At 72.2% G+C, this 43,487-nt stretch carries 40 protein-coding genes and 1 pseudogene; 12 read left to right on the top strand and 29 right to left on the bottom strand.

The window, feature by feature from the left end; translation table 11 throughout:
• Positions 1-125: 125 nt before the first annotated feature.
• From E1182_RS07560 to E1182_RS07480, 17 genes and pseudogenes are all read right to left on the bottom strand, one after another.
• Positions 126-1,010: a DUF5926 family protein gene (locus E1182_RS07560; protein ID WP_132262376.1), complete on the bottom strand. Its 885-nt coding sequence runs from the start codon at positions 1,008-1,010 to the stop codon at positions 126-128.
• A 62-nt stretch (positions 1,011-1,072) separates the two neighbouring features.
• Complete coding sequence (locus E1182_RS07555) at positions 1,073-1,489, bottom strand: ATP-binding protein (RefSeq protein WP_207914210.1); 417 nt, start codon at positions 1,487-1,489, stop codon at positions 1,073-1,075.
• A 68-nt stretch (positions 1,490-1,557) separates the two neighbouring features.
• Positions 1,558-3,015: a PAS domain-containing sensor histidine kinase gene (locus E1182_RS07550; protein ID WP_132262371.1), complete on the bottom strand. Its 1,458-nt coding sequence runs from the start codon at positions 3,013-3,015 to the stop codon at positions 1,558-1,560.
• A gap of 50 nt (positions 3,016-3,065) precedes the next feature.
• Positions 3,066-3,857 carry a glycerophosphodiester phosphodiesterase family protein gene (locus E1182_RS07545; protein ID WP_132262369.1) on the bottom strand — a complete coding sequence of 264 codons (792 nt, stop codon included), beginning with the start codon at positions 3,855-3,857 and terminating at the stop codon, positions 3,066-3,068.
• Positions 3,858-3,867: 10 nt separating this feature from the next.
• Positions 3,868-4,203, bottom strand: a complete 336-nt coding sequence (locus E1182_RS07540; protein ID WP_132262367.1) for a rhodanese-like domain-containing protein — start codon at positions 4,201-4,203, stop codon at positions 3,868-3,870.
• A gap of 64 nt (positions 4,204-4,267) precedes the next feature.
• A complete protein-coding gene (locus tag E1182_RS07535) occupies positions 4,268-5,206 on the bottom strand; it encodes an LCP family protein (protein WP_207921306.1) in 939 nt (312 codons plus the stop codon).
• A 197-nt stretch (positions 5,207-5,403) separates the two neighbouring features.
• Entirely contained in the window at positions 5,404-6,615 is a 1,212-nt protein-coding gene (locus tag E1182_RS07530; RefSeq protein ID WP_132262363.1) for an LCP family protein, read from the bottom strand.
• A 276-nt stretch (positions 6,616-6,891) separates the two neighbouring features.
• Positions 6,892-8,127, bottom strand: coding sequence for an LCP family protein (locus E1182_RS07525; protein ID WP_132262361.1), 1,236 nt, complete (start codon positions 8,125-8,127; stop codon positions 6,892-6,894).
• Positions 8,128-8,204: 77 nt separating this feature from the next.
• Positions 8,205-9,179, bottom strand: a complete 975-nt coding sequence (locus E1182_RS07520; protein WP_132262359.1) for an NAD-dependent epimerase/dehydratase family protein — start codon at positions 9,177-9,179, stop codon at positions 8,205-8,207.
• Positions 9,180-9,270: 91 nt separating this feature from the next.
• Positions 9,271-10,944: a cation acetate symporter gene (locus E1182_RS07515; RefSeq protein ID WP_132262357.1), complete on the bottom strand. Its 1,674-nt coding sequence runs from the start codon at positions 10,942-10,944 to the stop codon at positions 9,271-9,273.
• A complete protein-coding gene (locus E1182_RS07510) occupies positions 10,922-11,293 on the bottom strand; it encodes a DUF485 domain-containing protein (RefSeq protein WP_132262355.1) in 372 nt (123 codons plus the stop codon). The genes E1182_RS07515 and E1182_RS07510 overlap by 23 nt, the downstream gene beginning before the upstream one ends.
• A gap of 219 nt (positions 11,294-11,512) precedes the next feature.
• Positions 11,513-12,055 (bottom strand): annotated as a pseudogene (locus tag E1182_RS07505) (flavin reductase family protein); the annotation flags it as partial.
• 205 nt (positions 12,056-12,260) lie between these two features.
• Positions 12,261-13,295, bottom strand: coding sequence for a hypothetical protein (locus tag E1182_RS07500; RefSeq protein WP_132262350.1), 1,035 nt, complete (start codon positions 13,293-13,295; stop codon positions 12,261-12,263).
• A 99-nt stretch (positions 13,296-13,394) separates the two neighbouring features.
• Positions 13,395-15,086 (bottom strand): ABC transporter permease, encoded by a 1,692-nt coding sequence (locus E1182_RS07495; RefSeq protein WP_132262348.1) that lies wholly within the window; start codon positions 15,084-15,086, stop codon positions 13,395-13,397.
• The gene (locus E1182_RS07490) at positions 15,071-15,835 is read right to left on the bottom strand and encodes an ABC transporter ATP-binding protein (RefSeq protein WP_132262346.1); all 765 of its coding nucleotides are present in this window, start codon (positions 15,833-15,835) and stop codon (positions 15,071-15,073) included. Before E1182_RS07490 ends, E1182_RS07495 begins: the two co-directional genes overlap by 16 nt.
• A 46-nt stretch (positions 15,836-15,881) precedes the next feature.
• Entirely contained in the window at positions 15,882-17,519 is a 1,638-nt protein-coding gene (locus E1182_RS07485) for a cation acetate symporter (RefSeq protein WP_132262344.1), read from the bottom strand.
• 1 nt (position 17,520) lies between these two features.
• Entirely contained in the window at positions 17,521-17,931 is a 411-nt protein-coding gene (locus tag E1182_RS07480; protein WP_132262342.1) for a hypothetical protein, read from the bottom strand.
• A 224-nt stretch (positions 17,932-18,155) separates the two neighbouring features.
• Here E1182_RS07480 and E1182_RS07475 point away from each other — a divergent pair, with 224 nt between their 5' ends.
• On the top strand, positions 18,156-19,532 hold the full coding sequence (locus tag E1182_RS07475) for a hypothetical protein (RefSeq protein WP_132262340.1): 1,377 nt from the start codon (positions 18,156-18,158) through the stop codon (positions 19,530-19,532).
• A gap of 90 nt (positions 19,533-19,622) precedes the next feature.
• On the opposite strand, the gene E1182_RS07470 is transcribed toward E1182_RS07475, so the two are convergent.
• The 4 genes from E1182_RS07470 to E1182_RS07455 form a co-directional block, all read right to left on the bottom strand.
• Positions 19,623-20,393 carry a LytTR family DNA-binding domain-containing protein gene (locus E1182_RS07470; RefSeq protein WP_132262338.1) on the bottom strand — a complete coding sequence of 257 codons (771 nt, stop codon included), beginning with the start codon at positions 20,391-20,393 and terminating at the stop codon, positions 19,623-19,625.
• Positions 20,390-21,613, bottom strand: coding sequence for a sensor histidine kinase (locus tag E1182_RS07465; protein ID WP_132262335.1), 1,224 nt, complete (start codon positions 21,611-21,613; stop codon positions 20,390-20,392). The genes E1182_RS07470 and E1182_RS07465 overlap by 4 nt, the downstream gene beginning before the upstream one ends.
• A gap of 47 nt (positions 21,614-21,660) precedes the next feature.
• Positions 21,661-23,172 carry a sugar transferase gene (locus tag E1182_RS07460; protein WP_132262390.1) on the bottom strand — a complete coding sequence of 504 codons (1,512 nt, stop codon included), beginning with the start codon at positions 23,170-23,172 and terminating at the stop codon, positions 21,661-21,663.
• A 329-nt stretch (positions 23,173-23,501) separates the two neighbouring features.
• On the bottom strand, positions 23,502-24,362 hold the full coding sequence (locus tag E1182_RS07455; protein ID WP_132262333.1) for an Fpg/Nei family DNA glycosylase: 861 nt from the start codon (positions 24,360-24,362) through the stop codon (positions 23,502-23,504).
• Positions 24,363-24,490: 128 nt separating this feature from the next.
• Here E1182_RS07455 and E1182_RS07450 point away from each other — a divergent pair, with 128 nt between their 5' ends.
• Positions 24,491-25,792, top strand: coding sequence for a glycosyltransferase family 4 protein (locus E1182_RS07450; protein WP_132262331.1), 1,302 nt, complete (start codon positions 24,491-24,493; stop codon positions 25,790-25,792).
• A 137-nt stretch (positions 25,793-25,929) separates the two neighbouring features.
• Here the strand turns inward: E1182_RS07450 and E1182_RS07445 are convergent, their stop codons facing one another.
• From E1182_RS07445 to E1182_RS07435, 3 genes are read right to left on the bottom strand one after another with little or no spacing between them, the layout of a single operon-like run.
• The gene (locus E1182_RS07445; RefSeq protein WP_132262328.1) at positions 25,930-26,652 is read right to left on the bottom strand and encodes a CDP-alcohol phosphatidyltransferase family protein; all 723 of its coding nucleotides are present in this window, start codon (positions 26,650-26,652) and stop codon (positions 25,930-25,932) included.
• The gene (locus E1182_RS07440; protein ID WP_132262325.1) at positions 26,627-27,694 is read right to left on the bottom strand and encodes an iron-containing alcohol dehydrogenase family protein; all 1,068 of its coding nucleotides are present in this window, start codon (positions 27,692-27,694) and stop codon (positions 26,627-26,629) included. Before E1182_RS07440 ends, E1182_RS07445 begins: the two co-directional genes overlap by 26 nt.
• On the bottom strand, positions 27,682-28,413 hold the full coding sequence (locus E1182_RS07435) for a sugar phosphate nucleotidyltransferase (protein WP_132262323.1): 732 nt from the start codon (positions 28,411-28,413) through the stop codon (positions 27,682-27,684). The genes E1182_RS07440 and E1182_RS07435 overlap by 13 nt, the downstream gene beginning before the upstream one ends.
• 255 nt (positions 28,414-28,668) lie before the next feature.
• Here E1182_RS07435 and E1182_RS07430 point away from each other — a divergent pair, with 255 nt between their 5' ends.
• The 3 genes from E1182_RS07430 (at position 28,669) to corA (ending at position 31,835) form a co-directional block, all read left to right on the top strand.
• On the top strand, positions 28,669-29,058 hold the full coding sequence (locus E1182_RS07430; RefSeq protein WP_132262321.1) for a cyclic nucleotide-binding/CBS domain-containing protein: 390 nt from the start codon (positions 28,669-28,671) through the stop codon (positions 29,056-29,058).
• A gap of 140 nt (positions 29,059-29,198) precedes the next feature.
• Positions 29,199-30,293 (top strand): PLP-dependent aminotransferase family protein, encoded by a 1,095-nt coding sequence (locus tag E1182_RS07425; protein ID WP_132262319.1) that lies wholly within the window; start codon positions 29,199-29,201, stop codon positions 30,291-30,293.
• 396 nt (positions 30,294-30,689) lie between these two features.
• Entirely contained in the window at positions 30,690-31,835 is a 1,146-nt protein-coding gene (corA, locus tag E1182_RS07420) for a magnesium/cobalt transporter CorA (protein WP_132262317.1), read from the top strand.
• 74 nt (positions 31,836-31,909) lie between these two features.
• On the opposite strand, the gene E1182_RS07415 is transcribed toward corA, so the two are convergent.
• Positions 31,910-32,734 (bottom strand): hypothetical protein, encoded by an 825-nt coding sequence (locus E1182_RS07415; RefSeq protein ID WP_132262315.1) that lies wholly within the window; start codon positions 32,732-32,734, stop codon positions 31,910-31,912.
• An 84-nt stretch (positions 32,735-32,818) separates the two neighbouring features.
• Between E1182_RS07415 and E1182_RS07410 the strand changes: the two genes are divergently transcribed.
• Together E1182_RS07410 and E1182_RS07405 are read left to right on the top strand one after the other, a co-directional pair.
• Positions 32,819-33,346, top strand: coding sequence for a peptidylprolyl isomerase (locus tag E1182_RS07410; protein WP_132262313.1), 528 nt, complete (start codon positions 32,819-32,821; stop codon positions 33,344-33,346).
• A gap of 27 nt (positions 33,347-33,373) precedes the next feature.
• Positions 33,374-34,321: a rhomboid family intramembrane serine protease gene (locus tag E1182_RS07405; RefSeq protein WP_371687522.1), complete on the top strand. Its 948-nt coding sequence runs from the start codon at positions 33,374-33,376 to the stop codon at positions 34,319-34,321.
• 44 nt (positions 34,322-34,365) lie between these two features.
• Here E1182_RS07405 and E1182_RS07400 read toward each other — a convergent pair whose 3' ends face one another.
• Positions 34,366-34,794 carry a PH domain-containing protein gene (locus E1182_RS07400; protein WP_243706081.1) on the bottom strand — a complete coding sequence of 143 codons (429 nt, stop codon included), beginning with the start codon at positions 34,792-34,794 and terminating at the stop codon, positions 34,366-34,368.
• An 86-nt stretch (positions 34,795-34,880) separates the two neighbouring features.
• Between E1182_RS07400 and E1182_RS07395 the strand changes: the two genes are divergently transcribed.
• The 4 genes from E1182_RS07395 (at position 34,881) to E1182_RS07380 (ending at position 38,801) form a co-directional block, all read left to right on the top strand.
• Entirely contained in the window at positions 34,881-36,053 is a 1,173-nt protein-coding gene (locus E1182_RS07395; protein ID WP_132262311.1) for an acetyl-CoA C-acyltransferase, read from the top strand.
• Between the two features lie 42 nt (positions 36,054-36,095).
• The gene (locus E1182_RS07390) at positions 36,096-37,088 is read left to right on the top strand and encodes a phosphotransferase (RefSeq protein WP_132262308.1); all 993 of its coding nucleotides are present in this window, start codon (positions 36,096-36,098) and stop codon (positions 37,086-37,088) included.
• 180 nt (positions 37,089-37,268) lie between these two features.
• On the top strand, positions 37,269-38,192 hold the full coding sequence (locus E1182_RS07385; RefSeq protein ID WP_132262306.1) for a DUF1906 domain-containing protein: 924 nt from the start codon (positions 37,269-37,271) through the stop codon (positions 38,190-38,192).
• Positions 38,193-38,294: 102 nt separating this feature from the next.
• Positions 38,295-38,801 (top strand): hypothetical protein, encoded by a 507-nt coding sequence (locus E1182_RS07380; RefSeq protein ID WP_132262383.1) that lies wholly within the window; start codon positions 38,295-38,297, stop codon positions 38,799-38,801.
• 104 nt (positions 38,802-38,905) lie between these two features.
• Here the strand turns inward: E1182_RS07380 and E1182_RS07375 are convergent, their stop codons facing one another.
• Positions 38,906-41,101, bottom strand: coding sequence for a DUF2142 domain-containing protein (locus E1182_RS07375; protein ID WP_132262304.1), 2,196 nt, complete (start codon positions 41,099-41,101; stop codon positions 38,906-38,908).
• 128 nt (positions 41,102-41,229) lie between these two features.
• On the opposite strand from E1182_RS07375, the gene E1182_RS07370 reads away from it, so the two are divergent.
• Complete coding sequence (locus tag E1182_RS07370; RefSeq protein ID WP_132262381.1) at positions 41,230-41,934, top strand: glycosyltransferase family 2 protein; 705 nt, start codon at positions 41,230-41,232, stop codon at positions 41,932-41,934.
• Here E1182_RS07370 and E1182_RS07365 read toward each other — a convergent pair.
• Positions 41,923-42,807 (bottom strand): transketolase family protein, encoded by an 885-nt coding sequence (locus E1182_RS07365; protein WP_132262302.1) that lies wholly within the window; start codon positions 42,805-42,807, stop codon positions 41,923-41,925. The two genes, E1182_RS07370 and E1182_RS07365, sit on opposite strands and share 12 nt — an antisense overlap.
• Positions 42,807-43,484: a transketolase gene (locus tag E1182_RS07360; protein ID WP_132262378.1), complete on the bottom strand. Its 678-nt coding sequence runs from the start codon at positions 43,482-43,484 to the stop codon at positions 42,807-42,809. The genes E1182_RS07365 and E1182_RS07360 overlap by 1 nt, the downstream gene beginning before the upstream one ends.
• Positions 43,485-43,487: the final 3 nt, after the last annotated feature.

Raw genomic sequence — 43,487 nt, 5'->3', positions numbered from 1 at the left:
CGCTGACCCCGGCCACGCCCCTGTCCCCGAGCCGCCGCCCGCCGCCCGTCCCCGGGCCGGGGCGGTGTCGACGGTCAGGGCGGGCCTCTTCAGACCCGTGCCCGTACCTGTAGTGGGCGGGGAGGTCAGCGCAAGGTGAGCTGGCGGCCGAGGAGACCCTGGCGGGCCCGGCGTCCGGCGGCGTCCAGCGCCCCCTGATCCGCCAATGCCTCGGCGTACCGCTTGGCGAACTCGGCGACCGGCGCCTCCCAGTCGGCGGCCGGGGCATTCTCCGGTAGATCCCAGACCGGCACCAGCCGGCCGTGTGCCCGGAACATGCCGGCGAACCTCGTGCCCTCGCCGAGCGTCAGCGTGCCGGCGGCGGAGAGCCGGGACAGCGCGTCCAGCGCGGTGTCCTCGTCCTCCGGCAGCACCCAGCGCACGTGCGCCTTCTCCGGCACCTGGCACCAGTAGGCGGCGCGGGCGGCGATGAGCTTCACCGTCGGGTAGACGGCGGCGTTCGCCCGCTCCAGGGACGCCTGGACGGTCGGGTCGTCGGACGCCCCCGGATCGAGCCAGAACTCGAAACCGTCATGCATGGTGATGTCGAGCGGGCCGTCCACCAGGATGTCCTGCAGGCGTGGGCCGGGGGCGGGCAGCGGCGGCACGGACACCTGGCCGCCCGGCTCGGTACGCAGCGCGCAGAGCAGGGCGTCGGCCAGGTCCCGGGAGACGTCACCGGACTGCTGGTGCCGCTGGAGCCCGATGAAGATTCGTCCGTCCGGCTTCGTCATCACCGGTGCGGCCATCGGCAGCACGGTGGCCAGGATGACCGGGCGGTCACCGTACTCCTCGACCAGCTCCGGAGTGAGCCGCAGCGGCGCCGAGGCGGCCGGCACGAGCTCGCGCAGGGCGATCCACTCCGGTTCGTCCACCAGCCCCTCGAACGGACGGGGCACGAAGATGTCGCGGACCTTCTCCCGGCGGGGAGCGGCCTCGCCGGCGCGCTGGTTCTTTCGACGCTTGCTCACGGCGACACAGCCTAGAGGCCGCCACCGGACGGTGTGGGCAGGACCCGCCCCCGCGGTCGGGGTCAGCTGGCGGCGGCCAGGGCGGCCGGTGCCACGGTGACCGGGTCGAACTCCGCCCAGACACTCTGCCCCAGACCGTCCCGGTGGACCCCCCAGCGGCTCGACAGACCGGAGACGATGTGCAGGCCGCGACCGTCGATCGCGTCCGGGTCGGCCATCCGGACCAGCGGCCGGGCTGCCGCGCCGCCGTCGGTCACCCGGATCGACACGCTCGGCCCCGCCGGCGTCGGGCGCACCCGCCAGGCCACCCGGACCACCCCGCCGGGCAGCGGATCGGCGTGCCGGACCGCGTTGCCCACCAGTTCGGCCAGGACCACCACGAGATCGGCCAACAGGGACCTGGGCACCGCCCCGGCCAGCTCGTCGGCGAGTCGGCGCCGGGCCACCCGCGCGCCGGTGGCGTGGTGCGGCACGACCACACACCATGAACGTTCGACCGCCTGCGTCGACACCCTGGCTTCCTCTCACCCCCGGCCGGACCGGTGGGTCATCCCCGTGGCAACCGCACCTCTGCGACCGTACCGCCACCGCTTCTCGGTCGAAGGGATACCCATCCATTCTGCTGTTCAACGATCCGGCGGACGAGATAGAGGCCGAGCCCGGCACCCGGGTAGCCACGGCGGTCCCCGGATTCGCCCTGCCAGAACCGGTCGAACGCACGCTCCACGTGCTCCGGGCGGATGCCGACGCCCCGGTCGCTGACCCGGAACGAGACGGTCTGTCCGTTCGTGTCCGCGGTGACCTCGATCAAGGAACCCGGTGGCGAGTACTTCCCCGCGTTGGTGGCCAACTCGGTCAGCACCGTGGCGATGCTGCGCCGGTCGCCGAGGGCCCTGGGCAGATCGGCGGGAACGTCGAGGACCAGCCGGTGGCGCAGGTCGGCCGGAAGGTCCGGCACGGTGGCCCGCAGCGCCGTGCCGAGGTCGAACGGGACTGCCGCATCGCCACCGGCGCACACGTCGGTGGCGGAGGTGAGCAGCCGGTCGACCAGCCGGGCCAGCTCGTTGGCGCGCTGGCCGATCACCCGGGCCGCCGCCCGCCGGTCGGCCTCGGTCAGCGACTCCCAGTGATCGGTCAGGGTGTCCGCGTACCCCTTGATCACGGTGACCGGCGTCCGCAACTCGTGGCTGGTCACCGCGACGAAGAGATCGTGGTCGGAGGTCCGGCGCTGCTGGTCGGTGATGTCGCGGAAGGTGACCACCCGCAGCGCACCCGGACCGGCCAACTCCCCGGAGGTGACCCGCAACCAGCGACCGTCCGGCATCCGATGGTCGAGCACCTGGCCGGACGGGGGCAGTGGAAAGGGCAGCGGCCGGTTCAGCGCCTCCCGGGGAGAGCAGCCGGTCACCTGCGCCGCCGCCGGATTCCAGAGCCGGACGTGGCCGTCCCGGTCGACCACGGCAAGCCCGTCGGCGAGGGCCGCCACCACCGGCCCGTCACCGTGCACCGGCAGCCCGCTCTGGTCGCCGTACATGTGGGCGACGCAGGCGGCCAGGTAGCCGACCACCGCCTGCCCGCTGCGGTCCTCGGCCTCCTCGGCGTCGGTGTAGAGCGCGTGCAGGCTGCCGACGGTGAGCCCGCCGATCTCGGATCGGGCCACCACCATCCGGCGCAACCCGCGCGCGGCCAGCTCACCGGCGAGCGGCCCGGGCAGGTGGTCGACCTGTACCTGCCGCACCCGGGGCCCGGTGAGCAGACAGACGGTGGCCGGGTCGGTGGCGGGCAACGGTCGCCCGACCGCCCACTCGGCGTTGCCGCTGGCCGCGATGACCCGGCCGCCGCTCGGGGCGAACTCGACGAAGGCCAGGCTGTCCGCACCGAGGGCCGGCCGGGCCACCTCGAGTAGTCGGGTGAGGACGGGCAGCCCCGCGTCACCGGAATTGATCATGTCGATCACCGTGCTGTGGCCGGCGATCAGGGCGGCGAAATCGGTGCGCTCCGGCATGTCCCGAGTGTGCCCCCTCGAACGGAGCGCGGGCACCCCTGCCGGCGGCCTCACCGGCCCAGTCGGGCCAGCGTCCGGGCCGGCCGATCGGTGATCACCCCGTCCACCCCGGCGTCGAGGACCAGTTCCAGGTCCGCCGGCTCGTTCACCGTCCAGACGTACACCTGGTTGCCGGCCGCGCGCAGCGCCGGCACCAGCTGGGGGCGGGCCCGGACCAGCCCGATGCCGGGGCCGGCGATCCGGGCGCCGAAGGGCAGCCGACCGAGCCGCAGCCAGCGCGGCAGTATCTCCAGCAGGAGCACCGTGGGCAGCGCCGGCGCGAGTTCCCGGATCCGGCGGACGGCCAGCGGTGAGAACGACATGACGGTGACCTGCACCGGGTCGTCCGGGCCGGGCTCGGCGAGGCCGAATCGGCGCAGCAGCGCGACCAGTCGGCGTTCCACGTCCCCCCGGTAACGGGAGGGGTGTTTCGTCTCCACCAGCAGCCGGACCGGTCGCCCGGCGGCCAGCACCGCCTCCAGCAACCGTTCCAGGGTGAGCAGGCGGGTGTGTGTCTCGTCCAGCACCTCGTCACCGTCGGCCGGAACGCACCCTGGATGCCAGGACCCGAAGTCCAGCGTCTCCAGCTCGGCGAGGGTACGCGCACTGACCAGACCGTGACCGTTGCTGGTGCGGTTCAGCCGGCGGTCGTGCACACAGACCAGGTGCCCGTCCCGGGTCAGCCGGACGTCGCACTCCAGGCCGTCGGCGCCCTCGTCGAGGGCGCGCAGGTACGCCGCCAGGGTGTGTTCCGGAAGGTCGGCCGACGCGCCGCGGTGCGCGAAGACCAGCGGATCGCCCATCTGTCGGCGCTCAGACGACCTGGCCGGGCTGCCCGTCCGGGCCGACCACCGGCCGGCCGGCGGCGGCCCACTGCCGCATCCCACCGTCGGCGTTGCGCACCTGCTCCCATCCCTGGTGCAGCAGGTAGCCGACGACCTGCGCGGAGCGCCCGCCGGAGCGACAGATGACCGCGACCTCCCGGTCGGTGGGCACCTCGGCGAGCCGGGCCGGCAGTTGCATCATCGGCAGGTGGTGGGCGCCGGGAGCATGTCCCGCCGCCCACTCGTCGTCCTCGCGGACGTCGAGCAGGTAGGTCTCGTCGTTGATCTCGGTCACGGGCACGCTGGGAACCTGGGGTCCGAACACGGGTACCAAGCCTAGATCCTCGCTCGGTCGGTCGGCATCGGCCGGGCTGGTGCGCCGGCACCGGTCAGAGCCGGGTGACCCAGCGTGGGTGCGCGGTCGCCCAGTCGGGCACCCGATCTGCCCGGACCGCGCCGAACAGCCCACGGCCGGCGTCGTCGAGCACCACGTACGAGACCGCGCCGATGGTCTGCGGGTACGACGGCAGCTGCACCCCGCGCATCGCGTCCGCCGGCAGTGACCGCAGGGCGACGACCAGCTCCTGAAGGGGTACGCCGTTGGTGTCGACGGTCAGCGAGCCGCCCACCGCCCGGAGTACCCGGTCGAGCTTGACCGGGTCGCCGCGCAGGTCGGTCTGCCCGGCCTTGTCGAGCAACGCCCGGAGCAGTTGCTGCTGGTGCCGCTGCCGGTCGTAGTCGCCGCCGGGCAGGTCGTAGCGCTGGCGGACGTAGTCCAGGGCCTGTGCGCCGTTCATCTGTTGGCATCCGGGTTGGAAGACGGTCCCGGTGTGGATCGAGCTGACCTGGGTGTCCACGCACATCCGGATGCCACCGAGCAGGTCGATGACCTGTTTGAAACCGGTGAAGTCGACCAGGGCTGCGCCGTCGAACCGGATCCCGGTGAGCCGGGTCAGGGTGGTGGAGAGCAGCCGGGTTCCGCCGCGACCGCCGCCGCCGTGTTCGTACGCCGCGTTGATCTTGTCCTGGCCGCCCGGGTACCCGTTGCCGGACGGGATGGTCACGAGCAGGTCCCGGGGGACGGAGATCAGGTACGCCTGCCGCATGCCCGGCGGCAGGTGCACGATCAGGATGGTGTCGGAGCGCTGGTCCGGGTGCGACGAGTCGGTCCGCCGGTCCGTGCCGACGAGTAGGTAGTTGAGTCCCTCGTCGAGGTCGGTACGGGGTTGCCGGGCGTCCGGTGCGAGCAGTTCCTCCCGGCTGACGGTGCGCTCGTACCGGTTGCTGAGCGTTCGCATGCCCACCACCGCCAGCGTGGCCAGCAGCACCAGGGCGAGCCCGACGCCGAGCAGGATTCGCGGCCAGCGGGCGGCCCGGCGGCCGGGCGGCGGTGCGTTCCGCCCCCGGTTGGCCCGCGTTGACCTGGACGTGACGCCCTCCCCGTGGCCGTGACGTGAGGCATTCTCAGATCACGGTACGGGTCGGTCGGGATCGGTCAGGCGCGTTTGCGCGGATCCGGTACGGATCAGCGCCGGGTGGAGAGGACGTTTGGGTTGGCGTACACGAACTCGGCCAACCTGTCCTCCTTGATCGCCTTGAACATCTCCAGCGTCTGCTCGCTGAGCGCCTCGCGGTTGTTGGCGTTGCCGTGGAAGGTGCCGCCGTTGGTGCGCAGCATGGTCAGCTCGTTCGCGCTGATACCGCGCAGGGCGAAGATCAGGTCGGCGACCGGTACGTTGCCGGTGTCCAGGACGAACGCCTTGCCGGCCGCCCGGATCAGCTGGTTCACCTTGATCGGGTTGGTCAGCATGCCCTTGTCGGTGGCCTTCTTCGCCATCGCCTTGATCAGTTGCTGCTGGTTCTGCTGCCGGTCGTAGTCGCTGTTGGGCAGGCCGTAGCGCTGGCGGGAGTAGTCGAGCGCCTCCAGGCCGGTCATCTGCCGGCAGCCCTTCTTGTAGACCACCGGGGTCATCGGCCGGCCGGTCTTCTTGGCGTCCGCCTTCCACATCTGCTTGCCGTCGACCATCACGGTGTGGATTGACTTGACCTCGTGACTGACGCAGATCCGGACGCTGCCGAGGGTGTCGATGACGTTCTTGAAGCCGCCGAAGTTGATGATCGCGGCGCCGTCGAAGCTGACCCCGGTCATGTTCTTGATGGTCTGCGCCATCAACTGGGCACCGCCCTCCCAGCCGCCACCGTTGCGCGCGCCGGCCTGGAAGGCAGCATTGATCTTGTCGGTGCCGCCCGGGTAGCCACTCTTCTTGAACGCCGGGATCTGCGCCTCGGTGTCCCGGGGAATCGAGATCATGTACGCCTGGTCGTGACTGGCCGGGATGTGCAGCACGATGATGCTGTCGGCGCGGACGTCGTCCGCGGCCCACCGCTCGCGGGCGTCCACGCCCAGCAGCAGCATGTCGATCGGGCCCTTCAGGTCGGCCCCGCCCTCGGCGTCGGTCTTGCCCGCCCCGCCGAGCAGGTTCTTCTGGGCGATGTTGCCGGTGGCCTGGCTGATCAGCGCCTTGCTGCCGACGATCGCGACGCCGCTGGTCATCATCAGCACCGCCCCGGCCACCACGGTGAGCCGGGCCCAGAGCGGATCCTTGCGCTTGGTGCGCTTCTTCGCGCCGCCGGTGCGCTGCCCGCCCCGACCGCCCTGCTTCGGGATGGTCGCCGACGGCCGTGCGTAGGGATCGGATTCCAGCGATGTGGGGCGGGGGCTGGTCTGAACCGGCATGCGTGCTCCAGCTCGCGTGGTCGGGGGGCGGGACCACTTTACGTACCGCTTCCCGTCAAGGCGAGATCGTCACACGCTCAATTCCCAACTATTCGCACAGTTGCGGCGCGGGTTCAACCGAACGGATGAGTCAATGCGTACACACGGTGGTTGGCCGACGATGATCTAGCCATCGGGAACCGCACCTCCGATGACATCCGTCGAAATCTCCCGGCGACATCCGGTCAGCGATGACCCGACGGCGGCGACCACGCCGGTGGCCGCCACCCGGCGTCGTCAGGTGCCCCTGGTCTCCGGCTTCTGGTTCGCCGCCACCCACTCGGCCATGGTGTCCGCCGACATCGCCCGGTACATCGCCAGCGCCTTCTCCCGGTCCGAAACCACCACCGACTCTCCGTTGATGGTCTCGCTGCCCGCGTTCGGGCTGGTGAGGAAGGTCAGGTTCTCACCGCGCAGGTTCCGGAACTGCAACGCCATGTCGGCCAGTGAGAAGTCCCTGTCCACGGTCACCGCGTCGGTCACCGACTGGAGGAAGGCGTTCAGCTTCTTCGGGTTGGTGAGGGTGCCCGTGCTCGCCGCCTTGTCCATCAGGGCGCGCAGGAACTCCTGCTGGTGTCGCATCCGACTGAAGTCGCCGTCCGGGAACTGCTTGCGCTGGCGGATCCAGTCCAGCGCCGTCGCGCCGTCCATGTGCATGGTGCCCTTGGTGAACTTGCGGTACGGCTTGTGGATCGAGGTGATGGTCCGGTCCACCTTCAGGTCCACGCCGCCGAGCGCGTCGGTGACCTCCTTGAAGCCGCCGAAGTCGATTGCCATCACGTGGTTGATCCGCACGTCCGTGAAGCACTCCACGGTGCGTACCGCCAGCGGCAGGCCGCCGAAGGCGAAGGCCGCGTTGATCTTCGCGCGTTGGCCGGAACCACACTCGGCGCCCGCGCTCTCCGGGATCGGCACGTACAGGTCACGCGGGATGGAGACCAGATAGGCCGACTTGTGGTCGGCGGGGATGTGCATCACGATGACGGTGTCGGCGCGCCACTGGCTCTGCCGGTCCACCGGCGCGTCCGGGTCGCGCGAGTCCGAACCCACCAGCAGGATGTTCAGCGCCCCGTTGACCGCCTTCGCCGGCCGCCCCGCGGTGATCTCCGCAAACGGGTCCGTCCGGGCCAGGCTCTTGTTGAGGTTGCTGGTGTAGAGCCAGGCACCACCGCCGCCGAGCAGGGCCAGCACCAGCACCGCGATACCCGCGACGAGGCCGATCCGCCGCCAGCGTGGTCGCGGCCCCCGTCGTCCGGCGCCACCCGAGCCGCCCCGTCCGGGCGGCGAACCGGGACCGCCCGGACCGCCGGCCCCGCCGTGACCGGGCAGGTCGTCGTCGTAGGCCGGATACCACTGCGCGTCGGGCTGCCGGGCGCGCCCGGAGGCACCACGGCCGGTGCCGGATACGGAGGCGCGTCCGGAGCTGCGGTGCAGGTACGGCAGCGGGACGCCGTCGGACGATGTCGCGGACATGCACCTCAGCGTACGTAGCCGAGTCGAGTGATGCCCGAAGGCGAATCGCCGGTCGTGCCCCGCGTGGCGCGGGAGGGTTACCCTAGGCGGCCGCGGAAGTGCGCGATCGTGCGTCGGAGGCCCTCTTCGGGCGACACCGTGGGCTGGTATCCCAGCAGCTCCCGGGCGAGGGTCAGATCCGGCCGGCGCATCTCCGGGTCGTCCGCGCTGCGCGTGATGTACGTCACCGTCGAACTGCTGCCGCAGAGTGACACGATCGTCTCGGCCAGTTTCCGCATGCTCATCTCGTGCTCGGTTCCGCAGTTGATCGGACCGGTCTCGGTCGAGTCGAGCAGCAGCAGGATGCCACGCACCAGGTCGTCGACGTAGCAGATGGAGCGGGTCTGGTTTCCGGTGCCGTGCACCGTGAGCGGCTCGCCGCGCAGCGCCTGCGAGATGAAGGTGGGAATGGCCCGACCGTCGTCCGGGCGCATCCGGGGGCCGTACGTGTTGAAGATCCGGACGATCGCCGCGTCCAACCCCCGGCTGCGGTGGTACGCCATGGTGGCCGCCTCGGAGAAGCGCTTGGCCTCGTCGTAGACGGCCCGCACCCCGATCGGGTTGACGTTGCCCCAGTACGTCTCGCGCTGCGGGTGCTCCTTCGGGTCCCCGTACGCCTCCGAGGTGGAGGCCATCAGGAACCGGGCGCCGTCGGCCAGCGCGCGGTCCAGCAGGTGCAGGGTGGCCACCGAACCGACCCGGAGGATCTCCACCGGCAGCTTCTCGAAGTCGGTGGGGCTGGCCGGCGAGGCCATGTGCAGGATGGCGTCGAGCCGCTCGGCGAGCGCCGGGTGGGCCGGCAGCCCGTCGGAGATGTCCGCCTCGACCAGGGTGAAGGTGGGCGTGTCGAGCAGGTGCGCGACGTTCTCCTTGGTGCCGGTGACGAAGTTGTCGAGCGCCACCACGGTGCAGCCCCGACCGGTCAGGGCGTCGACGAGGTGGGACGGCACGAAACCGGCGCCGCCGGTGACCAGGACACGGTGACCGGCGCCGAACCGCGGAGCAACCTTCATGCCGGCCAGCCTAATCGCCGAGGTTGACCCCCACGCGGCGGCGGGGGCCCGGCGCGTCCTGCGCCGGACCCCCGCCGGGAGGGGGAGACCGTCAGTGGGCTCCCGCGCCGGTGAGGGCGCGCACCTCCAGCTCCGCGTACTTCTCCTCGTCGTGTTCCTTGGAGATCACCGTGCCGATCCAGCCGCAGAGGAAGCCGAACGGGATCGAGATGATGCCCGGGTTGGACAGCGGGAACCACTGCCAGTCGTGGTTGGGGAACATCGCGGTCGCCGAGCCGGAGACCACCGGTGAGAAGAACACCAGCACCACCGCGGAGAGCAGACCGCCGTAGATGGCCCAGACCGCGCCCGAGGTGTTGAACCGCTTCCAGAACAGGCTGTAGAGGATCGCCGGCAGGTTGCCCGAGGCGGCGACCGCGAAGGCCAGCGCCACCAGGAAGGCGACGTTCAGGTTCTGCGCGTAGATCGACAGCGCGATCGACACCGCGCCGATGATCAGGGCGGAGATCCGGGCGACCGCCACCTCCCGCCGCTCCGAGGCCTGGCCGCGCTTGATGACGTTGGCGTAGAAGTCGTGCGCCAGGCTGGACGACGACGCCAGCGTCAATCCGGCGACCACCGCCAGGATGGTGGCGAAGGCGACCGCCGCGATGATCGCCAGCAGTGTCGCCGCACCCAGGTTGCCGCCGAAGAAGTCCATGCCCAGCGCCTCGGCGAGCTGCGGGGCGGCGGTGTTGCCGGCCTTGTCCTGCGCGGTGATCGCCTCGCTGCCGACCAGCGCCGCCGCACCGAAGCCGAGGGCCAGGGTGAGCAGGTAGAAGGTGCCGATGATGCCGATCGCCCAGAGCACGCTCTTGCGCGCCGCCTTCGCCGTCGGGACGGTGTAGAAGCGGATCAGGATGTGCGGCAGGCCCGCCGTGCCGAGCACCAGCGCGATGCCGAGCGAGAGCAGGTCCATCTTGTTGTAGAAGGTCTGCGTCGGGTCCCCGGCCACCTCCTTGCCGTAGCGCAGGCCCGGTTCGAGGAAAGCGGCCCCCTTGCCGGAGGCCGCCGCCGCGTCGCCGAGCAGCGAGGACAGGTTGAACTTGTACTTGGCGAGCACCAGCAGGGTCATCAGCAGGGCGCCGGCCATCAGCAGGAACGCCTTGACGATCTGGACGTACGTGGTGCCCTTCATCCCGCCGACCGTGACGTAGATGATCATCAGGGCGCCGACCAGGATGATGGTGGCCACCTTCGCGGTGGCGGCGTCCATGCCGAGGAAGGTCGTGCCGGGCTTGATGCCGAGCAGCAGCGCCACCAGGGCACCCGCGCCGACCATCTGAGCCAGCAGGTAGAAGATCGACACGGTGATGGTGGAGACGGCCGCGGCGGTGCGGACCGGACGCTGACGCATCCGGAAGGCCAGCACGTCGGCCATCGTGTACCGGCCCGAGTTGCGCAGCAACTCCGCGACCAGCAGCAGCGCCACCAGCCAGGCCACCAGGAACCCGATCGAGTAGAGGAAGCCGTCGTAGCCGTAGAGGGCGATGATGCCGGCGATGCCGAGGAACGAGGCGGCCGACATGTAGTCGCCGCCGATCGCCATGCCGTTCTGGAAACCGGAGAAGGAACGACCGCCGGCGTAGAAGTCGGTGGCCGTCTTGGTCTGCCGGCTGGCCCAGATGGTGATGCCCAGGGTCACCGCCACGAAGGCGAGGAAGAGCACAATGGTCAGGTTGCGGGCGGTGCCGCTCCCCGCCTCAGCCGCGAGCACCGTCATCATGGCGCACCTCCCCCATCTCGGCGCGGATCCGGTCGGCGATCGGGTCGAGCCTCCGGTCGGCGTACCGCGAGTAGAGCCACGCGATCAGGAACGTCGAGACGAACTGCAGCAGGCCGAAGACCAACGCGACGTTGATGTTGCTGCCGAACAGCTTCGTGCCCATGAAGTCCCGCGCGTACGCGGAGAGGATCACGTAGAGCGCATACCACAGGAAGAACGCGACGGTCATCGGGAAGACGAAGCCGCGCAGCGCGCGGCGCAACCCGGAGAACTCGTCCGACCGCTGTACGGCCAGGTATCTTTCCGCCGCCGACTCAGCCGGGGCGGACGGGGGTGTGTCCGTGGACATCTGTGGATCACCACCTTCACAGGCTTCGGGAGTTTCGCGCACGGTAGAGAGCACGTCTCCCGGCCGGGAAGGCGGAGATCGACCACGGCCGGTGAGTGCGCCGAACGGTCCACTGCGTGCGCCGAGTGACCCAGGTCACTCCGCTAACCGGTCGGCCGCAGTCATCGGGCCGCCCCCGTACCCCGTCGCCGGCCGCACTGCTGGCACCGAGCGAGTCGGTCAGGTCAACTCGCGGTAGCGCCCCCGGTAGTGCAGCAGCGGAGTGGTCTCATCGGCCAGGTCGACCGCCTCGACGGTGGCCTCCACCAGCAGACCCCAGCCGAACTCCCGGACGGTGTCGAGCCGACAGCCGGCCCAACCCCCGGCGTCGGACGGAACCGGGCCGTACGGGGTGTCGGTCCACGAGCCGCCGGCGAACAGACCGCCCGGCGACGGGAAGAGACCAGCGAACCGGTCGGCGAGCTGGCGGTGCGGCGGGCCCAGCGGGGAGACGGCGAACCGTCCGGCCTCCTCCACCGCCGCCCACAGGTCCGACTCCGGGTCGACCAACCCGAGCAGCCGATCCGGTTCGCCCTCGGCGACCAGCGTGGACGACACCGTCAGCCCTGCCGGGCCGGGAGCGGTCCACAGGGTGACCGGCGCGGCGAGACGTCCGCGCAACCGGCGTACGGGCGAGCGCTGCCCGGCCGGCACCGCGAACGGATCGGTGTGATGGATCTCTGCTCCGGGCTTCGGATTCACGTGAAACATTGTGCCGCCTCGGTCCGGTGCTCCGGCCTGCCTTCATCCCGGGCGCGGGTGGCTCACCGGCCTGCCTTCGTCCTGCGTGAATGCCTCACCGGCCTGCGGCATGTTGCGGCATCCGGTTCTCGGGATACCGCAACATGCCACATCCGGCGATCAAACCGGGGCCGACGGGGGTCGACCGCGCGACCGAGGCCGGCCTCGGTCGCGCGGGTGGGACGGGTCAGCGGGCGCTGGTGAGGGAGGCGCAGTCGGTCTCGTCGGGCAGGAGGGGTCGGAGGGTGACCCGCCACCTCTTTCCGTCCGAGACCCAGGGGGTCAGCACGTTCGCCGTGGCGGCGGCGTCGAGCAGCGGCTTCACCTGCTCGCCGGTGACCGTCACACAGGTCAGGCCGGTGGACGCGCTCAGCGGCGCCCCGGGCAGGGCCGGACCGGGCCAGGCCACCTCGGGCTGCCGCCCCGCCTCGGCGTCGGCGACCCAGGGCTGGGCGACGGCCGCCACGGCGGTCGGCCGGTACGGCTGCGGCGGTGCCGTCGACGCACCACCCGGGGCTGCGGCCGGGCCGCCCGCGCCCGCCGACACGCCCCCCGGAGCTGCGGCCGGGCCGCCCCGGCCCGCCGGCGCGCCGCCCGGGGCCGCGGAGGACCCGCCGGGAACCGCCGACACACCGCCCGGGACCGCGGAAGGGTCCGCGACCGCCGGCGCGCCGCCCGCGACGGCGGTCGCGTCGGCCAGCGACTGGGCGAAGGTGCGCAGCTTCTCGCGGGCCGCCCGCTGGTCGGCGTTGAGTCCGGCCTCGGCGGGGCCGGTCATGTCGAGGGCCTCGACCGTGGTCTCCTCGACACCGGTCGGCCCGCGCAGCGAGAAGCGGGTCGCGGGCACGTCCGTGACCGACGGTCTGCCCAGGTCACCGACGGTGCCCACGCCGGCCGCCCGGGCCCGCTCGACGATCCGGTCGACCTCTGCGGCGGAGAGCGTGACCACCTGGACGTTGGGCAGGGCCGGCGCGGGATGGCGGAGCAGAGTCGGACCCTGCACGATCACCCGGCCGTCGCCGTACACGGTGACGATCGGCAGGCGGGTGGCCAGATCGGCGGGGGTCATGAAGCCACCGGTGTGGTCGATGCGGAGCACCACGGCGTCACCGGGGTACGTGGGTGCGGCGGGGCCGGTCGGATCGCCCTGCTGCGCGCAGGCGGTCGCCAACAGGATCAGCGGTAGGACCGCTGCCCCGCGTACGGCGGAAACAGTCGTCATGCCGGTCTGACGCGACCGTACCCGGGATCGTTCCCGACGCCAGGTGCCGAATCACCCGAACGGACGCCGTCGCCGCCCGACCGAGCCGGCCCGCTGGTGTCAGCGCCGGGGAGTGACGGTGGCCAGCAGCTCCGGCTGCCGCCGGTCCAGCACGTCCCCGCCGATGTACGCCCCGAGTAGCGCCGCCCCCAGGCCGTACGCCACGCCGAGCGGCAGCGCCAGCCACAGCCAGCTCGCCCCGAGCAGCGCGGCGGCCACCACCATCGGCACCGCCGCCGCCGCCGATGCGACCATGGACAGCAGGGTGAGCAGACTCTTCGCCATCCCGGCACCGGTGTTCATGGCGAACGGGTTGCTCGTCTCCGGCAGCGAGTACGCCGCCAGCACCGAGACCAGCCCGTTGATCGCCAGCCCGGCCCCGTACGCGGCCAGCAGCGTCCCGGCGGCCACCCCGATCCAGCCCGGTTCGCCCAGTATCGCGGCGATCAGCACGGCGACCACGCCGAGCATCGGCACCACGTACACCGAGAAGGCCGCCATCCGGGCGTGCAGCTCCAGCCGGCCCGGCACCCCGGTGACCACGTTCGCCGCGTACGCGCTGCCGTCGAAGCCGAACTGGTTGGCCAGGGTCACCGAGGCGAGCACGCCGACGGTGAGCATCGACACGCTGAGCATCACCGGCGACGAACTGCCGGAGTACTCGAAACCCTGGTCCGGAGAGACGGCGAAGCCGTTGCCGCCCAGGTTCACCAGCACCGGTACGAACACCCCCACCACCGCGAGGGTGATCAGGTTCGCCCGCCGCCGGGCGTCCCGCCACCAGTAGCGGCACTCCCGGGCGACCAGCGCGCCGAACCGGTCCCGCCGAACCCCACCGAGCACCCGGGGGAAGAGCTGCCCGACCGCGCCGCCCATCGGACCGCGCCGGGGCTTTGCCGGAGCGGCGCCGGCCGCGCCGACCATCGCCGACTCCAGTGACCGCGACCACCAGAGCAGCAGCGCACCGATGGCTGCCGCGGTGATCAGCAGCTTCACCGGCACCGCCCAGGCCCGTCCCTCGGCCACGTCCAGGCCGACCGTCCAGGGCGCCCCGAACGGCGTCCAGCCGACCACGGCGGCCACCTCGACGAGCCGGTCCCAGTCGGCCTCCCGGACCGCCGCCAGCACCATGATCTGCAGCGGACCGAACAGCGCGGCCACCACGGCCAGCAGCACGGCGGCCAGGTCGCGGACCCGACGGGACCGCAGCATGGTGGCGAACGCGCTGGTCACCGCGCGGCTGGCGGCGACGCAGAGGAGCAGTCCGGCGACCACGCCGACGGCGGCGACCAGCCCGGCGACCGCGCCGCCGAGCGCCCCGGCGGTGACCACCAGGCCCGTGGTCGCGATCAGCATCGCCACGACCGGAACGCTGACCACAGCCGCCGCGAACATCCCACCGACCAGGGTGCGTCGGGGCAGCGGCAGCAACGCGAACCGGGCCGGGTCCAGGGTCTCGTCCACCCCGAAGAAGACCAGCGGCAGCAGCAGCCAACCGAGCACCAGCAGCCCACCGCCGAACGCGGCGGCCAGCAGCGCGTACCGGGGCTCGCCGGTGAACCCGGGCGCGGCCAGCAGCAGGAAGCCACCGGCGGCGAACCAGAGACCGACGAACACACCGGCCACGAAGAGGGCCACCCGCCAGCTCTGGCCACGGAAGTTGTTCGCCATCACCCGCAGCTTGAGGCGGACGAAGTGCCGGGCCGAGACCGGCCGGACCGGTTCGGTCGTCGCGGTCACCGGGACAGCCACGACAGCTCCTCGCCGGTCGCCGTCCGCCCGCCGACCGCCTCGACGAAGACCTCCTCCAGGCGGCGCTCGCCGCGCACCTCGTCGAGGGTGCCGACCCGCTTGATCGTCCCGTCGGCGAGGATCGCCACGTGCGAGCAGAGCCGCTCGACGACCTCCATGACGTGGCTGGAGAAGACCACCGTGCCGCCGCCGACGACGTACCGGTGCAGGATGTCGCGAATCAGCGCGGCGGAGACCGGGTCGACCGCCTCGAACGGCTCGTCCAGCACCAGCAGCCGGGGACCGTGCAGCAGCGCGCAGGCCAGGCCGATCTTCTTCTTCATGCCGGCCGAGTAGTCGACCACCAGGGTCCGGCCGGCGTCGGCCAGCGCCAGCACGTCGAGCAGTTCCGCCGCCCGCTGGTCGACCACCGCCGGATCCATCCCGCGCAGCAGCCCGTGGTACGCCAGCAGTTCCCCGCCGCTGAGCCGGTCGAACAGCCGCACTCCGTCCGGCATCACCCCGAGCAGCCGCTTCGCCCGTACCGGATCGCCCCACACGTCGTGGCCGAGCACCCAGGCCCGGCCCTGGTCCGGCCGCAGCAGCCCGACCGCCATCGACAGGCTGGTGGTCTTGCCGGCGCCGTTGGGGCCGAGCAGACCGAAGAACGAGCCGGCCGGGACGTCCAGGTCGACGCCCGCCACGGCCACCTTGCCGTCGAAGCTCTTGGCCAGGCCACGCAACGCCAGCGCGGAGTGCTCACCAGTCATGTGACGAACCGTATCCGGGCGGTGCCAGCACCGGCGTACGGGCCGTTCAGAGTCGCAGCGCCTCCGGGGTGTGCAGTCGCAGCATGGTGGCCCCCACGTCGGCCGGCGTCCGGTGGCGGGTCGCCATCGACGCGGCGACCATCACGGTGAACGCCAGCGGCACGGTCCACGCGGCCGGCTGCGCGATGAGCGTGGCCGGCCAGCCGGACAGCGGTGGACCGAGGACGGTGACCAGGACCGCGCCGATCGCCGCCCCGCCGCCGACCAGCACACCGGCCGCCGCCCCCAGGTCGGTCAGCCCGCGCCACCAGATGCCGAGCACCAGCAGCGGGCAGAAGCTGGACGCGGCGACGGCGAAGGCCAACCCCACCACCTGGGAGACGTCCAGCCCGGAGACATGCAGGGCGAGCAGTGTCGGCACCGCGCCGGCGATCACCGTGGCCAGCCGGAAGCCGCGTACCGAGCCGCGCCGCAGCACGTCCGTGGAGACCACCCCGGCCACGCTGGTGAGCAGCCCCGAGGAGGTGGACAGGAAGGCCGCGAACGCACCCGCCGCGACCAGCGCGGCGAGCAGCCGACCGGTGGTCCCGTCACCGAGCGCCGCGCCGGGCAGCAGCACCACCACCGCGTCGGTCTGCCCGGTGAGCAGCAGTTGCGGGGTGTATATCCGACCCAGCACGCCGTAGAGGGTGGGTAGTAGGTAGAACACACCGACCAGACCGAGCACCACCAGCGTGGTGCGTCTGGCCGCTGCTCCGTCCGGGTTGGTGTAGAAGCGCACCAGTACGTGCGGCAATCCCATGGTGCCGAGGAAGGTGGCCAGGATCAGCGAGTACGTGGCGAACAATCCCCGGTCGTCGTCCCCGGCGGCGCTGGGCAGCAGCCAGTCCGCGCCGTCGGCCATCCCGGCCACCTCCGGCACCGGGTCACCGGCGGCGAAGGTGAGCTCGTCGCCGGGGCGTACCTGCCGGACGGTGCCGTCGGTGAAGGTGAGCGCCGCGCGGTGCTCGACCACGACGGTGGTCGCGGTCCGGAACGCCGGCCCGTCGGGCGGGGTCACCGCGGGGCGACCGTCGGCCTGCCACTGCAACACCAGGAAGATCGCGGGTACGGCCAGCGCGGTCAGCTTCAGCCAGTACTGGAACGCCTGGACGAAGGTGACCGCCCGCATCCCGCCCAGCGCCACGTTCGCGGTGACCACCGCCGCGACCAGCAGCGCCCCGACCGGGTACGGCGCACCGGCCAGCGTGGCCAGGGTCAGCCCGGCGCCCTGCAACTGCGGCACCAGGTACAGCCAACCGATGAAGATGACGAAGACGGTGGCCAGGGTGCGCAGCCGGCGCGACCCGAGTCGCACCTCGCAGAAGTCGGGCAGGGTGAACGCGCCGGAGCGGCGCAGCGGCGCGGCCACGAAGAGCAGCAGGGCGAGGTAGCCGGCGGCGAAGCCGACCGGGTACCAGAGGACGTCGACGCCGTACTTCAGGATCAGTCCGGCGATGCCGAGGAAGCTGGCGGCCGAGAGGTACTCCCCGCCGATGGCGGCGGCGTTCCAGGTCGGACTGACCGCCCGGGAGGCGACCAGGAAGTCGGAGGTGGTCCGGGCCAGCCGCAGCCCGTAGAAGCCGATGGCCAGGGTGGCCAGGGTGACCGTGACGATGGCCGGTACGACGAGCCCGTTGCCCACCTCAGTGCTCCGGCCGCTGGACCAGGTCGGTGAAGTCCTGCTCGTTGCGTTCGGCGAGCCGCACGTACGCCCAGCCCACGACGATCAGGAACGGGAAGGAGGCCACCGCGAGCAGCAGCCAGGGCAGGTTGACCCCGAACACGGTGACCCGTCCGACCGCGGGGGCGATCGCGAAGAGCCACGGCAGGCCGCCCAGCCCGATCAGGACGACCAGGGAGAGCCGCAGCGCCAGGGCGAGCTGGGCCCGGACGAGCCCGCGCACCAGCGCGTCACCGACCCGGGTCTGCTGGGCCAGTTCGGCGCGGGTGCGGTCGGCCCGGTCGCTGCGGCGGGACACCTCGGCCAACACGACACGCGTCCTGGTCCGCGGTTGCGGCGCGCGGGGGGCGGGCACCCGGTCGTCGGCGGTCATCCCGGCAGTCTCGCCTGCTCAGCACGGATGTCAAGAGATGTGGACAACTTGTGGACGAATCGGCGGCACTTGTGGATAACCACGTCCGGTGGCCGATTAACACACCATTAAGTCTCGACAGGTTCACCCGTCGTATCAGATCGAGTCGCCTTCTTGCCGGCCTTGATCCGGCACCCTACGCTGAGGCAGCAATTCCCAGTTTCCTCTCCTCACACGGGGTTTCTATGCGCAAATTCCGTACCGTCCTCGGCGTCACGCTCGCTGGAGCGTGCGCCCTGACCGCGGTGCCGGCCACGGCGTCCGCAGCCCCGTCGACCGCCCTGCAGCAGCAGGCGGCGGCCGACTCCACCGGCACCTACTACCCGGTCTCGCCGGCCCGGCTGATGGACACCCGTTCCGGCGTCGGCGCGCCGAAGGCGAAGCTCGGCCCGCTGAGCAAGGTCGACCTCCAGGTCGCCGGCCGCGGCGGCGTTCCCGGCAGCGGCGTCGGCGCGGTCGTGCTGAACGTGACCATCACCGGCCCGACGATGGACAGCTTCGTCACCGCCTACCCGGCCGGCGAGAGCCGCCCGGACGCCTCGTCGATCAACTTCGCCAAGGGCTGGCTGGGCTCCAACAACGTCACCGTCAAGCTCGGTGCCGGCGGCAAGGTCTCCGTCTACAACCGCAACGGCTCCACCGACGTGGTCGTCGACGTGGTCGGCTACTACGCCGCCGACAACTCGTTCGCCACCCCAGGTGGCCAGTACGAGTGGTACGCGCCGGAGCGGATCTTCGACACCCGGAACGACCCCGAGGGCAAGCCGCCGGCGGGCGTCATCCTGGACTACTCCCTCGACTTCGGCGTCGACGTCAACCCGCACATCAAGACCCTGGTCTTCAACCTCACCGCGGTCGCCCCGGCCAAGGCCGGCTTCCTGACCGCTTGGTCCGGGGCCACCAACCGGCCGACCTCCTCGACGGTCAACTACGGCGCCGGCGTCAACGTGCCGAACCTGGCCTTCGTGCAGACCACCCCGTGCACCGGCACCGAGGACGGGCGGTGGTGCACGCCGGGCGCGCCGAAGTTCAAGATCTACACCTCGGCGGCGGCGCACGTCCTGGTCGACCTCGTCGGCGTGGTCGACGACGGCGCCTCGTCGTTCGGCATGCGGTTCCAGCCGCAGAGCCCGACCCGGATCGTGGACAGCCGGGCGAACAAGGGCATCACCGGCGCGCTGGGCGCGAACGCCACCGCGCGGGTCCAGGTGCCGGCCGAGCTGGTCACCGCGGACACCGGCGTGGCGGTCATGAACGTGACCGCGGTGAAGCCGACCAAGAACACGGTCGTCACCGTGTGGCCGGCCGACATCGAGGAGATCGGAAAGCCCGCGACGAGCAACCTGAACCCGTACGCCAACCAGGTCGTGTCCAACGCGGTGCTCGGCATCATCGAGCCGACCGCCGCGTTCAACGTGCACAACCTGACCGGCTCCACCCACCTGGTGGCGGACGTGGTCGGCACCTTCTACTACCCGACCGGCGAGCCGACGGAGGCGCGGGGCATCGCTGCGAGGGGGCAGCTGCGCAAGGCCGAGGTAACCGGCTCCTCGCACCGCTGACCGATGCGGTAACCCGCAAGCGTCAACATCGAAAGGGCGTTCCGGCCGACAGCCGGAGCGCCCTTTCGCGTACCACCGTACGGTTGCGGGTCATCTGTTCCAGTCCTGCTTGGCGGCGCGTACCAGCTTGTCCTTCAGCTCTCGGGTGTGTCGCCGGCTCACCGGCAGCTCCGTCGCGTCGACCACCACCACGTACCCCGAGTTGACCAGCCGCAGCTCGGCGATCAACTTCAACTGCACCAGGTACGACCGGTGGATGCGGACGAACCCGGCGTCCGCCCAGCGTTCGGCGAGGGTCGCCAGCGACACCCGGACCAGGTGCGAGCCGTCGGCGGTGTGCAGCCGGGCGTAGTCGCCCTGCGCCTCCACCCACCGCACCGCCGAGCGGGGCAGCATCCGGGTCGTCCCGGCCAGCTCGACCGGGATGGTGGGATCCTCCTCGGCGCGAGCGAGGGCCGCCGGGTGCGCGGGGACCACCCGGGAGCCGATCACCCGGCGCAGCGACTCGGCCAGCCGCTCGGCGCGCACCGGTTTGCGGACGTAGTCGGTGGCGCCCAGGTCGAAGGCGTCGGCCGCGCCGTCGTCGTACGCGGTGACGAACACGATCGACGGCGGCCGGGCGAAGCGGCGCAGCACCCGGGCCAGTTCCATGCCGTCCAGGCCGGGCATCCGGATGTCCAGGAAGACCACGTCCACGTCGGTGTCGCGGAGCACCCGCAGCGCCTCGGTGGCGTCGCCCGCGGTGTGCAGGCGGGCCACCCGAGGGTCGGCCCGCAGGTGGTACGCCAGCTCGTCCAACGCCGGCGGCTCGTCGTCGACCGCCAGCACCCGGAGGAACCCCGCCGCCGCGTTCCCGGTCATGAACCCGCCCGTACGCCGGGGTGGAACTTCGGCACCCGCAGGCTCACCTTCGTACCCGAGCCCGGGCCGGTCTCGACGACCAGGCCGAACCGGTCGCCGAAGACCGACCGGAGCCGCTCGTCGACGTTGGAGAGGCCGACATGCTGGCCCGGGTCGTCGGCCGGGTCGCTGCCGGCGCGGGTCAGCTCGGCGATGCCCGCTCGCAGCGTGGCCGGATCCATGCCCACTCCGTCGTCCTCCACCGTGATGTGACACTCCGCGCCCGCGTCCCGGGCCTCGATGCTCACCATGCCGGTGCCGGGCTTGCGGGACAAGCCGTGCCGCACGGCGTTCTCCACCAGCGGCTGGAGGCAGAGGAACGGCAGGGTCACCGGCAGCACCTCTGGCGCGATCTGCAATCGCACCTGCAACCGGTCGCCGAACCGGGCCCGTTCGATGGTCAGGTAGCGGTCGATCGAGCGTAGTTCCTCGGCGAGCGTGGTGAACTCCCCGTGCGCCCGGAAGGAGTACCGGGTGAATTCGGCGAATTCCAGGATCAGCTCCCGGGCCCGCTCGGGGTCGGTGCGGACGAACGAGCCGATCGCGGTGAGCGCGTTGTAGATGAAGTGCGGGCTGATCTGGGCGCGCAACGCGCGTACCTCGGCCCGGGCCAGCCGCTCCCGAGACGACTCCAACTCGGCGAGGGCGAGCTGGTCGCCGGCCCAGTGCGCGGTCTCCAGGGTGGCCTGCACCAGCCCCGGCGCCGGCGGTGCGTCGGCGACCGCGACCAGCGCGCCGACCACCCGGCCGTCGGCGCTCAGTGGGGCCAGCACCGCACCCCGGACCGGGCAGTCCACCCGGTCACAGCTCAGCTCCGGCTCGCCGAGCACCGTCGACCGACCGCTCTCCACCGTACGCCGGGCCGCCGCGAGCAGTTGCTCGCCGTGGTGCCCGCCGCGCCCGTCCAGGGCGAGCAGCTCCGTCCGGTCGGTCAGCGCCAGCCCGACCGCGCCCACCAGCGCCCGCAGATGGCGTACGGCCTTCGCCGCGCCCGCCACGGTCAGTCCGGCGCGCAGCGGCTCGGCGGCCAGGCCGGCGGTGTGCAGCACCTCGTACGTGGCCCGCTGGGTGGCGGTGGCGATGCCGCGCCGCCCGCGTAGCCGCAGCACCGCCCAGAGCGCCGCCACCAGCGCGGTGACCAGCGAGACGACGCCGACGACGGCGGAGAGATTGCCACTCACGCAGCGATCCTGGCCTGTTCCGGCCGCGGCGCCAAGGGGTCAGTGGGTCAGTACGCGCCCTTGCGGGCCAGCACCACGCCCACCGTCCGCCACAGGATGCTCAGGTCGTACGCCAGCGACCAGTTGTCGACGTAGTAGAGGTCCAACCGGACCGCCTCGTCCCAGGACAGGTCGGAGCGGCCGGAGACCTGCCACAGCCCGGTCATGCCCGGGCGGACCAGCAGCCGGCGTCGCACGTCGCCGAGGAAGTCGCCGTCGTCGGCGGGGAGCGGACGCGGCCCCACCAGCGACATCTCCCCCCAGAGCACGTTGATCAGCTGGGGCAGTTCGTCCAGCGACGAGGCCCGCAGGAACCGGCCCACCGGGAAGACCCGGGGATCCTGCTTCATCTTGAACAGCATGCCGTCGGTCTCGTTCTGGTCGACCAGGCCGGCCAGTCGCTCCTCGGCGTCGACGTACATGGTCCGGAACTTCCAGACCCGGAAGGTGCGGCCCTCGTGGCCGACCCGGGGCTGGCGGAAGAAGACCGGACCGGGGTCGGAGAGCCGGATCGCGACCGCGATCGCGGCGAAGACCGGGATCAGCAGCAGCAGCCCCAGCCCGGCGGCGATCCGGTCCATCAGGTTCTTGGCCAGCAGCGCCGGACCCGACAGGGTCGGTTCCTCGACGTACAGCAGCGGCAGGCCCTCGATCGGGCGGATGTGCACCCGGGGGCCGGCGATGTCGGTCAGTTGCGGGGCTACCACCAGGTCGACGCCGGAGCCCTCCAGCTGCCACGCCAGTCGGCGCAGCTCACCCGGTTCGGCGCTGGCCGAGCCGCACACCGCGATGGTGTCGCCGCCGACCTCCCGGACCAGGGCGAGGACGTCGCGGCCGGCGTACACCGGCACCGGGGTCTGGATGCCCCGGGCGGCGGCGTACCCGTCGGTGATGTGGATGGCGACCGGCACCAGGCCGGCGCTGGGGTTGCGGGTGACCGCGGTGTAGACCTCCAGGCATTCCGGCAGAGTGCCGACCAGCACCATCCGGTGCCCCGCGTGGCCGGCCCGCCGTCGTACCGCGTGCAGCGTGAACCGGGCGACCAACCGCCCGACCAGGATCAGGATCAACGCCCCGAGCAGGGCGAAACCGACCGACCAGCGGGACAGGTCGGTTTTGGTGGCGAAGGCGAGGAAGGAGACGGTCGCGGCGACCGCGACCCCGCCCCGGATCACCCGCTTGAACTCGTCCGGGCCGAGCCCCAGGTAACGCCGGTCGTAGGCCCGGTTGCCCCAGAGGATGACCACCCAACCGAGCGGCAGCAGCAGGAACGCCACCGTGTAGAACCAGGTCGGGTCCTCCTGGGCGTTGTAGAAACCGGCCCGGGCCTGCCCGAACGCCTCCTGGGCGATCCAGTCGGCCAGCACCACGGCGGCGAAGTCGAGCAGCAGGAGGATGACGGTGTACGGCCGGTGCCAGCGGGATACCCGACGACGGGCACGAGCCCAGGCCGACCGGGGTACGCCGTTGTGCGACGGCGGTGTCGGCGGCTGGATCTCGAAGCTGTCGACGTGCCGCACTACTTTGCTCCGGCCTATGTAGGTGCCCGGGCGCTGGAGGCTTGTCGTCACCTCAACCCATGTCCTCCCGCATGACACGCGCCGCTCACTCGCAGTGAGGGGCGCACGTCGCCCACCGTTCCAGTCTCCCACGCGGGCAGCGGGCCGGACGCTGACCCGAAGGACTTTGCGTCAGGTGTTGCCGGCGGGGATCCGGCCGGCTCCAGGTCACTTTTGGAAGCCGGGGACCGAGCCACTATACCGATGGACGAGGGGCCGGGTAGAGGCGCGGAGGGGCACGTTCCACGCGCCGGGGGCGATTCCTCTCCGTAATCGGCGAGTGTTGTTACTCACCGTACGAGTCGGGACAACCGACGGTCAGCGAGCGGTTTGCCCCCGGTCTGGCAGGTCGGGCAGTACTGGAGGCTGGAGTCGGCGAACGAGACCTCCCGCACGGTGTCACCGCAGACCGGACAGGGCAGCCCGGTCCGGGCGTGCACCGTGAGCCCGGAGCGCTTCTCGCCCTTCAGTTCCGCCGCCCGCTGCCCCACCGACCGGCGTACCGCGTCGCCGAGAACCGCCCGGGTCGCCGTGTGCAGGGCGGCAACCTGGTCGTCGGTCAGCCGGTCGGTGAGCGCGAACGGGGACAGCTTCGCCGCGTGCAGGATCTCGTCGGAGTACGCGTTGCCGATGCCGCAGAGCACCGCCTGGTCGGTCAGCACCCCCTTGACCTGGCCTCGGCGGCTGCGTAGCCGCTCGGCGAAGGTCGGCAGGTCGGCCGCCAGCGCGTCCGGGCCCAGCTTCGCCACCCCGGGCACCTGCGGCGGGTCGGTCACCAGGTACGCGGCCAGTTTCTTCTGGGTGCCGGCCTCGGTCAGGTCGAAGCCGGAACCGTCGTCGAGGCGTACCCGCAGGGCGACCGGGCCCTTCCCGGGGCGCAACCCGACGGTGGAGCCGAACGCCTCCCGATAGTGCAGCCAGCCCGCGCGGGCCAGATGCACCACCAGGTGCAGGCCACCGTCGAAGGCCACGTCGAGGAACTTGCCGTGCCGCCGGGCGTCCACCACCGCCCGTCCCGTCACCGTCTCGGGCGCCGGGTCGTACGTCTTGAGGGCACTGATCGCGGCGACCTCGATCCGGTCGACGCACCGGCCCACCGCGCGCTCACGCAGGTAGCCCGCGAGCGCCTCCACCTCCGGTAGTTCGGGCACGCCCCAACGGTAGCCTTCTTTCCCGTGCGCGCGAGGAAAGCGCCTGCGAGTCCGTACCGAGCCGGGCGGACCCGCGGGCCCGGGCCCGCGGGTGCGGATCTGCCCGGTCACGACGAGAGGCGAGCCCTGTGAAGATCGTGGTGGCGCACAACCGGTACCGGGAGGCCCAGCCCTCCGGTGAGAACACCATGGTCGACTCGGAGATCGCCCAGCTCACCGCGGCCGGCGTCGAGGTGTTGCCGTTTATCCGCAGCTCCGACGAGATCCCGTCGATGCCGCGGACGGCCAAGGCGCTGCTGCCGATCTCCCCGATCTGGGCACCCCGCGCGCAGGAGGACCTGAGCCGCCTGCTCACCGCGCACCGGCCCGACGTACTGCACCTGCACAACCCGTATCCGCTGCTCTCGCCCTGGGTGGTGCGTACCGCGCACCGGCACGGTGTGCCGGTGGTACAGACGGTGCACAACTACCGGCAGGTCTGTTCCTCCGGCATCTACTTCCGTGACGGGGTGATCTGCCAGGACTGCAAGGGCCGGGCGTTGGGCGTCCCGGCGATCGTGCACCGCTGCTACCGGGGCTCGGCGGTGCAGAGCGCGCTGATGGCGACCACGCTGGCCGTGCACCGGGGGACCTGGCGGTCGGTGGACCGGTTCATCGCGCTGACCTCGGCGATCGCCGACCACCTGCGCGACTACGGCATCCCGGCGGACCGGATCGTGGTCAAGCCCAACGCGGTGCCCGACCCCGGTACGCCCGCGCCGCTCGGTGACGGCTTCCTCTATCTGGCCCGGCTGACCCCGGAGAAGGGTCTCGACCTGCTGCTTCAGGCGTGGCGCCGGCATCCGGTGGGCAGCCTGGGCACGCTCCGGGTGGCCGGGGACGGCGAACTACGCCCGCTGGTCGAGGCGGCCGCCGCCGAACGTGCCGACGTGGTCTACCTCGGCCAGCTCGACCGGGCCGGGGTGCGCGCCGCGATCGAGGCGAGCGCGGTCGTGATCGCCGCCGCCCTGTGGCACGACGTGCTGCCCACCGTGATCATCGAGGCGTTGGCCAGCGGCCGGCCGGTGCTGGGTACCGCTCTCGGCGGCATTCCGTACCTGGTCGGGGCGGACGCCCCGCACGAGCCCGCCGGCACCGGCCCGGCCACCACCGCCTCCGCCGTCGCCGGCCACCTCCCGCCGCCGGCCGGCCCGCCGGCGGTGCCGGCCGGCCCGCCGGCGGTGCCGGCCGGCCTGGTCACCGGGGAGGCCGGGTGGGTGGTGCCGCCGGATCCGGCCGCGCTGGCCGCCGCGCTTCCGCTGGCCCGGGCCGGGGCTGCGGCGCGCGCCGCAGCCGCCCGGACCCGCTACGAGCGCACCTTCCATCCCGATGTGGTCCTCAAGCGCCACCTCGACATCTACGCCGACCTGGCCGCCACCCGCCGCCGCTGACCCATCCTCCTGACCCACTCCCCGGCACGTCCCGCCGGCCCGGGCGTCGCCGGCTTACGCCCGAATGCGCCGTGTGGGTCTTCTGGTGGCGGAGTGACGCGGATCGCGCCGTATCGCGGCCCGCTCGCCGGGGCGGGTCAGCGCAGCGAGGCGCGGGCGGAGAAGGCGATGCTGGCCAGCAGGAAACCGCCGTTGACCACGGTGAACGCCACGACCACCCAGAAGGTGAGCGCGGGAGCCAGCATCAGCACCAGCGCCGCCACGAAGATCACCGCGCCGTAGTCTCGGACCAGCTTGACCAGGCGTACCGGCAGGGAGGTCGAGGTGACCATGCTGGCCGCGTTCGGGCCGGACTGCATCACCGAGGTCACCAGGTTCACCATCCAGGTGCCGGCGAAGACCGCCACCAGCCAGGACGGCGTGCCCGGCCGCTGCGCCACGGCGGTCGCGCCGAGCGCGGCGGCCAGCGCGATCTGGGCGGCCACGTCGCAGAGCACGTCCACCCGGGCCCCTGCCGAACTGCCGGTGCCGGTGACCCGGGCGAGCTGCCCGTCGGCGCAGTCCAGGGCGTACGCGACCTGCCAGCCGACCAGCGCGACCAGCCCCACCACCCAGGCCGGGACGTCGCCGGCGGCGACCCGGCCGGCGAGGGCCACCACGGTCACCGAGGTGGCCAGACCGAGCACCAGGTTGGTGATGGTCAGCGCGGTCGGGCGCAGCCCGACCCGCTGGGCGACCAGCGCGAAGACCGCACCGATCCACTGGCTGACCGACTCGCTGAACAGGCCGCCACCCCGGTTCACCCGGTGGAAGTCGGCGACGGTGGGACGGGACTCAACCACAGTGGTCGCGGATTGCACCGGCGTAGTCTGCCAGCCGCTCCCGCGTCTCGGAAGGCGACATCGCCAGGTGCTCCAGGATGGTGTACCGGTCCGGCCGGGTGCCGGGCGCGAACTGCACCGCCTCGACGAACTGGTCGTCGGTGAGCCCCACGTCGGCGGGGAGCCGGGGCAGGTGGTGGCGGGCCAGACAGGCCGACATCTCCGCGAACCGGCGGCGGTCGCCGCGCAGCCAGGTGCAGAACAGCGCCCCGAGACCGGCGAGTTCGCCGTGCGAGGCGGTGCCCGGGTAGAGCGCGTCGACGGCGTGCATGATCTCGTGGCAGCCACCGCTGGCCGGCCGGCTGGTGCCGCAGACCGCCATCGCCAGGCCGCTGGAGATCAACGCTTCGGCGAGCACCGTGACGAACACGTCGTCGCTCATGTCCCCGGAGTGGGCGAGCACCGCCTCGGCGCCCATCCGGGCCAGCGAGGCGGCCAACCCGTCGACCGGCTCGCCGCGCACCTGTCGGGCCAGCTCCCAGTCGGCCAGGGCGCTGATGTTGCTGACCGCGTCCCCGATGCCCGCCCGGTTGGTCCGGTCCGGGCCGCTCTCGACGAAATCCAGGTCGACGATGACCGCGATCGGGATGTGCACCCCGTAGGAGCCCTTGTGGCCCTCGCTGACCAGGCTGGCCACCGGCGAGGCGATGCCGTCGTGGGCCAGGCTGGTCGCCACCGACACCATGGGCAGCCCGCGCCGGGTGGCGGCGTACTTGGCCACGTCTATCGTCTTGCCGCCGCCGATGCCGACCACCGCGTCGTACGACCGGGCGCGCAGCTTGCTCCCCAGGTCGTCGGCGGCTTCCAGGGTGCCCCCGGCCACGGTGAACACGTCGGCGGAGCGCAGCGACGGCCGGATCAGCTCGGCGATCCGCTCGCCCTGCCCCGGCCCCACCACCACCGCCACGTCACCACCGGCGGAGATCCGCCCGTCGGCGAGGATCGCGCCGAGGTCGGCCACCGCGCCCCGGCGCACGTCGATGTGCAGCGGGGTCAGCACGGTACGGGCTAGTAGCGGCACGCGATCTCCCGCGCCCGGGCCAGATCCTCGTGGTTGTCGACCTCGACCCAGGCGACGTCACCGATGGGCGCGGCCCGCACCTCGCCGCCGCGGTCGGCGAACTCCTGGTAGCCGTCCTCGTAGTAGAGGTTCGGGTCGCGCCGCCAGGTCGCCTCCAGCGCGTCGGCGAGCGCGTCGGCCACCCGCGGCTCGATCAGCGTCGCGCCGATGTACTCGCCGTACGCCTGGCCCGGGTCCATCAGCTTGGTGATCCGGGTGAGCTGGCCGGCGGCGTCGAAGGTGGTCTTCATCTCCTCCTCGGCCAGCGTCTTGACGGTGTCGACGGCGAGCAGGATGCCCGGGCCGCGCTCGGCCAGCAGGGTCTTCTCCACGCTCACCGGATGCACGGTGTCGCCGTTGACCAGCAGTACGCCCCGGGCGAAGTGTTCCCGGGCCAGCCAGAGCGAGTACGCGTTGTTCCACTCCTCGGCCTTGTCGTTGTGCACCAGGGTGAGCTGGACGCCGTAGCGCCGCTCCAGCTCCGCCCGGCGGGAGACGACCGCGTCGGCGGCGTACCCGACGACGATCACGATCTCGGTCAGCCCCACCTCCGCCAGGTTGCGCAGCGCGATGTCGAGGATGGTGGTGTCCCCGTCCACCGGCACCAACGCCTTGGGCAGCGTGTCGGTGTACGGCCGCAGCCGGCGTCCCGCCCCGGCCGCCAGCACCATCCCGATCATGCAGGGTCCTCCCTCGTACGACTCCCAGGTCACCGTGGAGGATAGCCGCGTGTGCCGACCGGCCTTCGGCCAACCGGACGATCAGCCGGGCCGGTCGGCCGGCGTGCCGAGCCGGGTGCGGGCCCGACGGTCAGGGCGGCGGCCGGCCCGTCGTACCGCTGGTGTGCCTCATGTCGCCGCCGGCTCTTGTCCCGGCCTGCCGGTGGGCCCACCATGTGGGTACCGGGTGCCACCGTCCCACAGGGGTGATGCGTCGTGCAGGTTCGGGAAGCGATGTCCAAGCAGGTGCTCGTGGTCGGCCCGGAGCACACGCTCCGCCAGGCGGCCCGGATGATGTCGGCCCGTCGGGTGGGCTCGGCGGTGGTGATCGATCCCGACTCGCAAGGGGTCGGCATCATGACCGAACGTGATCTGCTCAACGCCGTCGGGGCGGGGCTCGACTGCGACGTGGAACGGACCGGGGCCCACGTGAGCTGGGACGTCGTCTACGCCGGTCCGGACTGGACGGTGGAGGAGGCCGCCGCCGCGATGGCCCGGGGTGGCTTCCGGCACCTGGTGGTGCTGGACGGCCAGGAGGTGGCCGGGGTCATTTCGGTACGTGACCTGATGCGGGTCTGGTCGCAGCAGCGGCAGGCGATCGGCTGACCCACCGCGTCCGGTAGCCGATCGATGTGGTCTGCGCCAGGGCCGCTCCGGCGTGCCCGTACCCGTGATCACCTGCCCGCATGTTGAACTTGGCGTGTATGCCGGTCACGGCGACCGGGGCAGGCCCTAGGCTCGTGCCCATGACCGCCGAGCAGTTGATCTCGTTCGCCCGTGGCGCGCCCTCGCTCGACATCGTGGATGTCGAGGGTCTGAAGGCCGCCGCCGTCCGCGCCTTCGACGCCGACCCCGCCGGGGTCACGGCGTACGGCACCTCCGTCGGCTACCCGCCCCTGCGCAGGTGGGTCGCGGAGAAGCACGGGGTCACCCCGGAGCAGGTGCTGATCACCAACGGCTCGCTCCAGGCGGACGCGTTCCTCTTCGACCACCTCGTCCGCCGTGGCGACGCCGTGGTGGTGGAGCGCCCGACGTACGACCGGACCCTGCTCAACCTGCAGAAGATGGGCGGGGAGATTCACGGCGTCACCATCCAGCCGGACGGCCTGGACACCGCCGAGTTGCGCAAGCTGCTGGAGTCCGGGGTGCGGCCGAAGCTCGCCCACGTCATCCCGAACTACCAGAACCCGGCCGGGGTGACCCTCTCCCTGGAGAAGCGACGTGAACTGCTCGACCTGGCCGCCGAGTACGGGTTCACCATCTTCGAGGACGACCCGTACGCCGACATCCGGTTCCGCGGTGAGGCGCTGCCGTCGATGCTCTCGATGGACACCCGCGGCGTGGTGGTGCACGCGTCCAGCTTCACCAAGACGGTCTGCCCGGGCGTCCGGGTCGGGTACCTTGTCGGGCCGGCGGACCTGATCGCCGACATCGCCCGGAAGGCGACCAACCTCTACATCTCGCCCGGCATGGTCTCCCAGGCGATCGTGCACCAGTTCAGTGTCTCCGGCGACATCCAGCGGTCCATCGAGACGGTCTCCACCGCGCTGGGCGAGCGGGCCCGGGTGCTCGCCGAGTCGCTGCGCCGGCACATTCCCGAGGCCAGCTTCGTGGAGCCGGACGGCGGCTACTTCCTGTGGGTGGAGTTCCCGCAGGACGTGGACGTGGAGAAGCTCGCCCCGGCGGCGGCCGACCGCGGTGTCGCCGTGGTGAAGGGGAGCGACTTCATGGTCGACGGCGGGCAGCACGCGCTGCGGTTGGCCTTCTCGGCGGTGACCGTGGACCGGATCGACGAGGGCGTGCGCCGCCTCGCGGAGGCGATGGCCGCCGTTCGCGGCTGAGCAGCGATGGCCGCGTCGGCGGCCAGGAAGTGTGTCGGGTTTCCGACAGTAATCGACAGGCGGCCGGCTCGGGTCAACCCGGGGCCGGCCGCCTGTCGCACAATGCTGCGAGCGTCGCTCGCATCCCCGGTCTGCTCCGTGGAACGCCGCCCACGACGCCGTCCCACGGCATCACCTCGCCCTCCCGCCGAGGCGCGGGTGGGTCGGGCCGTCCCTCACCCCCTGACCACGGCCCGATCCACCCGTCGGGCGGCGCACCGACACCCCGTCTCCAAGCCGGGTCGGACCCGACCGGCGAGGACACACGGTGACATCGGTCACTGCTGGCGGCTGCCCGGTAGCGGCTGGTCCGGCGGCGTACCCTGCAAGCCGCACACCGTGGGGGAGGAGGACGCCGTGACGGATCGCAGCCAGCGGGAGCGGTCGACCCAGCACACCGGTCGGGTGCTCAGCCCGCGCGCCTGGGCGGCACCCGTCCGAGCCATGTCCCGCATCCTCAACGCGGACGGCACCCCACGTACGCCAGAACCGGCCGGGCCGGACCGCAGCGGGGTGGTCGACTGCGCCCTTTACATCGGTGGGGAACGACAGCCCGGCCAGTGGCACTACGCCGAGGCGCGGGAAGCCGCCCGCCGGGAACGCGACGCGTTCGTCTGGCTGGGACTGCACGAGCCGGACCTGTCCGAGATGACCGCCATCGCCGAGACGTACGGCCTGCACGAGCTGGCGGTGGAGGACGCGGTCAAGGCGCAGCAGCGCCCCAAGCTGGAGCGCTTCGGGGAGGTCAGCTTCCTGGTGCTGCGGACCGCGCGCTACTGCGAGCACACCGAGCTGACCGAGAACTCCGAGGTGGTGGAGACCGGCCAGGTGATGCTTTTCATCGGACCGGACTTCCTGATCAGCGTCCGGCACGGCGACGCCTGCCGGCTTGCGCCGGTCCGCGCCGACCTGGAGGCCAAGCGGGAACTGCTGCGGCACGGCAGGTGGGCCGTGGCGTACGCGATCACCGACCGGGTGGTCGACCACTACCTGGAGGTCGCCGACCGGCTGGAGGACGACCTCGACGTGCTGGAGGCCGACGTCTTCGCCCCGCAGGGCAGCGGGCGGATCCAGCGGATCTACCAGATGAAGCGGGAACTGGTGGAGTTCAAGCGGGCGGTGGTGCCGTTGCAACGACCGCTGCTCACCCTGGTCGACGAGATCAACCGGGAGGTGCCGGCGGAGGTGCGACGCTACTTCCGCGACGTGCAGGACCACCTCAGTCGTACCGTCGAGCAGGTCAACGCCTACGACGACCTGCTGAACTCGATCCTTCAGGCCCGGCTGGCGCAGGTCACCGTCGACCAGAACAACGACATGCGCAAGATCGCCGCGTGGGCGGCCATCGCCGCGGTGTGGACCGCGTTCGCCGGCATCTACGGAATGAACTTCGACAACATGCCCGAGTTGCGATGGACGTACGGCTATCCGGGCGTACTGGCCATCATGCTGGCCGTCTCGATCTCGCTGTACCGCTGGTTCCGCCGCAACGGCTGGCTCTGACGGCGGGCGGCGTCCCGGGCCGGAAACGCCGGTGGCGCGGGGGACACCCCGCGCCACCGGCGACACCCGTCAAGTCAGTGACGGCTGCCGGACCGGGCCGTGCCCTTGCCGAGCGCCGTGGACACGTCGTCCGCCGGGCGGCCGGAGACATCCGTGGCGCCTTCGGCGACCGACGGCACCCTGTCGTTGGGGTGCACCTTCGGGTGGGCACCCGGGGTGGTGGTCGAGGCGCTGTCCCCGCCGGCCACCGCCGAACTGCCCGCGCCGGTCGGGCCACCGGCCGTGCCGGCGGAGCTCGACATCGTCGACGCGTCGGTCACCGGGGCGCCGGTGGCGGTGGGCGTCTCCACCACCAGGGTGTCGACCTCGTCGCTGATCGGATCGGCGGTGCGGGTGGGGTCGTACTCGGCCCACTCCTGCTGCTCGCGGCGACGGCGCAGGGCCATCGCGCCGGCCACACCGGCGACCGCGCCGGCGGCCAGCAGGCCGGTCATCATGCCGCCCCGCGACTTCTTCCGCTTCTTGAGGTTCCTGGCCTTCGCCTTTCGGGTCAGCGCGTCCTGCTTGGCCGCGGCGACCTTCTTACCGGTGACGACCCGGCCCGCCGCTCCGGCCTGCGCGCTGCGGACGGCCAGGGCCAGCGGGGCCAGCGCGGCCATCGTCGACCCGACACCGCTGGACGCCTTGTCCCGCACCATGACGGCGGTCGGCACGACGGTGCCCCGGGCCGCCCGGACCCGCGGGCCGACCGTGGCGCCGGCACCCTTCGCCGCGTGCGCCGCGGCCTGCTTCAGGTGACCGATGCTCTGGTTGAGCTCGACCCTCGCGAGCTGCCCCTGGGTCTTGCGCCGCCCGATTCCAAACACGGTCCCACCTCCTGGGAGTTGTTCCTTCGTCATCCTCCACCTTCGGATGCCTCCGCACTGCCAGATCGGGCACATGGGAGGATCCGCATGGAACTGACCGACGAGTGAGGAGTACCCGTGGCCGAGGCTGTCTACGCCACCCTGCACACCAACGCCGGCCCGATCCGGCTGGAGCTCTTCCCCAACCACGCCCCGAAGACGGTCCGCAACTTCGTGGACCTGGCCGAGGGCAACAAGGAATACGTCGATCCGCGCACCGGTCAGCCGGGCAGCGGCCCGTACTACGACGGGACCATCTCGCACCGCGTGATCAGCGGTTTCATGATCCAGATGGGTGACCCCACCGGCACCGGCCGGGGCGGCCCGGGTTACAAGTTCGGTGACGAGTTCCACCCGGAGCTGCGCTTCGACCGGCCGTACCTGCTGGCCATGGCGAATGCCGGGCCGGGCACCAACGGCTCGCAGTTCTTCATCACGGTCGCGCCGACGCCGCATCTGAACAACCGGCACACCATCTTCGGTCAGGTCGCCGACGAGCAGTCGGCGAAGGTCGTGGACAGCATCGCGAGCACCCCGACCGGCCCCAACGACCGGCCGCTGCAGGACGTGGTGATCGAGCGGGTCGAGATCGAGCACAAGGCCTGAGGGTCGGCGCGAGGTACCTTTGCACGCATGACTGAACGCCCCGGGCCGGCCGGCGACGCCACCGGCGGGTCGATGCCGACCACGCCGGTCTGCTACCGCCATCCCGACCGGGAGACGTACATCCGGTGCACCCGCTGCGACCGATCGATCTGCCCGGACTGCATGCGGGACGCCTCCGTCGGCCACCAGTGCCCGGAGTGCGTGAACGAGGGCCGCCGCAGCGTACGGCCGGCACGTACCGCCTTCGGTGGCGGTACGGCCGGCCGTCGCGGCCTCGTCACCCGGACCCTGATCGCGCTGAACCTGCTGGTGATGGTGCTCTCCATCGCCAGTGACCGGGGTGGCGACGCGATGGTCGGCGGCGCCGGCCTGGGCGGCCTGCTCGGCGGCGGCACCCCGTTGACCCAGTGGGGCTCGGTGATCGGCTACGCCTGGTACGTCGACTTCGGGCCGATGCACGGGGTCGCCGCGGGCGAGTGGTACCGGCTGGTCACCGCGATGTTCCTGCACTACGGCCTGGTGCACCTGCTGTTGAACATGTGGGCGCTCTGGGTGCTGGGGCGGGACCTGGAGGCCCTCCTCGGGCCGCTGCGCTTCCTCGCGCTCTATCTGATCGCCGGTCTCGGCGGCAACGTCGCGGCGTACGTGTTCAGCGCCCCCAACACCGCGTCGGCCGGCGCCTCGACCGCGGTCTTCGGCCTCTTCGCCGCCGTGTTCGTGCTGATGCGCCGGCTCGGCCGGGACACCTCGGCGATCCTGCCGATCCTGGTGATCAACCTGATCTTCACGTTCACCGTGCCGAACATCTCCATCCCCGGGCACATCGGTGGCCTGCTCACCGGTGCTGCGATGGCCTGGGTGCTGGCGTACGCGCCTCGGACGCGCCGGTCGGTCTTCCAGGCCGGCGGCGCCGGGGTCATCCTGGTGCTGCTGTTCGGCCTGGCGCTGGTGCGGACGGCGGCGCTGCTCGGCTGAGCCGGCCAGGCCTCGTCGCGCCGCTTCGCCCGGTCGTCGCCGGCTCAGTCCGGCCGGGCCGCGCGCAGCGTCTCGGCCACCTCGTCGGGCGGGGCGTCCAGGTCGTACCGGCCGAACAGGTGCAGCGAGTCCCCGGCGTCGATCTCCAGGGTCTCGGCGGTCAGCCCGAACCGGCTGCGCCGCGCCACGCCGATCGCCTCGATCGAGGCCCACGGTAGCCGCCGCCGACCGGCGAAGCCCTCGATCACGGTGACACCGTCCGCGTCGGCGGTGAGCCGGACCGGCAGGAGCAGGTCCCGCGCCGCCCAGGCGGTCAATCCGGCGGCCACGACGAGGGCGAGCACCAGAGCGACCGGGTCGCCGCCGGAGAGGACCAGGCCGAGCGCGGTGAGCGCGACCGCGCCGACCAGCTTCACCACCGGCAGGGCCGGCGGCACCCGCCACCGATGGGCTGGGGACGATGGGAACGGCACGCTCCCAGCATGCCAGTCCGGCGGCGGACACCTGGCCCCGGCAGGGCGTACGATCGACGGCAGGGCGAGGTTACCGGGGAGTAGTGATGAGTGACGCGGTCATCGTGGGCGCGGTACGCACCCCCGTCGGACGGCGCAACGGCAGCCTGGCCGGCGTGCACCCGGCCGACCTCTCGGCGCACGTGCTGCGGGCCCTCGCCGAGCGCACCGGCATCGACCCCGCCCAGGTCGACGACGTGGTCTGGGGCTGCGTCTCCCAGGTCGGCGAGCAGTGCTGGAACATCGGCCGCACCGCCGTACTGGCCGCCGGCTGGCCCGAGTCGGTTCCCGGCACCACCCTGGACCGACAGTGCGGCTCCAGCCAACAGGCGCTGCACTTCGCCGCCGCCGCCGTGGCGTCCGGCCAGGCCGACCTGGTGGTGGCCGGCGGCGTCGAGTCGATGACCCGGGTGCCGATGGGCGCCAACGCCGTCGGAGGCAGCCCGTTCAGCGACCGCGTCCGCGCCCGCTACCGCGGGGTCGAGGGGTTCGCCCACGACCAGCCGGTCCCGTTCCACCAGGGAGTCGGTGCTGAGCTGATCGCCGCCCGCTGGCACTTCTCCCGTACCCAGCTCGACGAGTTCGCCCTGGCCAGCCACGAGAAGGCCGCCGCCGCGCAGGACGCCGGGGCGTTCGACCCGGAGCTGGCCCCGGTGCCGCTTCCCGACGGTGGCACGCTCGCCGCCGACGAGGGCATCCGGCGGGACACCTCGTTGGCGGCGCTCGCCGAGCTGGCCACCCCGTTCCGCGCCGACGGGGTGGTCACCGCCGGCTCGGCCTCGCAGATCTCCGACGGGGCCGCCGCCCTCGCCGTCACCACCAGCGAGTGGGCCAGCCGGCACGGGCTGCGACCGCTGGCCCGCGTGCACACCGCCGTGGTCGCCGCCGACGACCCGGTCACCATGCTCACCGCACCGATTCCAGCCACCGCCAGGGCGCTGCGCCGGGCGGGGCTGGGCATCGAGGAGATCGGCGTGTACGAGGTGAACGAGGCGTTCGCCCCGGTCCCACTCGCCTGGCTGGCGGAGACCGAGGCCGACCCGGAGCGGCTCAACCCGCGCGGCGGCGCGATCGCCCTCGGTCACCCGCTCGGGGCCAGTGGCGCCCGCATCATGACCACCATGCTCCAGCACATGCGGGACAACGGCATCCGGTACGGCCTGCAGACCATGTGCGAGGGCGGCGGCATGGCCAACGCCACGGTCGTCGAACTGCTCTGAATTCGCTGGCCGTCTTCGGTCGACCGCGCCTAGCCTGCCGGCGTGACAATTCCTTCCGCTCCCGACTGGACGGACCCGCGATGGCAGGAGAACGCCCTCGCCTGGGTCGCCGACTCCCTCGGCCGGCACGGTCGTCGGGTCACCGGCCCGGTCGTGCCGCGCGTCCGCCCCTGGTCGCTGGTCTGGCGGGTGCCCACCGACGCCGGTGACGCCTGGTTCAAGGCCAACAACCCGGGCACCCGGCACGAGGCGGCCCTGCTGGCGGCGTTGGCCCGGCTCGCACCCGGGCGGGTGCTGGAGCCGATCGCCGTGGACCCGCAGCGGGGCTGGACACTGCTGCCGGACGGCGGCCCCAGCCTGCGGGAGACCCTGGCCGGAAGTCAGGACCTGACGCACTGGGAGCGACTGCTGCCCGGGTACGCGGCACTCCAGGCGACCGTCGCGCCGCACGTGGACGAGCTGCTCGCCGACGGACTGCCCGACCACCGGCCGGAACGACTGCCAGGGCTGTTCACGGCGTTGCTCGACGACACCGACGCGCTGCTGCTCGGCACGTCGGCCGGCCTCGACGCCGGTACGTACGAGCGGCTGCGGGCGTACCGGGCGGAGTTCGCCCGGCTGTGCCGTCGGCTCGCCGAGGTCGGGATGCCGGCCAGCATCCAGCACGACGACCTGCACGACGGCAACGTCTTCGTCGCCGACGACGGGTACCGCTTCTTCGACTGGGGGGACGCCTCGGTGGCACACCCGCTCGGCACCCTGCTGGTGACGCTCAATTCGGTGGGACACGTCCAGAAGTTGGCTCCGGGCGACCCGGCGCTGCTGCGGTTGCGGGACGCGTACCTGGAAGCGTGGACCGACCGGTACGACCGGACGGTCCTGCGGGAGGCGGCCGGGCTGGCGATGCGGGTGACCACGGTCAGCCGTGCGCTGTCCTGGAGGCGGGCGTTGGACACCGCCGACCCGGCGCGGGCCGAGTACGCCGAGGCGGTGCCCGGCTGGCTCGGTGAGCTGTTCGCCCCGCTGCCGGTCTGACCGGCCGGCTCGTCGTTCGCCCGACCGTCCTCGCCTCTGCGCCAGCCGTCTGTTCGGCGTCCGCCGTGGACGGCCACGGGGTGGACAGAGCGGCATCCGTTCGGCAGGATCTTCCGGGTCGGCGTCGAGCCTGATCCATGTCCGCTCCGCCGTCGGAGGACCGCTCAGAACGGGGAAGCCTTGACGACCAGCTCTGCCGTGCCGGGCCTGCGCCGGGCCGCCCGCCGGATGCTCACCGCCGCCGTGGCCGGGATGCTGCTCGCCACGACGCCGGTCAGCGGCACGGCCGGTTCGGCGCGGGCCGCTGGCTACACCGGGCCGCACCCCGGCACCTTCACCGGGCTCGGCTTCGACACCTGCGCCGCGCCCTCGGACGCGGCCATGACGGCGTGGTTGACGTCGCCGTACCGGGCGCTCGGCATCTACATCGGCGGGGTCAACCGGGGCTGCAAGCAGGCCAACCTGACCCGGAGCTGGGTGGCGAAGCAGCAGGCCAAGGGTTGGCGGTTCTTCCCGCTCTACGTCGGCCTCCAGGCGCCCTGCTCCAAGTACGAGCGGCGGATCGACCCGGCCAGGGCGGCGGCCCAGGGCCGAGCGGCGGCCGACGACGCGGCGGCGAAGGCCCGCGAGCTCGGCCTCGCCGCCCGCAGCACGATCATTCTGGACATGGAGCGCTACCCCGCGGGCAATGCCGCCTGCTCGACCGCGGTGTTGGAGTTCAGCAGCGCCTGGACGGCGCGGCTGCACGACCACGACTACCTGTCCGGCCTCTACACCGACGTGGCCTCCGCCGGGCTGGCCGATCATGTGGCCGCGTACTCCCGGGTCGGGCACGTCCGGCCGGATCTGCTGGACTTCGCCAACTGGGACGGTGTGCAGACCACCACCGATCCGAAGATCCCGTCGGCCCACTGGGTGCCGAAGCGGCGGATGAAGCAGTATCGGGGCGACCACCACGAGACCTGGGGCGGCGTCACAATCAACATCGACAGCAACTACCTGGACGTGGAGTTGCCGACGACCCGGTACCGGTCGGCGACGGTGTCGCCGGGCCGCCCGTGGGCGCGGGCGTTGTGGTCACGGGTGGCCCAGGCCCTTCGCTGACCTGGGCGGATGTCGCACCGACGGTGCGACGGGTGACGTGGAACTTCCAGAAAGTCGACAGTGACCCACGTCACGCTCCGCTCACGCCTCGTTGGTCAGGGCATGGACGTCTTCTCGCGAACGTTCCTGCCGGCCGCCGCGCAGACGGGGCTGGCGGTCCAGACGGTGAGCCGACACATGCCGGTCTTCCGGCAGTGCGTGGGCTCGGGCGACGCCACCATCCTGGTCGCCCGATGCAGCCGTCCCGACCGGGCGGCCACCGGCGAATACCTGCTTCTGCTCACCCACCGGCGTCTGGTGGTCACCCAGCAGACCCGGGTCTGGCACCGACTCCGCCTGCACCTCAACACCGAACTGCGCGAGCTGAGCAACGTCACCTGGAGCCCGGACCCGCGTAACCAGTCGGTCATGCTGGCCGCCACCGCGATCGACGGCGTACGCGAGCGGTTCGTCATCCACACGCCGCACCCGAAGCAGGTGTGGCACCTCGACACCCTGCTCCACCATGCCTTCCGTACCCGACTGCGCCCGACCACCGAACGGGTCGTCGCCACCGTCACCGCGGCGTCCGCCGTCGCGTCGGGTCCGCGTCGCGTACCGGCCCGCTGACTGTCGCAACCGGCTCGGCTTGCGCCAGCCCGGGGTTCCGGACCGACAGACACCCCCCGCATGCCGCACATCGCGTCCGGCCGACCGCGCGGCGACGCGGTGGGTCAGCGGTGGGGCGGTACGGCGTAGCCGACGTAGTCGCGGAACTCGGTCCGCCAGCCCACCGGGATCAGCTTCCGGCAGGCCGTGGCGCTGCCGGTGCAGACGATCGCGTCGACCGACGCCGGGTCGGCCGGAGGCCGGTCGGGCAAAACCGACTGCAACGCCACCAGCTGCGGCGGTCGGCCGTCACTGTCGCGCAGCAGCAGCCACCAGGGGTACTCCCAGTTGTCGTTCTGCTGCACCAGCCCGATCCGCCGCGCCCCACTGGCCCGCACCGCCGCGGCGGCCCAGCGGAACTCGTCGGTCCACTGCGGGCGGCGCAGGAACCGGGTGTCCCACTCGGAGGTGGTGAGAACCGAGCCGGCACCGACCAGCCGGCGGGGGAAGCCGTACGACAGGCTCAGTACGCCGGCCAGGGCGGAAGTGGCCAGCACGGTCACCGCCAGCGACACCGCCACCGGGCGTCGCCCGGGGGCGGCGGGCCGCCGCCGGAACAGCGCGTCGAGCCAGAGCCCGGCCAGCGGCACCGCCGCCACCAGCGCATACAGCAGCAGCCGGTTACCCCAGGTCTGCCACTTGATCATCGAGGTGTGCAGCAGGACGGCGACCACCACCACGGTCGCGTACGCGCGCAGCGTCCCGGCACGCTCCGGGCTGATCCGGGCCGGGCGGGTCAGCGCGAACACCGCCCCGAGCAGCGCCAGCGAGCCGGCCAACGGGAAGGACACCCGGTCCTCGTCCGGGTACCAGGCGGGCACCGGGAAGGTCTCGCGGCCGAAGGTGATGTCCCGGTCCTGCGGGTCGACGCCGATCGCCCGGGCACCCTCCATGATTGTCCCGGCGGTGCCGTCGCGTAACGGCCCGAGCGGGGTGTCGAACGCGGTGTGCCCGATCCGCAGCGCGTTGACCAGGATCGCAGCGGGATCGTGCCGTTCCATCGGGATGGACTCGCGCAGTCGGGGCGGTCCGAGCGGGTGGCCGAACTCGGCGGTCACCCGGGCCAGGAACGGGCCCACCAGCGTCGCCCCGACCAGCAGCACCAGCAGGGATCCGGCCACGGTGTGGGCCATCCCGACACCGGGCCGCGCGGTGCGGAACGCCAGCCGCAGCTGGGCGACGCCCCAGAGCACCAGCAGCGGGCCGACCACGATCAGCCCGCTGGTCTTGGTGAGCGCGGTCAGCCCGGTGGCCGCACCGAGGGCCAGCAACTCGGCCCGGTCGGCCCGTCGGTGCAATCCGTTCAGGGCCAGCGTCCCCGCGCACGCCGCCCAGGCGGCGGCCACCAGGTCGGTCTGGGTGCTGGTGGCCTGGAGTACCACCATCGGCGTGGTGGCGATCAGGAAGGCGGTGAGCAGCTGGGCCCGCCGTCCGCCGCCGAGCTGGGCCACCACTCGGGTGGCCGCCACCAGGCAACCGATCCCGGCCGCCCACTGCACCAGGTTGTGCAGCGCGTCCCCGCCGGTGAGCAGGCGCAGGTGCAGCAGCAGGTACTCGGCGCCGGGCGGGATGGTCACCTGGCGGTGGATCGCGGTCGGCCAGAAGTCGAGGCTTCCCTGCGCCACCCAGTGCTCCACCTTCGGCAGGTGGTAGGTCTGCGAGTCGTAGTTGTTCGGCTCGGCGAGCAGCGCGACGAGCAGTTCCACCAGCACCATCCCGACGACCGTGCCGGCCAGCAGCCGCTCGCCGCGGCTCGCCGTATCCCGGAAGTGGGCCAGCCGGGCGCGGGCGCCGGCCATCACCGTCGCGACGCCGTCGCGCACGTCGGCCACCCCACCTGCGACCCCGCCGTGCAGCGCCGTCCGGCCCGCGTCGTCCGGATCGCCGGCGGGCCCGGCCGGCGCGCCTTCCGCCGCGACGCCTCCGGCATCGCCGGACACGACCGCGCCCACCAGCGCCCTGCGGCCCGCGGCGACCGTCGCGCGGGATCGGCGGGCGGACCGGCGGGTCCGCCGACGCGCCAGCACGGCACCGGTCAGGAACAGTAGCCACGCCACCGCGACGGCCGGCGTGGTCAGCGCGCCCACCGCGCCGAGCAGCTCCACGGTGAGTACGGCGTAGCCGCCGGTCACCAGCGCCGCTCGGACGACAGCCAGCCGCAACGACCCCACCACGTCCTCGTGGCGGGGACGCAGTACCGAGATGAGCACGACGAACGCGGCGGCGGACGCCACCACGACCAGGAAGCCGGCTGCCGACATGGGCGGAAGTAAACACCATCCGCCTGAATGGGCGCCTGCCGGACGGCCCTGGCGGCGGGGTCTGTCCGGCCTGCTGTGCCAGGCTAGGCTATGCCGGACTCACTGTGCCCACCGTGGAGACGATCCCCGTGAAGCTCTCGATCCTCATGCCGGTCTACAACGAGGAAGAACGCATCGCGGACGCCCTCAAACAGGCGTTGGCGGTCGACTACCCGTGCGAGATCGAGCTGCTGGTGGTCGACGACGGCAGCCGGGACGGCACCGGTGAGATCCTCGGTCGGGCCGACGACGCACGGTTGCGGGTGATCACCCACCAGCGCAACTCGGGCAAGGGCGCGGCGATCAGGACGGCGGTCGGCAACGCCTCGGGCGAGTACATGGTCATTCTCGACGCCGACCTGGAGTACGACCCGCAGGACATTCCGCGACTGCTCGCCCCGGTCCTCGACGGCCGGGCCACGGTGGTCTACGGCAACCGGACCTTCGGCAGCCACAGCGCCTACAGCTTCTGGTACGTGATGGGCAACAAGGGCGTGACGATGGCCGCCAACATCCTGTTCAACTCCTACATCGGCGATCTGGAGACCTGCTTCAAGCTGATGCCGGTGGAGCTCTACCGGTCGCTCGACATCCGGTCCCGTGGTTTCGGCATGGAGGCGGAGGTGACCGGCAAGCTGCTGCGCCGACGGATCCGCCCCTACGAGGTGCCGATCAGCTACCGGGCCCGTGGTCGCGAGGAGGGCAAGAAGATCACCTGGAAGGACGGCGTCGAGGCGCTCTGGATTCTCGGCCGGGAGCGCACCCGCCGCCGTCCCGCCGGCTCAGCTCGCTGACTGCAGGAACCCGTCCACCGACCGGCGTAACCCGGCCGGGTCCAGCCCGTGCCAACGCTGGTGGTCCTCGGGCGAGCCGTAGCGGCGCAGCTCCGCCCGGCCCACGCCGAGACTGAGCAGCCGGTGCGGCCGGTCGGCCAGCGCCGCGGACACGACCCGGGTGGACGTACCGGCCAGGTAGGGCTCCACCAGGATCACCTCGGTGCCGGCCAACGCTCGCAGACCGGCGGTGTCGAACGGACGCGGGCGATGGGTGTAGGCCACCGTCACCGGTCGGTCGGCCACCGCCGCCAGCGCGGCGTCCAGCACCGGGCCGACCGCCACCAGCAGCGCCGCGCCCGCCCCGGCGTCGCGGACCACCACCAGCTCCCCGTCCCCGGCGTAGGCCCGGGTGTTGACCTGCGTCGACAGCCGCAGGTACGCCGAGCCCTGCCCACACACCGCACGCCGCAGCAACTCGGGTACCTCGTCCGGGTGTCCCGGCACGTGCACCGTCCAGCCGTGCAGGGTGTCGATCAGGCTGACGTCGGCGGGGGACAGGTGGGTACGGCCCGCCGCTGCCCGGTCGTACGACGCCCCGATGCTGACCAGCACCGCGCCGACGCCCTGGTGGTCGAGGTCCAGCTTGATCTGCTCGTACGTCCGCTCCACCAGGAACGGGGCGTAGCTGTGCACGATCGGTCGCTGGCCGGTCAGCGCGAGCCCGCCGGCCACCCCGATCATCAACTGTTCCCGGATGCCGACGTTCAGCACCCGGTCCGGGTACCGCGCGGCCGCCGGGGCGAACGCGGCGGCGGAGATGTCGGCCAGCACGATCGTGGTTCGTGGGTCGTCCAGGAACCGGCTGGCGGTGTCGACGAAGACTTCCCGCATCACGGCCGGCCCCGGTCGGTGACGACCGCGACGACCACGTGCGGCCGGTGTCCGTCGTGCCCGGTGAGGGCGGTGTGCAGGGCATCGTGGTCGCGCCCGTCGACGGTGGCGGCGGTCCACCCGTTGACGGTGAACCGGCTGGCCGCCCCGCCGGGCCAGCCGTGGCTGGCGGACCGGTTGTCCAGCACGATCGCGGTCAGGTTGGCCAGCCCGGTCGCGCCGGCGTACGCGATCGCCTCATGGTTGGAGCCCTCGTCGAGTTCGGCGTCGCCGAGCAGCACGTACACCCGGCCGGTGGTGCGCCCCTGGGCCCGTAGCCCGAGCGCGGTGCCGACGCCCAGCCCGAGACCATGGCCGAGGGAACCGGAGCCGATCTCCACGCCGGGGACGAGCAGCCGGTCGGGGTGGTCGCCGAGAGGGCTGTCCGGTCCGCCCTGGTCGTCCAGCCAGTCGTCGGGGAGGAAGCCCTTGGCGGCGAGGACGGCGTAGTATCCGGCGACGGCGTGTCCCTTGGAGAGCAGGAAACGGTCCCGGTCCGGGTCGTTCACGCTCTGCGGGGTGATCCGCAGGATCCGGTCGTAGAGCACCCAGAGCACGTCGATGGTGGAGTACACGTTCGGGCCGAAGTCGCGGCCGGCGCGGAGCCGTTCCAGTGGCGCGTCGACCGGGCCGGGCACGGG

It is taken from the genome of Micromonospora sp. KC721 (assembly GCF_004348355.1).
GTDB lineage: Bacteria > Actinomycetota > Actinomycetes > Mycobacteriales > Micromonosporaceae > Micromonospora.
This window is presented reverse-complemented; position numbering and strand designations above follow the sequence as displayed.

Excerpts from the sequence above, each read along its gene's own strand:
- E1182_RS07395 (WP_132262311.1), top strand. The coding sequence starts at position 34,881 with ATGAGTGACGCGGTCATCGTGGGCGCGGTACGCACCCCCGTCGGACGG.
- E1182_RS07380 (WP_132262383.1), top strand. The coding sequence starts at position 38,295 with ATGGACGTCTTCTCGCGAACGTTCCTGCCGGCCGCCGCGCAGACGGGG.
- E1182_RS07415 (WP_132262315.1), bottom strand. The coding sequence starts at position 32,734 with ATGACGAAGGAACAACTCCCAGGAGGTGGGACCGTGTTTGGAATCGGG.
- E1182_RS07490 (WP_132262346.1), bottom strand. The coding sequence starts at position 15,835 with ATGACTGGTGAGCACTCCGCGCTGGCGTTGCGTGGCCTGGCCAAGAGC.
- E1182_RS07520 (WP_132262359.1), bottom strand. The coding sequence starts at position 9,179 with ATGAAGGTTGCTCCGCGGTTCGGCGCCGGTCACCGTGTCCTGGTCACC.
- E1182_RS07480 (WP_132262342.1), bottom strand. The coding sequence starts at position 17,931 with ATGACCGCCGACGACCGGGTGCCCGCCCCCCGCGCGCCGCAACCGCGG.
- E1182_RS07435 (WP_132262323.1), bottom strand. The coding sequence starts at position 28,413 with ATGATCGGGATGGTGCTGGCGGCCGGGGCGGGACGCCGGCTGCGGCCG.
- E1182_RS07425 (WP_132262319.1), top strand. The coding sequence starts at position 29,199 with ATGACCGCCGAGCAGTTGATCTCGTTCGCCCGTGGCGCGCCCTCGCTC.
- E1182_RS07470 (WP_132262338.1), bottom strand. The coding sequence starts at position 20,393 with ATGACCGGGAACGCGGCGGCGGGGTTCCTCCGGGTGCTGGCGGTCGAC.
- E1182_RS07550 (WP_132262371.1), bottom strand. The coding sequence starts at position 3,015 with ATGCCGGAGCGCACCGATTTCGCCGCCCTGATCGCCGGCCACAGCACG.
- E1182_RS07545 (WP_132262369.1), bottom strand. The coding sequence starts at position 3,857 with ATGGGCGATCCGCTGGTCTTCGCGCACCGCGGCGCGTCGGCCGACCTT.
- E1182_RS07375 (WP_132262304.1), bottom strand. The coding sequence starts at position 41,101 with ATGTCGGCAGCCGGCTTCCTGGTCGTGGTGGCGTCCGCCGCCGCGTTC.
- E1182_RS07475 (WP_132262340.1), top strand. The coding sequence starts at position 18,156 with ATGCGCAAATTCCGTACCGTCCTCGGCGTCACGCTCGCTGGAGCGTGC.
- E1182_RS07405 (WP_371687522.1), top strand. The coding sequence starts at position 33,374 with ATGACTGAACGCCCCGGGCCGGCCGGCGACGCCACCGGCGGGTCGATG.
- E1182_RS07500 (WP_132262350.1), bottom strand. The coding sequence starts at position 13,295 with ATGACGACTGTTTCCGCCGTACGCGGGGCAGCGGTCCTACCGCTGATC.
- E1182_RS07530 (WP_132262363.1), bottom strand. The coding sequence starts at position 6,615 with ATGCCGGTTCAGACCAGCCCCCGCCCCACATCGCTGGAATCCGATCCC.
- E1182_RS07365 (WP_132262302.1), bottom strand. The coding sequence starts at position 42,807 with ATGCGGGAAGTCTTCGTCGACACCGCCAGCCGGTTCCTGGACGACCCA.
- E1182_RS07510 (WP_132262355.1), bottom strand. The coding sequence starts at position 11,293 with ATGTCCACGGACACACCCCCGTCCGCCCCGGCTGAGTCGGCGGCGGAA.
- E1182_RS07515 (WP_132262357.1), bottom strand. The coding sequence starts at position 10,944 with ATGATGACGGTGCTCGCGGCTGAGGCGGGGAGCGGCACCGCCCGCAAC.
- E1182_RS07525 (WP_132262361.1), bottom strand. The coding sequence starts at position 8,127 with ATGTCCGCGACATCGTCCGACGGCGTCCCGCTGCCGTACCTGCACCGC.